Source organism: Proteus hauseri ATCC 700826 (genome assembly GCF_001654965.1).
GTDB lineage: Bacteria > Pseudomonadota > Gammaproteobacteria > Enterobacterales > Enterobacteriaceae > Proteus > Proteus hauseri.
The window spans coordinates 57,672-115,342 of sequence record NZ_LXEV01000020.1 but is presented as its reverse complement, the minus strand read 5'-3'; the positions used below and the strand labels follow the sequence as shown (position 1 = coordinate 115,342).

The window sequence follows — 57,671 nt, the reverse complement described above, 5'->3', positions numbered from 1 at the left end:
CGAATACCTTGAGCATCAGGAGACGCAAGCGGTGGAGAATCGAGCAAATTAAATTCGTCTTGTTCTTTGCCTGTTAAGCCCGGTTGTAATTCGATATAAGCACCTGATAATAGCGTTCCAAGGCCAGTTACACCCTCTTTACCAATTTGAGGTTTAACTACCCAAAATGCCGTATCAGCACGGAGTAACTCTTTCATTTCAGTATCAAGACGCGCTTTTATAATAACTCGACTGAAATTACTATCGAGCGTGACGGCTTCTACTAAACCAATATCCACACTTCGACTTTTAATTTTTGTTTTTCCCGCTTCAATGCCATCCGCATTATAAGTAATTAATGTAACTTCAGGACCTTGATGGCTGAAATGATAGTAAAGGATCCACGCTCCAATAAATAACGTGACTAGCGGTATTATCCAAACTGGAGACCAGCTCTTTAATTTGTTAATTTTTGCTTCAGATGAAGCAGTTTCATTCTTTTCAGTCACCCTTAGGCTCCTTAATCATCGGGTTATCATCTTCGGTATTACACTTATCCCATGTCAACCGAGGATCAAACATCATTGCAGAGAACATGGTTAACACCACCACCAATGCAAATAGCACTACACCAAAATCTGGGTAGATACTCATCAGACGTCCCATTCTGACTAATGAAGCTAAAACAGCGATAACAAAAACGTCAATCATCGACCAACGTCCTACATATTCAACAACTTCATAGAGAAAATGCATTCTTGCAGGATCTCTTTTACCTTTTATTCTATGGGCATCCCAGCACAACCAACCAATGGCTATCATCTTTAAGCTAGGCACCATAATACTAGCAATAAAAATAACCATAGCGACAGGGTAAGACCCATCTTCCCATAGCAATATCACTCCAGCCATAATTGTTGAGTAGAGGCTATTACCTAGCGATTCGGTTACCATAATAGGTAATAAATTAGCTGGGATATAAAGGACCAGCGAGGTAATTAATAACGACACTGTCCATTGTAAACTTTTGGGTTTTCTTGCATGGCCTTTTACTTCACAGCGGCTGCATTCGTATTGATCTACTGGCAGTATTGCTGTGCATGAACGACATAGTCTTACCCCCTGCTTTAAACCTGTTTTGCCCGATTCAATCGGAGGATGTTCAGGTCGTGGTTCTAATTTTTCCCACAACGTGTGGCGATCTAGGCACTGAAACGCTCGAATTTGTAATAAGCAAAACAGAACATAAGGTAAAAAACTTAGACCCAATCCAATATCACCATAAGCCATAAGTTTAACAAAGCTAACTAAAATACCAGCGAGGAAAATTTCAGCCATACACCACGATTTAAGCTGAAAAAGAATTCGTGATAACCAAATTTGTAACTTTCTTGGCAAATTTATTGGCGTGCAAAGTAATATGATGGCAAACATACAAAATGCGGGCACTATTTGCACAAATAATAAAAAGAAGGCACCAAGCTCGATATAGTTTTCACTAAACATCACTCTTGGAATTTGCAATAACGTTATATTATTTGCAATACCAGCCACTTCCATACTGACAAAAGTAAACTGACATGCCATAAGAAGCATAAACAATGCACTGATAGCGATAGCAACTGGCTGGCGAAAAGGTTGTCTCCAGCGCGCAATTAACATCGTATGACAACGCGGACAGGTTGCTTTAGTGCCTTGAATCAATTGAGGTACACCGACCACCAGATCGCACTGAGGACATAATATCTGTTCATGTTTATGTTCATGCTGATGTTGTTGACCTGAACACACTGCGACACCTCTTATATTTTGGTTATCAATAAGTATTGCATCCTAGAAGAAAAAACGGGGCTTATGCCCCGTTTTATTTTGGCTATTCACCGTTTTGCATTAACTCTAGCTCTTGCCATCTATCAAAAGTTGTTTCTAGCTCTAGTTCTTTATCTGCGAGTGCTTTGAGCACTATCTCGGTCTCTTCATGAGGTCGAGTGAAAAAATTAGGAGCCCCAACTTCTTCTTGCAATGCGCTCAGTTCGTTTTCTAAACTTTCTAGTTTCGCAGGAAGCTGCTCAAGTTCTCTTGTTAAATGATAACTTAACTTATTAACAGCGCGATTGTTCTTTCTTGCGTTCTCTTTGTTTTTTACGTCTTTTTCAGTTTTTTCTGGTGTTGTAGGTGATTTATTTGCTTCGCTACGCAAAGATACTGATTGTGCTCTTTGCTGCTGAGCATCGTAATATCCACCTACATAGCGACTAATATTACCATCACCTTCAAAGATCCAGCACTCAGTCACGCTATTATCAACAAACTCTCTATCATGGCTGACCAGTAGAACTGTTCCTTGATAAGCATCGACCAACTCTTCTAACAACTCTAATGTTTCTACATCAAGGTCGTTTGTTGGCTCATCAAGAATAAGTAAATTACTTGGTTTTAAGAATAAACGTGCAAGTAACAGCCGATTTCGCTCACCACCAGATAGCGCACGAACGGGAGTCATGGCGCGTTTAGGTGGAAATAAGAAGTCCTGTAAATAGCCTAATACATGGCGAGGACGTCCATTTACCATCACTTCTTGCTTACCTTCAGCAAGGTTATCCATTACCGTTTTATCAGGATCAAGTGTTGCTCGATGTTGGTCAAAATAAGCAACTTCAAGTTTAGTTCCGCAATGAACGCGACCACTATCTGCTGTTAAATCACCTAGCATCAATTTTAATAGTGTGGTTTTACCACAACCATTAGGCCCTACAAGAGCAATTTTATCGCCACGCTGTACTTTAGCTGAGAAGTTTCGTACCAGTGTACGCGACCCGATACTGTAATTAACATCTTCCAACTCAAAGACAATTTTTCCTGAACGTGCAGCTTCTTCAACTTGCATGCGAGCGCTACCAAGTACTTCTCGGCGCTCACCTCGTTCAACTCTGAGCGCTTTTAATGCTCTAACGCGCCCTTCATTACGAGTACGACGCGCTTTAATACCTTGTCGGATCCACGTTTCTTCTTGTGCTAATTTACGGTCAAACTCTGCATTTTGTTGTTCTTCAACACGCAATGCTTCTTCTTTGCTTTCAAGATATTTATCGTAATTGCCTGGCCATGAGGATAAGTGCCCACGATCAAGATCGATAATACGTGTTGCCATATTACGAATGAATGAACGGTCATGGGAAATAAAGACAATACTTCCTTGGAAATCTTTTAAAAACTTCTCTAACCAAAGAATAGTTTCGATATCAAGGTGGTTCGTTGGTTCATCTAAAAACAGGACTTTAGGCGCACTAACTAAAGCACGGCCTAATGCGGCTTTCCTTAACCATCCCCCCGATAAAGAAGAAAGTTGTGCTTCGCCGTCTAAACCTAATTTTTCTAATACTTCAGCAATACGGCTATCAAGCAACCAAAGGTTACGGTTATCTAATACTTCTTGAAGTTCCGCCATACGGTTAAGATTTTTGTCTGATGGATCTGTCTCAATTATCTTAGAAATATGGTGATAATCCGTTAAATATTTAGCATCTTCTTCAACGCCTTGTGCGACAAAATCAAAAATAGTGCCTTCAACATTTCTGGGTGGATCTTGTTGTAAACGTGCAGTAACCAGATCTTGCTCGTAAACAACTTGACCATCATCTAATTGTTGTTCTTTGGCTAGTACACGTAATAGTGTAGATTTTCCTGCACCATTGCGTCCGACTAAACAGACGCGTTCATTTTCATCAATAAATAAATCGGTGTTATCCAATAACGGGGCATCACTAAACGCTAAATAAGCCCCAGTCAAACTAATTAATGGCATTGTAAATTATTCCTCACCAGCATGACATAATAGCCAGCAATTGTGGATTTGACGGTTACGTGCAAAATCTTGCGACAATGTTTTTTGCGTAATTTCTTTTGCAGATAGCCCAATTTTTGCTAATTCGTCATTATCCATTTTGAATCCACGTTTGTTATTAGAGAACATAATAGTGCCCCCTTTTCTTAACAGACGTTTGAGATGTTTCATTAGCTCGATATGATCTCGCTGAACATCAAATGTATTTTCCATTCGCTTAGAGTTAGAAAAAGTCGGTGGATCAATAAAAATCACATCGAACTGTTCATTACTCTGCATTAACCACTGTAAGCAATCGGCTTGCATTAAGCGATGTTGTCTACCGGTTAAGCCATTCGCTTGAAAGTTCTTTTCAGCCCATTCAAGGTAAGTACGTGACATATCAACCGTCGTCGTACTTTTTGCACCACCTAATCCCGCATGAACAGAGGCGGTTCCGGTATAAGCAAACAGATTTAAGAAATCTTTTCCTTTGCTCATTTCGCCTAGCATTTTACGAGCAATGCGGTGGTCTAAAAACAGTCCTGTGTCTAGATAATCGGTTAAATTCACCCAGAATTTTGCACCAAATTCATCAACTAAGAAAAAGTCACCTTTCTCAGCCATTTTTTCATACTGTTGCTTGCCTTTTTGACGTTGGCGTGTTTTCAAAATCAGTTGATCAGACCGTAGTGCTAACACTTCCATTGTCGCGCTGATGACATCAAAGAGACGCTGGCGAGCTTTATGCTCATTAATTGTTTTTGGTGGTGCATATTCTTGAATAATAACTTTCTCGCCATAACGGTCTACAGCAACATTATATTCAGGTAAATCCGCATCGTATAATCTATAACATTCAATCTGTTGTTGTTTTGCCCATTTCGCGAGTTTTTTCTCATTTTTGCGTAAACGGTTTGCAAAATCTTCAGCTAAACCCGTGTTGATTGTTGAAGGGGTATCAGAAAGTAAATAGTTTTTCTGTACACAATCAAGTGGACCATTTTTAGCTTTAAACTCACGTTCTGCTCGTAGCTGAATACAACTTAATAGCTCAGGCGAAGCACTAAATAGTGATAATCTCCAGCCTGGGAAGTGTGCTTTTATAGCTCTTCCTAACTGACTGTGTAAGGCAATTAGTGCTGGTTCGCTTTCTAAACGCTCACCATAAGGTGGATTACTGATGATGGTTCCTTTAATTTCACCCGCAATAGGATTCGTCAGTTTTGCGGCATCACCTTGTGTAAAGGTAATAAGATCAGCGACATCAGCTCTGCGTGCATTAGCTCTTGCCATATCAAGCACACGTTTATCAACATCAAAACCATAAAAACGGGCGATAGCATTTTTTTTGCCTTCACGAAAGCGAGAAAATGCTTCTTGAGTGACTTCTTTCCACAGCATTTCATCATGACCTAACCAATGACGAAATCCCCAATGCACGCGATTTAATGCTGGCGCACAATCTGTCGCCATCATTGCAGCTTCAATTAATAAAGTGCCTGAACCACACATTGGATCAATTAATGGAGTGTCTGTTTTCCAACCTGAACGCATAATAATGGCTGCGGCTAAGTTCTCTTTTAGTGGTGCTTGCCCAGTTAAGTCACGATAACCACGTTGATGTAAGCCATCACCACTTAAGTCTAATGATAAAGAGGCTTTTTCTTTATGTAGATGAATAGTCAGTCTAATATCAGGAGATTGTTTAGCAACATCAGGACGTTGCCCCAATTTGCGCTGGAATGAATCGACAATGGCATCTTTTGCTTTTAATGCGCCATATTGGCTGTTGCGGATAACATCGTTGGTGCCACTAAAATGAATGGCAAAGGTTTCATTAACAGTAAAAATTTCACTCCAGTCAATTGATTGCACACCAAGATATAAATCTAAATCACTGTAGACATTAAATTCATTTAGCGGAAGTATGATCCGCGATGCTAAACGGCTCCAGAGTAAAGATTGATACATGGTTTTATCATCAGCACGAAAATAAACACCACCTTGAGTTATCTGGCAAGACTGAGCACCTAGATGCTCAAGTTCAGATTTTAATAGTTCTTCCAGACCTCGGCCTGTGCTGGCAAACAGAGAGCGCATAATATTGTTACCACCTAAAATAAAATTGTTGGGCATTATAGCTAATTGTATTACGTTGTCATAAAGTTACTGGCTATAAAAAATAATAAAGTCTTTTTGGAGCAGTCATGATCAACGTATCACGCCTTTATGTTCACCCAGTTAAATCAATGAAAGGAATTCGCCTTTCTCAGGCTTTTGCTCGCGAAAGCGGATTCACGTTTGATCGTGATTTTATGATAACCACCCCTGAAGGTACTTTTCTTACTGCACGAAAATTTCCTAACTTGCTGTGTTTTATCCCAACCGCTATGGCAAATGGTATTTATATTCAAGCACCTGATGGCGAAGGTATCGCTATTACTTATCAGGATTTTAAAACCACATTGCAGCCAACAGAAGTTTGGGGAAATCATTTTACCGCGTATGTCGCACCAGATGAAATAAATCAGTGGTTCAGCCGGTATTTAAATATGGATGTTCAACTGCGATGGACAGGCGAAAAGCCAACTCGTCGCGTGAAAAAAAGCCCTGATACAGCCGTTTCGTTTGCTGATGGCTATCCTTATTTATTAATTAACGAAGCTTCGTTTCAATATTTGCAACAACGTTGCTCTGCTTCAATTAATATTGAACAATTTCGCGGCAATATCTTAGTTACGGGTGCAAAACCTTTTGAAGAAGATACTTGGCAAACAATACGTGTCGGCTCAGTCGTTATGGATCTCATGAAACCTTGTAGTCGCTGCATCATGACAACTATCAGTATTGATAAAGGCGTCAAACATCCTAACACAGAACCCTTAGCGACACTGCAAACATTCCGTAGTGATGAAAAAGGTGATGTCGATTTTGGCCAAAATGTCATTATTCGCCAAACAGGTATTATTCGTGTTGGCGATGTCGTTGAAGTATTAGCGTATAAAAAAGCCAAGCAATACCTTATTACTACACCAATAGTTACTACACCGGTTGAATCTATAACACCTGCTATTGAACAGAACTGTGAACAATCTGTCACGATAGAATTTAATGGCGTCACTTTTGAAGGTAATAACCAAGAAGTGTTATTAGAACAACTCGAAAATAACGGTCATAATATTCCTTATAGTTGTCGAGCAGGACTTTGTGGTTCTTGTGTCATTCAATTAGATGATGGTGATGTTGCTGCATTAAAAGCAGGTGCTATTAAACGTGCAGGGAAAATTCTTGCTTGTAGTTGTATTCCTAAAGGAAACGTGAAACTTTCTTTTAAGAAAAAATAATACTCGATTTTATCACAAATAAAAGAAGGTAATTTGTTATTGCCTTCTTATTCTTTTCTTTATTTCTCCTATATAAATAAACATATTTAATAAGAATTTTCTTATTAAGCATCCTATTTATAAATATATTTTTTATTTTTCTTTGTGGAAATATCGCAAAGAGAATTATGGGAATTTGATTTTAGGAGGCATGATTTAAAGGGGGGATGATAAAAAAGAGTAAATCCTTTTTACTCTTTTTGTTAAATAACCTTTCCGTACAATAATGATCCTGACGCTGACACTTTATGATATTCGCTTAACCTGTCATTCATAATTTTTATTGGGTCACAAAAATTAAGTGTTTTATCAAATAACGCTAATTGCGGTTGAGCTAATAAACATAAACAAGCTTGAGTACCCACTTCTGTCACTAAAAAGAGAGCTTTCTCATTGCCATCTTTTAATGAAACTTCGACCACTTGTGATAAATAAGGCGTTAATTGATTACAATTAACTTCAAAATACCAGCTTTTAGGCATTAGTGGTTTTAAAAAGCGATGGGCAATTAATGCATTTAAAGCTAATTCAGCTCTTGATTCAGATGGCATATCTATTTTGCGAATTTGCTCATCATATCCATAATAAAGAGCGGCATCATCAACGGTAAAAGATGCTGATTGGCAAGCACAATCACTTAGCATTTTGCTTGGAAAACGGCAGCGAAAAACCATACCATTTGCTAAATCAAGCATCAGCCGTTGTTGTTCATCATCAAAATACCAACGCCAGCGATCATCGGGTTTTATTATCACTAATTAATCCCCCTTCGATTCATTACCTGCTTTATTGTCTATACAACTAATCGAAAAACAGATGACATAAATAAAATATTTAATATCACCTATCAAAAACAGGATTCATTTTACTATTAATTAAGCACAATTAGTGCAATTTAATAAAAAATAATCAACTAGAGGCAATATAAACGAGTTAGGGACAGAAGAAAAGCCCCTGTCCCATTATTTAGATGTAATTAAATATGATTAATTATAGATTTGATAAGTGCGGGGCCGTGATAAATGAAACCAGAATAGATTTGAATAAGCGATGCTCCTGCATCCATTTTCTCTCTTGCTGCTGTTAATGAGTCAATTCCACCAACACCAATAATAGGTAATGCACCTTTTAATTCATCATTTAATTGTTGGATTATTTGCGTGCTTTTAGATTGAACCGGACGCCCACTTAATCCACCTGCTTCATTACAATGATTTAATCCATTTACTAATGTTTTATCTAATGTTGTATTTGTTGCAATAACACCATCAATATGATGTCGAACTAAACTATCTGCAACTTGGATTAATTCTTCATGCGTTAAATCCGGTGCTATTTTTACTGCAACAGGTACATATTTTTGATATTTACCTTGCAACTCAAGTTGTTTATTTTTTATTGCAGATAAAAGATCATCTAATGCTTCACCATATTGTAGTGAACGCAAACCTGGGGTATTTGGTGATGAGATATTAATCGCGATATAACCCGCATAAGGATAGACTTTCTCCATACAAATTAGGTAGTCATCTTTTCCTTGCTCGACAGGGGTATCTTTATTTTTGCCAATATTAATACCTAGCACACCGCCATAACGTGATTGTTTTACGTTCTCAATCAAGTTATCAACACCTAAATTATTAAAGCCCATTCGGTTAATTAGACCTTCAGCCTCGACTAAGCGAAATAACCGAGGTTTATCATTTCCTACTTGAGGGCGTGGTGTCACTGTACCCACTTCAATAAAACCAAAACCCATTGCACCCAATGCATCTATGCAATCGCCATTCTTATCAAGACCAGCAGCAAGACCAAGTGGATTTTTAAATGAGAGTCCCATACAAGAAACGGGTTTTGAAGGAAGCGATTGTTGAATTAGAAATTGAAATGGGGAATGAGATAAACGTTTTAATTGACGGAAGGTAAAATCATGGGCACGTTCAGGGTCTAGCCGAAACAATGCCTTCCTGACTAGGGAATAATACATACGATCTCCATTGAGAATATCGGGTATTAGGAATGATGTGTCTACGACGATTTAAGCGTCGAGCATCATATAGAGAAACATCCTAAAAGTAAACGTTCTAATTTAGCAATTGCCAATAAAAATCCCCAGACTACGCTGGGGATCTGATTACCGTTATGATTTAACACTCTCTATTCATTCATAAAGTGATATTGTGCGTGTTATTAATCAGCCAATGCTTTAGTGATCTTTTCATATAAATCACCTGACAAGTTATCTAGCGCTTTTAGCTTTAATAACTCTGCTCGCATTTTTTCCTGACGAGCTGCATCATAACGTTTTAAGCGAATAAAAGGCTCAATTAAGCGAGAAGCAACTTGTGGATTGCGACTATTTAAGTCAGTCAGAATTTCTGTCAATAACAAATATCCAGAGCCATCTTCGGCATGGAAAGCCACTGGGTTATTTGTTACAAAAGCACCAATTAATGCTCGTGTGCGATTCGGGTTAGCGAGAGTAAATGAACGATGAGATAACAAATTACGCACGGTTTGGAGTACATCTTTAGCTGGGCTGGTGGCTTGTAAACTAAACCACTTATCCATGACTAAGCCGTCTTGGTGCCATTTATCATCAAAGGCTTGTAATAACGCCGCTTTACAAGGTAAATCTGCCATAACAGCACTGTGCAATGCAGCTAAAGCATCTGTCATGTTATCGCTATTATGATATTGAGCTTCAACTAATTGATTACCAGTTTGCTGATTTTCAAACGCTAAATAACCCAGACAAACATTTCGCAGATCACGTTTAGCAATATCACCATGATCAACTCGATAAGCACCAATATGCATTGAGTGATAAACCGCAGAGAATTCATCTGCCATTTCTGTTGCTAGCGTTGTACGAATAAAATGCAATGCTTGATGAACCGCAGAGGGATCAATGATGGCAAATGCTTCACCTGCTTCTAAATCTGTTGGCAACGTTAAGATCAACGCGGCTAAAGCGGGATCAATATCTTTATCTAATAATACAGATCGGAAAGCATCAATCACCATGTCAGGTAAAACTAATGCTTCACCTTTTTGTACTCTAGCCACATTTTCTTTTATATAGCGGCCAAGCAGTGATTGCGCAGCATCCCAACGAGAGAATGCATTACGTGCATATTTCATCAAGAAAGAAAGTTGTTCATCAGTAAATGGATAATCTAATTTTACTGGCGCCGAGAACTCTCGTAATAAAGAAGGAATTGGCTGCTCTGGTACATCGTCAAAGACAAACTGCTGCTCTTCACGTACCACATTCAATACATTAGAAATAGTTTGACCTTGTGAACGCAGTGGGATCACATTACCTTTGGTATCGTATAATTCAATATCTAATGGAATATGTAACGGCTGTTTTTCAGTTTGATCGGCTGTCGGTGCCGTCATTTGACTAACAGTTAAAGTATATTGTTTTTTATTAGCATCATAACTATCACGAACCGTTAGCTGTGGTGTACCTGATTGACTATACCAACGACGGAATAAGGTAAGATCAACATCAGAAGCATCTTCCATCGCTTGAATAAAATCATCACAAGTTGCTGCACTGCCATCGTGGCGGTGAACATACATATGAATACCCGCTTGGAATCGCTTTTCACCTAATAGCGTGTGGATCATACGGATCACTTCAGAACCTTTTTCATACACGGTTAAGGTATAGAAATTATTCATTTCAATGACACTATCAGGACGAATTGGGTGTGCCATTGGGCTTGCATCTTCTGCGAATTGAGCGGTACGCATCACTCGTACATTATTGATACGATTCACAGAGCGAGAGCCTAAATCAGAGCTAAATTCTTGATCACGAAAAACGGTTAAACCTTCTTTTAGGCTTAACTGGAACCAATCACGACAAGTAATACGGTTACCCGTCCAGTTATGAAAATATTCATGGCCGATAACAGACTCAATACCTAAATAGTCTTTGTCAGTTGCTGTTTCACTTTTTGCGAGCACGTATTTAGAGTTAAAAACGTTTAAGCCTTTATTTTCCATTGCGCCCATATTAAAGAAATCGACCGCGACTATCATGTAAATATCAAGGTCATATTCTAAATTGAAACGTGATTGATCCCATGCCATCGCATTTTTTAGGGATGTCATTGCCCAATCAGCACGATCAAGATTACCTTTATCAACAAAAAGCTCTAAAGCAACGTTGCGACCACTTTTGGTGGTGAAAGTATCACGCAAAACATCAAAATCGCCAGCAACCACAGCAAAGAGATAACTTGGTTTTGGATGTGGATCTTCCCATGTTACCCAATGACGACCATCTTCTAGTTCGCCTTGTGCTCTTCGGTTACCGTTAGAGAGTAAATAAGGGTACTGTTTTTTATCTGCGGTGATTGTTGTGGTGTAACGTGCTAATACATCAGGTCTATCTAAATAATAGGTAATATGGCGGAAACCTTCTGCTTCACATTGTGTACACAACGCATCACCGGATACGTATAAGCCTTCTAATGCCGTATTTGCCGAAGGATTAATCTCATTGATAATTTTTAAAGTAAACTGTTCAGGAAGTTGCTCAATGATGAGTTTGCCGTTTTCTTCTTTATATTGTGTCCAAGCAACATCATTAACAGTTATTGATTTTAATTTGAGATCTTCGCCGTCTAACACTAAAGGTACTGATGTTGAAGCTAAGCGTTTACATTGGCTAATCGCTGTAACCTGTGTATTTTCTTTATCGAGAATAAAATCAAGATGAATATCGGTGATAGTGTAGTCAGGAGCGCGGTAATCTTTACGATATTTAGCAATTCTTTGTTGTGTCATAGAAAAAACCTTTTAGTTAACACGACTATTTAACGGTTATATAACCAAAGCTTACTCGTGAAAAATAGCTTTAGCCAGTCGAAACTTCAATTGAAAACATCAAAAGTCAAAAGAATGTTAACAGTTTATTAATAGTTGTAATCAATTTATTTGGTAAATGATGCTAAGCTACTCCCAAATTATGTTTAACGTGGTAAACTGATCGAAGTTTTATAGCTTGTTTTTATGTCGCAGAGAAATATCATCGATTAGTGACTCCATTGTTGTCATATTCGGGTATACTCTCCAACCTTAACGATTTAGCTGACATAAAAACGCTCCGTGAGGATGCTTGACGCGCTATGATTTTAGACGCTACACCGATTATTACATCACTGCTGGATACTGATGCTTACAAGCTTCATATGCAACAGGCCGTATTCCATCATTACAGTGATATTCCTGTCGTTGCAGAGTTCCGTTGTCGGAGTGATGAACGCCTAGGTGAATATGCAACAACTTTGCGCCATCAAGTGAATATGATGGCAGACTTGTCATTGAGCGATGAAGAGTTTGACTATCTTCAGAGTCTCCCTTTTTTCAAAAATGACTATCTGCAATGGTTTAAGCAATTTCGATTTAAACCTGAACAAGTCAACATTTCTGCTACACCAGAAAACCAACTAAGAATTAGGATAACAGGCCCTTGGTGCGAAGTTATTCTATGGGAAGTACCTTTATTGGCGTTGGTAAGTGAAATTGTTCATCGTGAACGTTCGCCTCAAATAAGCCCAGATGATGCCGTTAATCAATTACGTAAATTAATTAACGTGTTTTATCAAGATGCGGCTGAGCAACAAATAGATTTAGCTGATTTTAAACTGATGGATTTTGGTACTCGTCGTCGTTTTTCTTATGATGTGCAATGTGCCATTGTTGATGAGCTAAAAAATCACTTTCCTTATCTTGTTGGTACTAGCAATTATCATTTTGCTGAACGTATGCAATTGGCACCTGTAGGCACACAGGCTCACGAGTGGTTTCAAGCCCATCAGCAAATTAGTCCTGAATTAGCAAATAGCCAGCGTGCTGCATTGCAATCATGGTTAGATGAATATCCAGATCAACTGGGTATTGCGCTGACAGACTGCATTACGATGGATGCATTCTTGCGTGATTTTGATAGACCTTTTGCAAATCGCTATCAAGGATTACGTCATGATTCTGGTGATCCTATTGAATGGGGTGAAAAAGCTATAGCCCATTATGAAAAGTTGGGTATTGATCCCATGAGTAAAGTGTTGGTGTTCTCTGACAGTCTCGATTTTCAGAAAGCATTAGTGCTTTATAAACATTTCCATAAGCGTATTCGCCTTATTTTCGGTATTGGAACACGACTCACCTGTAATATTCCCACTATTACTCCGCTTAATATTGTGATTAAGCTGGTAGAGTGCAATGGTAAGCCGGTAGCCAAATTATCAGATAGTCCGGGTAAAACTATTTGTGAAGATGACGATTTTGTTGATAAATTACGCAAAGCCTTTGATGTTCCACTTGTTAAACAGGCTTGCTAATTCAAATTTATTGGCCTTTTTTTGAAAATCAATCTTGCAACAAAAAAGTAGCTTATAAAAGAAAGGGTATTTACTACCCTTTTTTAGTAAAAAATGCCCCACTTCATCAATGAATCACAAATTTTTATCAATTTATTTTATACAAAGGCTTTTCTCTTCTTTATTCACTCTTTAAACTAAAATTTCCTACTTGTTTCCTGCGCTATTGCAAGTAACATAGAAAAACTGTCCGACAGGGGCAGAGTGAATTAACCAAACAATTATTTTAATTAAACGAAGAGAGATTTATTTATGATCGTTGCGCCTGTAGTTGACGTACTGCAAGGCCGTATCTCGGTTGGCGAAGATGTCACCGTTCGCGGTTGGGTACGTACAAGAAGAGATTCAAAAGCTGGTATCTCATTTCTTACCGTCTATGACGGTTCCTGCTTTAATCCAGTACAGGCCATCATTAATAATAATTTACCGAATTATCAAGATGAAGTGCTGCATTTAACCACAGGCTGTTCTGTGGAAGTCACCGGTAAAATTGTTGAATCTCCGGGCCAAGGACAGAACTTTGAAATTCATGCTACTGCAATCAAAGTAGTGGGAATGGTTGATGATCCGGAAACTTATCCGATGGCCGCCAAACGTCATAGTATTGAATACCTGCGTGAAGTTGCACACCTTCGCCCACGTACGAACTTAATTGGTGCCGTTGCTCGTGTTCGCCATACTTTGGCACAAGCACTACATCGTTTCTTCGATGAACAAGGTTTCTTCTGGGTATCAACGCCTCTTATTACAGCAGCTGATACCGAAGGTGCTGGTGAAATGTTCCGTGTCTCTACGTTAGACATGAATAACCTGCCTCGTACTGACAAAGGCGAAGTTGACTATAGTGAAGACTTTTTTGGTCGTGAAGCCTTTCTAACAGTATCAGGTCAGCTTAACGGCGAAACTTATGCTTCTGCATTAAGCAAAGTCTATACTTTCGGCCCGACTTTCCGTGCCGAAAACTCAAATACCAGCCGTCACTTAGCTGAATTTTGGATGGTTGAGCCAGAGGTCGCATTTGCTGATCTTAACGATATCGCAGCACTGGCAGAAAAAATGTTGAAATACACCTTTGCTGCTGTATTAGCTGAGCGTAGAGATGATATGGAGTTTTTCGCACAACGTGTCGATAAAGATGCTATTACACGTTTAGAGAACTTTATTACTTCTGATTTTGCTCAGATTGATTATACAGATGCAGTAACTGTATTAGAAAACTGTGGTGAGAAGTTTGAAAACCCAGTTTATTGGGGTGTTGACCTCTCTTCTGAGCACGAACGTTATCTTGCAGAGAAACACTTTAAAGCACCTGTTGTGGTGAAAAACTATCCTAAAGACATTAAAGCATTCTATATGCGTATGAATGACGATGGGAAAACTGTTGCAGCAATGGATGTATTAGCGCCAGGTATTGGTGAGATTATCGGTGGTTCTCAGCGTGAAGAGCGTTTAGATATGTTTGATAAACGTTTAGAAGAAATGGGAATGAACAAAGAAGACTACTGGTGGTATCGTGACCTACGTCGTTACGGTACAGTGCCACATTCTGGTTTTGGATTAGGTTTTGAGCGTTTAGTCGCTTATGTGACCGGTGTCGCAAACGTTCGTGAGGTTATTCCATTCCCACGCACACCAAGAAATGCTGATTTCTAATTTTTTTGATTAATTAATATTCAGCATGGCAGTTATGCTGTTTATTTATTATACTTGTTTTACTTAATACTAGAAGCCAACCTCAAGGTTGGCTTTTTTTATGCATGGTCCTTATTTGACGCAAAAGTTCCCTTAAATACACACTTTGAAATACATAGTTACAATTTGTTACACTTTTTTCGTTTTTGTAGCAAATTGGGGGTAGATAAAATTTTTCAGCAATGGAACACTGTCACCCGACACAGACGACACTTAACTCTCATAAATAGTTCCATAAAAATTAAGAAACTATTTCTGGCAGTGGCAAAGGTGTCTGAATAACACCAATGAGGGTAATAATAATGATGAAGCGCAATCTTCTTGCAGTGGTAATCCCAGCTCTGATGTTTGCTGGTGCAGCAAACGCAGCTGAAATGTACAACAAAGACGGCAACAAAGTAGACATCTACGGTAAAGTTGACGTTCATCATTACTTCGCTGATAAAGATTCAGGTGAAAGCGGTGACGCTTCACGTGCTCGTATCGGTTTCAAAGGCGAAACTCAAATCAATAAAGATTTAGTTGGTTTCGGTCGTTTCGAATATGAAATTAAAACCAATACAACTGAAAACGAAAATAAAGCTAAAACTCGTTTCGCTTACGCTGGTTTTAAATTCGCACAATACGGTTCACTGGACTACGGTCGTAACTACGGTGTAATTTACGACACCAACGCATGGACTGCCGTTCTGCCTCTGTGGGGCGGCGACTCAATGTCACAAACTGACATTTACATGACTGGCCGTACTGCTAACGTATTAACTTACCGTAACACTGATATGTTCGGTTACGTTGATGGCCTGAACTTTGCTCTGCAATACCAAGGCAAAAACAACGAAAACACTAACAACACCCGTAAAGACGGTAGCAAAGATGCTAACGGCGACGGTTTCGGTTTCTCTACAGCTTATAACTTAGGCTGGGGCGTAACACTGGGTGGTGGTTACTCAAGTTCAGCTCGTACTTCATGGCAACAAGACTATAGCTCAGCTCGCGGTTCACGCGCTGAAGCATGGAACGTTGGTGCGAAATTCGATGCTAACAACGTATACTTAGCAGCTATGTACGGTGAAACCCGTAACATGACTACCTACAACAAAGGTATTGCTAACAAAACTGAAAACGTTGAGTTAACTGCACAGTACGATTTCAAAGATCTCGGTATCAAACCATCTTTAGCTTATGTTCAATCTAAAGGTAAAAACTTAGATGCTGATAACGCTGCAATTGGTGTTGCTAACGAAGATTTAGTTAAATATATCTCTGTAGGTTCTTTCTACAAATTTAACAAAAACATGACTGCAGTTGTTGATTACAAAATCAACCTGCTGAAATCTGATAATGCTTTAGGTCTGAACGACGACAACGTTGTTGGTTTAGGTCTGACTTACCAGTTCTAATTGCCGCTTAAGGTAATTAACAGTCAAGTTAATTGATTTGAAAAGCAACACTTCGGTGTTGCTTTTTTAATGCATTACTTTCTAATTTTATCTCAAGACTCCCTTCCCTTAGCGCTTTGCTAGGTTTCCTTTTCTAATCTCATTACAATAATAAAAAACAATTTCCCGCTATTTTTATTACTCACCATTTTATTATTTTGACTATATTTTATTTATTTACTTGTTTTAGTTGATAATTTAAAAAGTATATCGCACTAAATTATCAATTAATTATAGTCGTTATTATTACATGTTAATGTAATCACAGGATATTTACTTAATTACATCTTGATTTGCTATTTATTCTCACTTAGTTCACAACTTCTTGTTAATTTCTCTACAAACAGTTGGCAAAAACCTGCCATAGCGGTACTCTTGTTACTCATATTTCGGCTTCGTTTTGAGCTAAGGGAACAATTACACTATGTTTGAGAAAATCATTGCTGCACCAGCTGATCCAATTTTAGGTCTGGCTGATAGTTTCCGTTCTGATACTCGTGAAAACAAAATCAACTTAGGGATTGGTGTTTATAAGGATGAAACAGGCAAAACACCTGTTTTAACCACTGTTAAAAAGGCAGAGAAATACCTGTTAGAAAACGAAACCACCAAGAATTATCTTCCTATTAGCGGTATTCCAGAGTTTGGCAATGTTACCCAAGCACTTTTGTTTGGTGAACAACATCCTATTATTACTGAAAAACGAGCTCGTACAGCACAAGCACCCGGCGGCACCGGTGCCCTACGTATCGCAGCTGACTTTATTGCTAAACAAACTACAGCTAAACGCGTATGGATAAGTAATCCAACATGGCCAAATCATAATAATATCTTTGAAACTGCAGGCCTCGAAATCTGTAATTACAATTATTATGATGCAACGAATCGCTGCTTAGATTTTGATGGTATGTTAGCAAGCCTTGAGAAAGCACAAGCAGGCGATGTTGTGTTATTCCACGGCTGTTGCCATAACCCAAGTGGTATTGATCCTACAGAAGAGCAATGGCGTCAATTAGCCACACTTTGTGCTGAAAAAGGCTGGCTCCCTGTTTTTGACTTTGCTTACCAAGGTTTTGCTCGTGGTCTTGAAGAAGATGCACAAGGTTTGCGCTTATTTGCAGAGAAGAATCCTGAGCTAATTGTGGCTAGTTCTTACTCTAAAAACTTTGGACTCTATAACGAACGTGTTGGTGCTTGTACTATCGTCACTAAAGATAGCGATACCGCAGAAAAAGCCTTTAGCCAAGCAAAAGCAATTATTCGTGCTAACTACTCTAACCCACCCGCTCATGGTGCTTCTGTTGTTACTACAATTCTTTCTAATCCGGCATTAAAAGAAGAATGGATTGAAGAACTAACAACGATGCGCGAACGTATTCAGCGTATGCGTCAGCTATTAGTTACCACCTTACAAGAAAAAGGTGCAAAACAAGACTTCAGCTTTATTATTGATCAAAATGGTATGTTCTCCTTTAGTGGACTAAATAAAGAGCAAGTTGAACGTCTACGTGCTGAATATGGTATTTATATTGTAGGTTCTGGTCGAATTAACGTTGCAGGTTTAACACTTGAAAATATGGTTCCATTATGTGAAGCCATTATTGCTGTGCTCTAATTTTTAACAGAAAGCATAAACGGCAAACCAATAGACAAAAAAGCCTTTTCAATATGAAAAGGCTTTTTTATTTAATTTGATTAGCTTAAATAGTTTAATTACCAGATTGGCATTTCATCTTGTAAAAATGGATTATATAAACGCTCGTGACCTAAATTAGACATTGGCCCATGACCTGGAATAAACTGATAATCGTCGCCTAATGGTAAAACTTTATTTTTGATAGATGCGATAAGATCTGCATGGTTACCACGAGGGAAATCAGTACGACCAATGCTTTCACGAAATAAAACATCACCCATAGAAATTAATTTACTTTGATGATTAACAAAAATAATATGCCCTGGTGTATGACCCGGACAATGCAATACCGATAACGAAATTGTCTTACCAACTGTTATTGTATCGCCTTCATCTAACCACTGATCAGGTGAAAAAGATTTTCCACCCGGAAAATTAAACATTCGACACTGCTGCTCTAACTCTTCTAATAAAAAGTTATCATCTTTATGTGGCCCATAAACGGGTACATGAAAATGTTCAACAATTTGTGCAGTTCCTGCAACATGATCAAAATGGCCATGTGTTAATAATACTTTTGTTAATGTTAACTGACGCTGTTCAATTTCTGAAATAAGCGTTTCAACATCTCCACCCGGATCAACTATTGCTGCTTCCTTCGTCTCATCGCACCAAATTAAAGTACAATTTTGCATATAGTTTGTCACAGGTACTATGTGATACATCATGAAATACTCCGCTCTTTAATAACTGAATCTCAATAGATTACCATGAGCGAACAGGCCCTGTATCAATATGCACAAAATTACTTCGTGGGTAATAGCCTACACCACCTGCTTTCATTCTTAATGCGACTTGGCGAACTTTAGATAAGTCAGTTCCGACTAAACGAAAATCCATTGCTTGCCCACGGGTATGGTAACTTTTCTTAGCTACACCACTACTACTTTGGCGTAAGTTATTATTCGTCACTAAAGAACGATAACCGGAAATAAGCTCAACAGGTTTATTATTATTAAGCATTACTTGCAGAAGATAAATTTGATCAAACAATGCGGGATCTATCGTTTTAATTTTATTTTGGCGATAGTCTCTAAATAAGTGATTTAGTTTAGACAGTTCTTGTTTATTGTAACGTTTGCCATCAAAAAACTCGGCTTTAATAGTTTCGCCCGTATTTAAATTATTAAAGCGGAGAATTTTTGGACGAGGTGTTGCTAATGAAGCAAATGCATGAGAAGGAAGTAAACCTAAACCAACCGCCGCCATACCAAGGCCAAGCCACTTTCGACGCTGTGAATCAATGATATCCATAGTATGTATACTCAATCAAAAATTATTCAGAAGGAAGAACCTTTATTATGACAATATTTTTCTCGAATTGTTTCCTGTCGTTTGTATAGTATTGTAAATAACGCAATATTTTCACTTACAATAACTCGACATGCTAATTAATTAGTTATTTGTACTAAATGCACTTTTATTATTCTATATTCCTGAGGAATTCAAAAATAGTTTATAAATTAATTATCATTTAATATTTCCATTCTATAACTTAAATTAATTTACTTTAATTTATTGATTCTTATAAAAAACCAGGGATAATTTTAAATTACCCCTGGTTTATTTTTATCGCGTTAGTGACTTTTATATTATAGATGTTGCTTAATATTGACTAAATAAGGTTCTGCATTTGAAATGCTTTGGTCATAAGAATAAATATCTGCGCGATATTGTGGCTCATTTTCCTGAGCAACCCAAGCTGTTTGATAATATAAATAAACGGGAATACGTTCTGGAATTGGCGCATATTGTGTCGCTCCACGTTTTAATGCGGCATCAATACGATCTTGCTTCCATCCTGCATCACCTAAAAGAATAGAAGCTAATTCAGATGCTTTATTTACACGAATACACCCAGAACTAATTGCTCGCATATTTTTTGAAAATAATGTGTGGTTAGGTGTGTCATGTAAATAAATTGCCTCTGAATTAGGCATATTAAATTTATAACGCCCTAATGAGTTAGTAGGCCCAGGTGCTTGCCAAATACGATAAGGAAAATTAGCCGCACTCGTATTCTGCCAATCAATATCATAAGGGTTTATTGGATATGCATCATTACCCCAACCCGAATAAATGGTATAGCCTTTACGGCTAAAATAACTTGGGTCTGCTTTTCCTCGAGGAACAATATCTTTGCGTGTCATACTGGTGGGTACATTCCACGGCGGATTGACGACCACATTATTAAGTGCACTGCTCATAATTGGGGTTTTTCTATCAGGACGCCCAACAATAACCTTAGAGTCTAAAATAAGCTCATTATTAGCATAAAAATAAAGCGAGAAATCAGGAATATTAACCCAAATACCTGTATCACCGATAGCAGGCGTTAAACGCAAACGTTGTATATTAAGTGCCATAATACTTGCACGTTTAGCGGGTGTGGTATTTAGCCAAACACGTGTTTGTTTACCTATAACACCATCCGTTTCTAATCCATGTGCAGCTTGAAATAATTTTACGGCAGCAACTAACGACGCATCATATACCGTTGTGGCAATTTCCTGCTCATTAACACCAAGTTCTGGTAATAATTTAAGATTGCGCAAAATTTGTCTAAGTGCAACGACTTCTTCTGCTGATTGATTAGGTTTTAATGAGCTCGTCCCTTTCATTTCTGGCCAAACAACGTCTTGATGAAGTTGTTTACGCATTTCGTTTTTCATTAATGCGTAATAAGGATGAGAGGGTGCAAAAGAGATAACAAAACCACCTAGTGTGGCATTTTTTATATTTTGCTGAAAGTCGGTTACTGCTTTATCGGTAGGTGCAGTTAATGTTTGCACCGCTCCACGATAAAGTAACGAGGCACCGGATTTATTCACTTGATCAACAAAGTTGATATAGCCTAAAAATGCATCTGATAAAATAATATCGCGCCCTTCTTGGCTTAACCCCGGTGTATCTAGCTGTGCTAACCAACGTCCAAATTGTGGCTGAATACCCGAAAGTGCAACTTCAGCAATTTGCTGTTGTAGCTGTTCTGTTATTTTTTCATCTTGCCAGATTAATGCCAGATTATTACTTTGATAAACTTTAGTCAGTTGATTGAAATAGAGTGGCTTAAATTCTTGAGGTATCCATGACTGTAATTTAGCCCTCACTTCTTGTTCTGAAATTAAGGGTGTTTCGGCTGTAATAGCAGTAGGTGCTGCATTATTTTCAGAAGCCAGAACAGCAGAGTCATTACTAGGAATGGCTACTGTTGTTTCATTTATTGGCGCTGGAGTTGTTGTTTCACTCACAGGAACAAGTGTTGTAATTTCACTTACAGCTACTGGAGCCCTAGCATCATTTACAGGAGCAGCCGTTATCGCTTTCTCCTCTGAAATAGATAACTTTATAGGTTCGCCATTTTCTGTCGCTATTACATTTTGCGCAGAAAGAAGTGTGCCTATTACAACTGAATATACAATTGCTCGTTTAATTTGTCGTTGCGCCATAAGTCCTCTTGCCCTCTTTCCCTTATTATTATTCTGGTATCCTAGAATATTAGATGAGATAGAAAAAGAGTTTTATAGGAATAAACTAATATTTGTAAAGTTTTATAAGTTTCTTACGGGAATATTCTTATAAAATAATCATAAAATGACTATTCCATTAGTTTTAACACCTCTGAATATATAAAAATAAAGGGTATAAAATAAATAAAAAAGAATTCTTTAGCATAAAAAAATGAAAAAATGAAAGGTAAAAATAGAAGATGATAGCTCAATAAATGATCAGGGTGAATTACAGTCAATTAAAATAATAAAATATTAAAATAGAAAAAGGCGTAGTTTCCTACGCCTGACAAATAAAGGTAAACAAAAACACACAGAGATTAGTATTCTGAATTGATAACCACTTCTTCACCAAATTGACCTGCTTTAGGCAGTGGTTGGTAAGATGAGTTAGCAGCACGTAAAATACGAATACCACGGATATTTAATTCATCTGCTGCGGCGATATCTGCATCAGCATCACCGTAGTAAATTTTCAGTTTATGATCACGCATCCAGCTTACTTTGTTATTTGCACCAGGTTGATCACCTGCAAAAATAACAGCCTGCATTTTATCAGCAGGAATATTTAAACCTTCTTGAACGTATTTAGTCACAGTCTCAGTTTTAGTTTGAGTACGGCCTGTGATGAAATAAACAGTATCGCCACGTTTTAAGTGCATCTGAACAAGATCGATACCGACTTGTTTAGGCATACTAAATTTATCCCACTCGTTGTTCATTTTTTCCCAGAATTCTGGGTTTTTCAGGTAGCTGAAATCATTTGGAGAATATTCCAGTTTACCGCGAAAGAATCCTGGACTTGAGAACAGAACGGTATCATCGATATCAAAACCAACAGCCATTGGTGGTTGACCAGCTAGGCTTTTCTCAATATCTGCAACAGACACCCAATTAATTGGTTGTTGTTGTGCTAATTCAGCAACAGTAACACCCGGGCTTACGACTTCTGGCATATGAACTTTGGCCATTGCTGCGCCATTTAGGCTCAACGCTAAAGCTATCGCACTCAAAGTTAACGTGACTTTACGCATTCTCTTTCCTTTAATTTTTATGTTAATCACATACGCGGACAATCATAGACATCAGCATTACATTTAAATGAGATGCAGCGCACGTTATGCCATTTATGTTTTCAATTATTTGTTAATTTACTTTCATTTTTTGATCTATCTAACACTTTGAAAAAAGAAGGCGCTACCGGAATAACCCAGTAACGCCTTCTTATCACTATTTCTTGTTGAATAACAGATTGATACTACTCTGCTACTTCTGTTATTTCAGTAACATTTGATGATGCAGTTTTATCTTTTTCGCTTTGTTGACCAAAACCTTTAAGCCCAACAACATGTACGTGCTCAGTTCCATTAGATACTTTACGTACTAATTTATAGGTTGTCCCTTTTTCAGGGCTAATATTTTCTGGTGCGGCAATAATAAGCTGCATATCTAATCTGTCGCATAACTCAAACAGTGTAGCGATAGATTTAGCATCTAAACGAGCCGCTTCATCGAGGAATAGCAAACGACAAGGTGAAATATCTTTGCCACGTAAGCGACGAGATTCTTCTTCCCAACTCTGTACAACCATCACCAGAATCGACATCCCCGTACCTATCGCTTCACCCGTAGATAAAGCGCCACTTTCTGCTTTTAACCAACCTTCTGGCCCACGGTTAACTTCAACGTCCATTTCAAGATAGTTACGATAATCGAGTAGCTCTTCACCCACAGTTTGTGGCATACGCTGTCCAATATCAACTTGGGGATTTAAACGTTGATAGAGCTTCGCCATCGCTTCAGAGAAGGTTAAATTTTGATTTTTGAACAAGTCTTGGTACTGGTTATCTTCTTCTGATAACACATCAAGTAACACTTGATGGCTTTCACGAATATTAACGTTTAAGCGAACACCTCGTACCTGACCAAATGACACCGCTTGTAAGCCTTGGTTAAGCATACGAATACGATTTTGCTCACGCTGAATAGTTTTACGAATAATATTCGCAACACTTCGTGAACTGATGGCCAGTTTTTGCTCTCGGCTTGTCAGTTCTTCAGTTAAACGTGCCAGCTCAATTTCCATTTGCTCAATAGCATCAACAGGATCATCCGTTTTGATAATATCTTGACGAATACGTTCTCTAAGATGTTGATAAACTGCAATGAAGAACTGAACCTTACGATCTGGGAATTTAGCATCTTCTGAACGACGTAATGCATCACGTAAATATTCATTATCAGCAACGGCTTGGCGTAGCGCACCTAACGCTTTATCCGACATTGAGCGTAATTCATCAGCAGAAAGATAAGCAAAATCGCGACGATGTAAACGACGCTCCATGCCATTTTCTTTTACCAAACGCATTACTGCACACCAACCCGCTTTTGCACTAACAACATGTTCGCGAATTTGCAAATAATCACGTTCAAGTTTACGAATTTTCTTCGTCATATTATCGCGTTCAGCTTCACTCAAGGCGATATCACGCTCAAGTTGACTAATACGAGTACGGTTAATACTTACCGCTGAATAGCGTTGATCTCGCAATTCTTTAGCACGAGTTTCGGCACTTGCATCAACATGAATACCCGTGTCTTTCATTTCTTGCTCAAGCTCTCTTAATAACTCAGACTTGGTATCAAAAGAACTCTTTAGTGAGGCGAGAACTTGATTAAATTGAGCGTACTGAGCTTGTTGCTGACGATATAACTCACGGGCTGTTGTGCGCTCGGTTTCTGCCATTTCTAAACGATGACGCAATTTTTCATTAAGATCGCTATTTTCACTCACAATCTCGACCGCATCGCTGTAACTAAAGTGGGCGCGACGTTGCACCACTTCCACCAGCAAGAAAGCGTGTTGTTGATAACGCTGTTGCTCGGTTTTAGCTTGTTCGTAATCTTTTGTTAATTGTTCATGCTCTTGCGGATCACTTTGCAAAATAGCCGCTATGGGCTCTAATGTCGCCAACGCTTTTTCATGGCGTTGCAAATAACGCATAGACTCTTCAGCAACATAAAGTTCTTCGCGCAACTCTTCAACACGATCAATTAACGTCTCATCCATCAAGATATTAACTTGTGGGATCAGTTTATTTAGCAGCGCTAACGATTCTTTCGCTTGCGCATAATGCTGACGTTGCTGCTGAGTGCTTTCTTCGTACTGTGCCAGAGCTCTTTCAATTTCATTGCGACGCTGATTTAACTGACGAATATCTTCTTCAGGATCAGCTTCAAAAGCGACAGAAATATGTTGCCCAACAAATTGACTGAAAGCATGATGGGCGCGCTGAATTTTTTGCACATCAAAAGCTTGTGTCGCATACAGTTCAGATAATTCATCACGTTGATGCGTTAAAATATCTAATTGGCTTTCACGAGCAGCGCGACCAAAAAGTGGAATTTCTGGGTAACGAGAGTAACGCCATTGTCTATCTGAACTTTTGATTAGAACAGCTTTATCCATTTCTTGTGCATTGAACACGCTATCATCGAAAGATTGAGGATCACCTTCAATAAAATAGAGATCCTCAGGACAATCTTCTAATGTTGCTAATTGTTCCTGAACCGGTGCGAGATCTTGTACCACAATAGCATGGCGAGCAGGGCCATACAGTGCGGAGAAATATGGCGCATCTTCTAGAGTAATATCATCGTAAATTTCTGATAATAAAACACCGTTAAAACGCTCAGCTAATGTAATCAGTCGGCTATCTTCAGCACCGCTTGGCTGACTTAGACGCTCAATTTGTGCTTCAATCTGTTGTTTACGTGCTGCCGTTTCATCCCGTAATACCGTGGCTTCACGCTCTTTCTCAAGTAACTGCTGCATATATTCAGTTACTTGATGCCCTGTTTCGAAAGATTGATTTGTTTGTTCACATAATTGAGTTAGCGCATCTTGTGCCGCAATCCAAGCTGGGGCTTGCTTAGTTAATTTTTGAATTTGCTGTTTTAGCTGATCTAGCTCTTGTCGCATTTGCATGCGTTGTTCGCCAGATTCGTTGACATAATCACTCAATTCTTCAATTTTTGCTTCTAATTCATCTTGTAGAATCAATAAATCATCTGGCTCCATTGCGTTACCATGATGTTTATTAAATTCTGCAAGTTGTCTTTGCGCATTATTTCTTTGCTGTAAACGCTGCTCTAATTCTGCCAACTGCATTCTGATAGGATGAACCCTATCAGCTTGATGTCGATGTGAAGACCACTCGCGCAATGCATTTTTTGCAGCGCCCCACGCATCTTGGCGATTAACTTCACCAACAATTGAGCTAATTAGCTTATATGCCTGATCAAACTGAGTTTTTGCTGCATCAGAAACATTTAGTTTCTGCTCCATAGAAAGTAGCGTATGAGTGATAGTTTGTATCTTATTTTGAATACGGTTCGCCCACTCTTCGGCGTTGGTTTCATCTAAATCATCGATACCACACTGCGCTTTGGCGCGCTCTAACGCTTGTACAGCTTGACGATATTGAATCGCTCGCGTTTGTTGCACATCCAACGCTTGTTGATAATCTGCTAGCTGATTTTTCAGTTCATCAACTTCTTCTTCTGCTGATTCAACTCTTGCTTCTAGCTCTTCTTTCTTTGATGCGGCTTCTTCAACAACTTCACTTTGTTCTTCTAAACGAAATGTTATCTCTTCAACATCAGCAACATAACGATCAATTTTCTCTTGCTGGCGAACTGCATTTTGCACCAGATTTAATCTATCGCTTGCTGCTTGATAGTCTGCTTCAAGATCTGAAGATAACGCTTGTTGTTCTTCAAGCTCTTTCCCCATTTCCACAAAGCGATACGCTTCGTTATTAATCGATTTACGCTGGCTCCATAATTCTCGGCGAACATTCAATGCTTCATCAAGATGAACCCGTCTTTCATTAGCATGGCGCATATAATCAGCGGCAACATAGGAGGTTGCCTCAGTGATTAAATGTTTAAATAAATCACGGTCTGATTGAGTTACACGAATAGCCTCGAGTGTCATGCGGTTTTCACGCAATGCCCCTTCCATATCCTGAAATGCTTTTCTGACACCACTATTTTCAGGTAATAAATAGTCACGTAAAGAACGAGTAATGGCGCTAGAAATACCACCATATAAAGAAGCTTCAATTAAGCGATAAAATTTGGCTCGATCACTGGCTGATCGAAGACGTTTAGGGATAACCCCTAAATCGAACATAACAGCATGGAAATCTGTAATTGAGTTAAATTGTCTAAATACCACGCCATCTATCGCTTCAACTCTCTCTTTTAATTCGTTAAGCGGTAAAACACGTGCTTGGCGCTCGGCAACGGCTTGCGTTAAGATTTCCGTTGGATTTTCAGCCATTGGTAACCCTTGGATCATAAAGGGTTTTATATCAACTTTTTTATCTCTTCCTGCAATTTGTTGCAAGCGTACACCTACAACCGCACGTAAATGGCGAGAGTTAATCACATCTAATACAGCGTAACAAACTCCAGGGCGTAATTTACCGTATAAGCCTTTATCACGTGAACCACTCGTAGAACCTGCTTCTGTGGTGTTACGGAAATGAAGTAAGGTGAGATCTGGGATCATAGCAGTAATAAAAGCTGCCATGGTGGTTGATTTTCCTGCACCATTACCACCCGATAATGTGGTAACTAACTCATCTAAGTCAAACGTACGAGCAAAAAAGCCATTCCAGTTGATTAGTGTTAATGAGCGAAACTTTCCCCGTTCAATCATTTATTTTCTTCCTCCGCATCATCCTCATTGGCGTGCAATTGCTCATCTTCATTTTCGTCATCATCATTGGATAATGCCGGCTCACTTTCTAGCGCCATTGCTTCACCATCGCGGATCATGCGTAATTGAGCTTCAATAGGAGAGTCACCACTACGAACATCTGCACCAAAGCGAAACACTGACTCAGTTATTGAAAAACGTTGCATATCATTTTGTAAAAACGCGATCATACCTAAACGACGTAAGCGGTTTAGTGATGTTCTCATTTTTTCTTGTAGTTTTTGCAAGTCTAAATCAGAGCCTGTAGAACGCTGGTTGACTAAACGAAGTAATTTTGACTCATCCGCAAGAGTACGTAATTCATCAAACAGTTCTTGTACGGTAAAAATCCCCTGATTCGCTAATCGCTCTGGACTAAGGTAGAGGTAACACAAAATTTTACCCACCAGCATATCCATTTCTGCAAGTACTGAACGAGGAATAAGTGTGGTTGAACGTGGACGAAGATAGAAAAAACCTTCAGGTGCTCGAATTAATTCGACGTTATAACGCGCATAAAAATCGGATAACTCATCTTGAAAATCCATCAAAAAAGCATGGTTATCTAGATCATCTATACCAATATGCCGACCTGCACGTAACTGACTATCCAGTTCAGGGAAAAGTGAGTTCGCTAATGCCTGTGCCAGTTTTGCTGGCATAAATTGCTCAGTATGTATCGATGACATGCGCCTGTACCTTAGCTCCATATTCGTTAATGTCTGACCATTTTGCTGGTAATCCTGCAAGTTCAGCTTGTGCTACACCCAATCGTACCGCCTGATCAATGACAATACGCGCCACATCAAAATGTTTTTGTTGTGGATAATGGTGAAGAAATTCAACCAGCACTGAACCCAGATCTAACGCTCTTTTTTCTAATTTATAAGAGGCGAGTTCTTGTTCAACCCATTGGGTTATTTGCTCATTAACTTCACTGAACATTTGATATTCTAATTCTTCAGGTAACTCACCTGTAACTTCTTCATCTCGCAATGTCAGTTCTTCATCGCGCATATCAAAAAGTCTATCCGCATTGGCATAAGTTAATGCCCACGGGCTTTCAAAATAATTTTGTACTGACTGGCGTAATCGGCGTGAGAAAATCCGATTTTTATCCATATCAATCGCTGTACGAATAAATTTATGAACGTGTCGGTCATAACCAATCCATAAATCGATGGATTGCTGGCCCCAACTGATAATTCGGTCTAACTTACTTTGTAATTCAAAAACGAGTGTATCAATTTGCTCTACATGACCTGAATTCATATTCGCTTCTTGAATACGCAAAAGGTTAGCTTGTAGCTTATCACCGGCGGCTTCAAGGGTATCTTGTAGTTCTCTTAACGTACCTGATGTTTCTGATAACAGTTGTTCGCAACTTGAAATTGCAGCTTGCCAATCTTGATTTAGTAGCTCGGCAATATCTTCTTTTACGCTGTTTTGCTGCTCGTCCATAATACGTTGAGACAAGTCGATACTATCGAAAATTTCAGCAACTGAATATTTTAATGGGGCAAAGACATTTCGATGCCAGTGATATTCATCACCCCCATCCTCTGCTGAACTTGCAGCAGAATCTAATTCACCTGCAACGACAGAAAGCTGCATTGATAATCGTAATGATGAAAATTCACGTTGGCGAATATAATAATCACTAATACCAATACCTAATGGCGTTAAGCGATAAATCGCATTACCTTCTACCAGTTCACTAGTAAAACGGTTAAAGAGGCGCTGTTTAACCATATCGTTAATGGCATTATTAGCACGTACCTGAATCGCTTCGGCCGGTTGTTCAAAGCCCTTGCAAACCTCTCTAAAAGCGTCAATCAACTCACCTTCACTCATCTCGCCATCAAGGCGTTCGCTGTTTAATACAGCAACTGCCATCAAAAAAGCTAATCTTTCAGGTGGCAGTAAAATCGAGAAATCATTTTTTCTCGCCCAAGACACTAACTCAGGAACGGTCTGGGTAAAATCACTCATAGTACATCCTTAATTTACACGCTTTTGTGCCATGACATGAATGTAGCGCCCCAGACTTATATAGGGCTCTTGCCGACAATAACGCTGCTCTAACGCAAGCAACGCAGGGAAATCTTTATTTTGTAGCTGACGACTTTGCAAATAATCATGAAAAACACGTACACCTGTTTTTCCTAGTATATTCATCGAAAATTCAGACAGCCATTGATAAACATCTTCAGGTTGTAATGGATTTTGAGGTGACAACGACCGTTTTCTTCTACGCGGTATTTCAGGGGCCGCTAAATGAAAATTCCCTAAAATAGCATTTCTCATTACAATTCCGTTAGCATTGTAAAACATCAACGATAAGATACCATTAGGCAATAGCATATCGGTAAGAACATTTACGGCATCTTTCTGATCCGTGATCCATTCCAATACTGCATGAAACAAAATTAAGTCAAGTTTTTCATCTACATGCTGTTTAATATCTTGAGCCGCACAACAAATAAATGTCATATTTTGCACAACGCCATCTTCCATTGCTGCTTCTTCTGCTCGATTAAGCATTTCTTGAGATAAATCACATAAAATGATTTGATGGCCAAGTTTTGCAAGTTGGCGAGAAAAATAACCTTCGCCTCCACCAGCATCTAAAATACGCAAAGAACGATTAGGAAATTGAGTCAGTAATTGTTGTAAATCTTGCCAAATCACTGCCTGACGGATTTTACCTTTTGTTGTGCCATAGATATTGCGAGAGAACTTATCAGCAATATCGTCAAAATTACGATCTGACATTAAAACGCCTCATGATAACGACCTGTTACTGCGCTCTTTGCATTCTGATAAATTCAAAAAATATGAGACACTGTGCATCATTAAAGACAATAATTTTACCAGTGTTCTATGATACTGACTGTTTTCTATAAAGAAATAAGCCATGAATCAGACTATTCGCAAAGCGCTGTATAAATATAACGCTTATTAATGAAAAAATTAACGTTCAAACGTTTATCGTTTTATAAATTATTAACTGCTTTTGATTTCTACCGGCTAGAATTTAGAAAGATAGAACGCTATTGCCTATTTTGACACAGCGCTTCTTAAATCCCCTAGTTTTCACTAAGGTTTTGCTATCAATTGCATGTATTTCATTCAACTCAGGATAATTTATGCTGTTTTTGCTCAAAAAATATATTGGTAGCCTATTGATGCCTTTTCCTTTGTTACTACTTGTGGCTTCTTTTGCTCTTATCTTACTCTGGTTTACTCGCTGGCAAAAAACAGGAAAAAGCTTGCTCACAGCAGCCATATTTTTATTGGCTATTTTAGGAATACAACCCATCGCTGATACCTTATTGATGCCAAGTGAAAAAGAGTATCAAACTCGTTATGAATTACGAGAAAATTTACCTAAAGAAGTTAACTATATTGTCGTTTTAGGTGGTGGATTTACTTATAACCCGGAGTGGGCACCAAGTTCTAATCTATTAAATAATAGTTTATTTCGAGTTGCTGAAGCTGTACGCCTTTATTATTGCAACCCTAACGCAACCCTTATTTTTACAGGTGGTGCTGGGGTAAATAAAATAAGTAGTGCTGAAGTTGCCGCCCAAGTTGCTCAATCTTTAGGAGTGCCTGCGGATAAAACCATTGCATTATCCATTCCTAAAGATACAGAAGAAGAAGCTTACGAAGTTGATAAGCTAATAGGTAAACAACCGTTCTTATTAGTTACTTCAGCTAATCACTTAGCTCGTGCTGAGCGTTTCTTTTTAGCCCGTGGAATGCAGCCTATTGTTGCTCCAGCTAATCAATTAGCTATCACAACACCACTACATCCTTGGGAAAAATACATTCCTTCAGCAAGCTATTTTCAACATAGCGAACGCGCGTGGTATGAATTTTTAGGATCAATGTGGCAATCAATTAAACCTGCGGGGCAGCCTGCGGTGATCCCAGAGAATGAAAAAGCTAAGAATAAAGAGATAAATGCGAATAACTAGATCGTTATTAGATTTAACTACAAAAACGGCACTCTAATTATATTGAGTGCCGTAGAAAAATTATTTTTTAACCAAATATTAGAACTCTTGGTTAAGGGCTCGATATGCTGCTCTTGCTGCAATTAAGTCATCTTGTGTATCAACACCTACACCAGGCACTTCTAATGCTTTCGCAACATGGATCTTTTCGCCATACCACAGAACACGAAGCTGTTCTAACATCTCGATAGATTCCAACGGGCTTGGTGCCCAATTGATATAACGACGGACAAAACCTGCACGATAAGCATAAATACCGATATGACGCAGATAATGCTCACCAATTTCATCATGGGATAAATTAAAACGGTCACGTTCCCAAGGAATAGTGGCGCGAGAAAAATAGAGAGCAAACCCTTTAGCATCCATTACCACTTTAACAGCATTGGGATTAAAGGCTTCTTTTGAGTCAACGATAGGCACAGCAAGTGTTGCCATTCCTGCACCACAATTAGCTAAATTTTCTGCAACTTGGCTAATAATAGCAGGAGGAATAAGGGGTTCATCCCCTTGAACGTTAACAATTATCTCATCATCTGCAAATTGATATTTTTCAATCACTTCTGCTAGGCGTTCAGTACCTGAGTGGTGATCTTCACGGGTCATACACGCTTCACCCCTCGCATTTTCAACTGCAGCCACCACATCCAAATTATCTGTAGCTACAATCACACGCTGCGCACCAGAGCGCTTTGCTTGTTCCATTACGCGGACAATCATAGGTTTACCATGAATATCAGCTAATGGTTTGCCGGGTAAACGAGTCGATGCATATCGACCAGGGATAATGACCGTAAACATGAAATTATCTTTCCTCTTCTAGTGACAATTCTCTTGCTTCATTTTCTAGAAGAACGGGGATATTGTCACGAACAGGATAAGCTAAATGATCAATTTTGCAGATAAGCTCTGAATTTTCTTTATCAAAGATAAGTTTGCCATGACAAACTGGGCAAGCAATTATTTCGAGTAAACGGTGATCCATGTGTCCCTCACAAGGGTTAATCATTTATATGCCAAAAGGATATCATAAGGAAGGATCAGCGTTAATACTCTAACTCGCTCGTTTAGCGATTATTATGCAATTATTTTTTGCTATTAATGATTTTATTATTTTCTTTTTCACTATCAGCAACAAAAAAGCCACATCAAAGTGGCTTTTTATCGATTAGGATACAACATCATTAATAAAGAATTACATTCGACTTTTATTGATAATAATTTAACCATTTTATTATCTTTATTGCATTCTAATTAACTTAGTGAGTTTCATATTATCTTCTAAACATACTTATGATGTTCTTCATTAAACCCAGGCCAAAAGATAACTAAAAAACAATAATGTAAACAATAGGAAAAAAATAATTTAACCTATTGTTTTATCTATAAATTAGTATAGATAGTAATTAAAAGCCGATAACATCAGCAGCTTCTAAACCTGCCGCAGTTCTGATAACAGAAAATTCAACATGCTGACCTTCTGTTAAAGCTTTATTTTTTGTATTGGCTATCGCTTTTTTATTGACGTAAATTTCTTGTTCAATATCCGTTGATACAATAAGGCCGTAACCTTTATTAGTATCAAACCATTTAACGCGACCCATAATTAATTGTAATGTCATGATAGATAAACTCCTTTTGTTCTTTGTATAGTTTTATTTCACTACACAAATGCATCCTACTTTTTATTAAGTCTTCTTATATAAAACCCCATTAAATTCTGAACACATTAATTTAAGTAGTGCATTTTATTATTCATATATAAATGTTCAAAATCGTGATAGCTAACTTACGAGATATCTATAAGCTTAATAAAATATTTACAGCATTATCATGACAATTAAATGACATGATATGAGAAAAATATTTTATTGCGTATCGATAAATAGAATAACTCGAAATAAATAATTAATAGTATCTACTTAAAACAATTTCTATAACCAACAGTACGCAAAGCTAACCAATATCTACAGCACAAAAGAATTAACCCAACACTAAAGATCCACAAACAACCCACACAAGGCTTTTGAGTAGATAGGGTATTAGCGATTTAAATTGGACTACGACAAAAGCGATATGCGATTAGTGGGTAGGTAATCTTTTATGTAACGCTATCCTGATTTCCAATATAAATATCATTGTTTCAGATTAGACACAAGTTTTTTTCGAGCTGTAAATTAAATTAATCACTTGTTTTAGCACGGTTTGATTATTAAGCACCGCAGAGACAGGTAAATACCACCAATTATCTTGAGCAAAATGCTGACATTTAACGGCATCTTTTTCTGTCATGATAAGTGGCTCATTATGTGGAGTAAGCTGTTGTAACTCTTGCGCACGATAATCACTATGATCGCTAAATGCTTTAGTCGCAATTAATTCAACACCTTTATCGTTTAAAGAATTAAAAAAACGAGGAGGATGACCAATTCCCGCCATAGCTACAGCTTTATTTAGTTGATTAATAGGTTTTTTTTCACCTGTTTTAAGGTTAATAGCAAGATCTCCCTCTAAAACCATACCTATCTCATTACTTTGATTTAATCCGCCATTAACGATAATTGCATCAACAGTATTTAAGCGCTCTGCACGTTCACGCATAGGCCCTGCGGGTAACCACCAACCATTACCAAAACGGCGTTGCCCATCAATAACAACAATTTCATAATCTCGTTGTAAGGCATAATGTTGTAATCCGTCATCAGTGATGATGACATCAAGCTTATGCTGGGCTAATAATGCTTTTATAGCATCTCGTCGAACTGGTGCAACCGCAACTGGCACACCAGTTCGATGATAAATTAATACCGGCTCATCACCTGCCATTGCAGGTGTTGTTTCAGAAGAAAGTAATAAAGGATAATGGTCTGATTTACCGCCATAGCCGCGTGAAACAACCCCAGCCTTAAAACCTTGCTGAATAAGTTGCTCAACCAGCCAAATAACAACTGGCGTTTTTCCATTACCACCCGCGGTTAAATTGCCAACGACAACAACGGGAACGGGTGATTTCCACGATGATAACCACCCTTTTTGATATGCGATACGTCTCAGTATTGCTATAGCACCATATAACCATGAAAATGGCAGCAAGAGAATATAACACCAAGATTTACCAGACCAAATCCGTTCAATCATTTTCCAAATTGCATCCTATGAAGTTGTGCATAAACACCTTCTTTTTCTAGAAGATTGAGGTGCGCACCACGTTCAACAATTTCACCATCTTCAATTACCAGAATTTCATCTGCTTTTTCAATTGTAGATAAGCGATGAGCAATAACCAAAGAGGTTCTATTTTTCTGCAATTCATCAAGTGCTGATTGAATTGCTCTTTCTGATTCGGTATCGAGTGCTGATGTTGCTTCATCTAATATTAAAATGGGTGAATCACGTAATAGCGCCCTTGCAATAGCAATACGTTGACGTTGTCCACCAGAAAGCAGTACACCATTTTCACCAATTTCAGTATCAAGCCCATTATCTAATTTTTGGATAAAGTCCATAGCATGAGCCATTTTAGCGGCTTTCTCGATATCTTCTCGGCTATATTTATCTTCACATGCATAAACAATATTGTTCGCTACTGTTTCATTAAATAGATGAACATTTTGAGAAACTAATGCGACTTGGTCACGTAGTGATTTTAATGTGTAATCACGAATATCGTGACCATTAATTAGAATTTCACCTTCATTAATGTCGTAAAAACGAGTAAGCAGATTTGCTATCGTTGATTTACCTGAACCTGAGCGACCAACTAAAGCAACTGTTTTTCCTGCAGGAATTGTAAAAGAAAGATTTTTCAATGCAGGAGTATCTTTCGTCGCATATTGGAAAGTGACATTACGAAACTCGATATCACCCGTTGGTTTTTTCAGCTCTAATTTACCCGTATCTTTTTCCTGCTCTAGATCCAAAATGGCAAATAATGTTTGGCAAGCTGCCATACCACGTTGGAATTGAGCATTAACATTAGTTAACGATTTTAATGGGCGCATTAATGCAACCATTGAAGAGAAAACAACGGTGATAGTCCCTGCGGTCAATGTATCCATAATTTCAGGAAAACTGGCCGCATATAAAACAAATGCCAATGCAAAAGAAGCAATAAGCTGAATAATAGGATCAGAAATTGATGATGCAACTACCATACGCATACCTTGACGGCGAATATGGTTACTCACATGATTAAAACGCTTGTTTTCAACTTCTTGGCCATTAAAAATAAGAACTTCTTTATGGCCTTTCAGCATCTGCTCAGCGCTTGTTGTTACTTGCCCCATGCTATTTTGAATACGTTTACTTATCGTTCTAAACCGTGTAGACACAATTCTAATAACAACAGCCACAATAGGTGCAATAACAATCAAAATAAGTGACAAATGCCAGCTGTAATAGAACATCAGTACAAATAAACCAATGATATAAGCACCTTCACGCACAACGGTAATTAATGCACCAGAAGAAGATGAAGCGACTTGCTCTGAATCGTAAGTGATTCGAGAAAGTAGTGTTCCTGTTGATTGCTGATCAAAAAAGCTTACCGGCATTCCCATAATATGAGAAAACAACCGACGTCGCATATTCATAACTACCTTTCCAGAAACCCATGAAAGGCAATAACTTGATACAAAGTTAGATATACCACGTAGAACTATCAATCCAATAATGGCAAAAGGCATCCATTTTAATACGTCATTGCTCGCCTTACCAAAGCCTTCATCAAGCAGTGGTTTTAGTAAAGAGATCATAAAAGCATCAACGCTCGCATTTATCACCAATGCGACTGCTGCAACTAACAAACCGGCTTTAAAGACACGAATCATCGGCCATAAGCGACGGAAAGTTTGCCACGTTGATAGGTCTATATCATTCATATGTATTACCAAACTTTTAATAAATAGCGGGTTATTCTACTCGTTAATAGTCAAAATACCAAACCACTGATTATACCAACGAGGCAATATATCTTGTCTGTAGGTTAATATATCAATCTTATTGTGACTAAACTCAATAGAAATCTGCCCTCTAATAGATGTGGTTAGCCAATTAATGGCTTCATTTTTATAACGGCGATGTACTTTATCAGAAGGTAAACGCCAAGGGCTATAACGAGCAGCAGAAACAAGTGCAATATTTGGTGAAACTGCTTGAATAAACGCCAATGTTGAAGATGTTTGGCTACCATGATGAGGGACTTGCAAAATATCTGCCTTTAATCGATTGTTTTTCGACCTGACTAATTGCACCTCACTTTCTTTTTCTATATCACCTGTAAGTAATATACTCTGCTTTCCATCACTAACATTAATAACACATGATTCATTATTTTTCGGTGAAGTATATAAGTGAATTGGCCATAAAGCATGAAAAACAAGCCCTTTCCACTGCCATGATTGTCCTTGTAAACAAGGTAAGTGCCGGGGCTGATTAAAACTACTGCGAATGATTAATTGAGGATATGCAACTAACAGATCAGCCACTCCACCGGTATGATCTAAATGATCATGGCTAATTATTAATACGCTAGGTGTGAGTTGACGGCTTTTTAGATAAGGAATAATCACTCTTTTTGCAATAGAACCACCACTTTTCCAACGCATTCCTGTGTCGTAAATTACCGCATCGCCATCATTTTCAATGATAATAGCCAGCCCATGCCCAACATCTAACATTGTCATACGCCATTGATAACGCGCTGAAGTGAACATCTCACAATATAAAAGTGTTTCCACGGCTATCACTAAAATAAAGTGACTACACCACCATTTCATCTTAATAACTAGAATACCGACAATACCACTGAGACTGAGTAAAAAAGGTATCGAACCACTATCACGCCAAAAAGAAGAAAAATAAGGAAGGCACCAAAATGCATAACTAATGGAAAGATCGATCAAATGCCATAAAAAAGGCTGGCAAAAAGGCATAAACGAAGTAAATAACCCAAGCATGATCAACGGAACAGTAATAAAAGAGATAATAGGAACAGCCCATAAATTAGCAAAAAAGCTAAAAAGATTACCGCCACCAAATAAATAATATTGAAAAGGTAATAAAATAATCATTAGCCCAAACTGTAAATGGACTAATCTAAAAATAAACCAACGTTTTTGATAGGTGTACTTCCCTATCAATGGATACATCCAATACCAAAAAATAATCGCAAATACAGCGGAAAATGAGAGCCAAAAACTGACAGATAAGATAGAGAGGGGTTCAAAAATTAAAATAAGTGCAGCACTCCAAAGTGCCCATTGCCAAGGTAAAAATAACCGACTACGCCAATGTAATAACACCCATACACTTAACCCTATTATAGCTCTTATTGCAGGAATACCCCATCCAGATAAAGCGGCATAAATAACGCCACAGCTCCATCCTATAATTAGCGGAAATAATGTTCCAATCCATTTAATAGGAAATAACAACTGAATAGCTCTAGCAATAAACCAACCAAAAAATGCTGATAATCCAATATGAAGTCCAGAAATAACAACAAGATGCGCTACACCTGTTTTCATGTAAATATCTTTTTGTTTAACGCTTATTTGACGTTTATCACCAAGAACCAATGCAACAATTTCGCCTTTGTTTTTCGTAGCTTCCCAATATGTTGATAAATACTGAATAAATTGCATACGTAACGAAATATTTGCATCGATTAAAGTTGCCAACATCACTTTTCCAGCCAACGTTTCTTTTATTGATACACCGTATTTCTGACTGTCGAAGCCCCCTTCGTTTAAATAACTATGTACAGCACGAAATTGGATTTTAAATTGCCAATATTGCCCAATAAGGCTAGTTTTAGGTGGATTTCGCCAATAGACATTGGCATAAATAGTAGATGAAAATATACTTTCTTTAGGAATGGCAATTTTTATGATGATATCACCATCTTGCAATTGGCGATATTCAATAATTTTTGTTTCAATCGTCATAATGCTATCAGACAATTGATTTGTTCTAGAGATCAACGATAAAGCAATACTATTTGAATATCCCAAAAATAATAATATAAATGCTAAAAACCGAATATTAGAGTGTGGAACAAGAAGTAATAATAAAGAAAAGATAATAATAAAAAAGCATCCTTTACTATTAATAAGTTCTGATTGAACTAATAAAGGAAGACATCCTAATATTATCGCAAAAGCAGCTTTATCTACATTGAGTTTATTAACATATAACAGTTTAAAATATCTATTTATTATACATGCTATTTTAAAATCATTATAAAATCTTATTTTTTTCAAAAAAAACATTTTACTAATCCATAGTGTTAACTTTATCCTTTTAATATCATATCGTTAAATAAAATTTAAATATGCAGTTGATCTGAATATTTTCGAGTTTTATTCTAAATAAAAAATGTATTTTTTGATAATATGCAATTTATTGTGAGACAACTCTAAATAAAATAAATTAAACATTTTTTATGAACGTTTATTAAGGAAATAACTAAGAAAAGCACATAAACTCATTACAAGCTGCGAATAAGAGAATAAGAGAATAAGAGAATAAGAGAATAAGAGAATAAGAGAATAAGAGAATAAGAGAATAAGAGAATAAGAGAATAAGAGAGATATTAACTCTAAGAAAGAACGAGTGAGCAAAATTTGATGATAAAAACTTAAAGGCTTAGTATAAGAAAAGCTAAAACAAAAAAATAAGTAATAAAAAACGGTGCCGAAGCACCATTTTGAGAAAGTTAACTAACTTATGCCTTTTCGACAGGAAGTTGTTTATTCCGTATAAATATTTACACGGTCACGTAACTCTTTACCTGGCTTAAAGTGTGGAACGTATTTACCTTCCAGATCCACTTTATCACCAGTTTTCGGGTTACGACCCGTACGCGGCGCACGGTAGTGTAGAGAAAAACTGCCGAATCCGCGGACTTCGATACGCTCACCATCAGCCAATGTGTCAGCCATATGATCAAGCATTTCTTTTACAGCATCTTCAACTGTTTTAGCCGAAAGATGAGATTGTAGGCCTGCAAGTCTCTCAATTAATTCAGACTTGGTCATATTACCTCCCTAGACTACCGATAAATAGGCAACGATAACGTTGCCTTCGTTAATAACTTAAATTATTCGCCTTTAGCTGCTTTGAAAGCTTCAGCCATAGCGTTATTTGAAAAACCAACTTCTTCTTTGTTGTTCACAGAAGCGATAGCGTCTTTCTCATCAGCTTCGTCTTTAGCACGAACAGATAAGTTGATAACGCGGTTTTTACGGTCAACGCCAGTATATTTAGCTTCTACAGCTTCGCCAACATTTAGAACCAGAGTTGCATCTTCAACGCGGTCACGTGAAGCTTCTGAAGCGCGCAGGTAACCTTCAACACCATCAGCTAACTCTACAGTTGCGCCTTTAGCATCAACAGCGGTTACTTTACCAGAAACAATAGCACCTTTTTTGTGAGCAGACAGGTAATTATTGAATGGATCTTCTGATAATTGTTTAACGCCCAAAGAGATACGTTCACGTTCAGCATCAACTTGCAGAACTACAGCAGCGATTTCGTCGCCTTTTTTGTACTCACGAACGGCTTCTTCACCTGCAACATTCCAAGAAATGTCAGATAAGTGAACCAGACCGTCGATACCACCGTCTAGGCCGATGAAGATACCAAAGTCAGTGATAGACTTGATTTTACCTTCAACACGGTCGTTTTTATTGTGAGTTTCTGCGAACTGCTGCCATGGGTTAGATTTACACTGTTTCAGACCCAGTGAAATACGGCGACGCTCTTCATCGATGTCAAGAACCATAACTTCAACAACATCACCAACGTTAACAACTTTAGATGGGTGAATGTTTTTGTTAGTCCAATCCATTTCAGAAACGTGTACTAAACCTTCAACGCCTTCTTCGATTTCTACGAAGCAGCCGTAATCAGTCAGGTTAGTTACACGACCAGTCAGTCTTGTACCTTCTGGGTAACGTTTAGCGATAGCTACCCAAGGATCTTCGCCCAGTTGTTTCAGACCTAATGATACGCGAGTACGTTCACGGTCGAATTTCAGGACTTTAACAGTGATTTCGTCGCCAACATTGACAATTTCGCTTGGGTGTTTAACACGTTTCCAAGCCATGTCAGTGATGTGCAGTAAACCGTCAACACCGCCCAGATCAACGAATGCACCGTAGTCAGTAAGGTTCTTAACGATACCTTTAACTTCCATGCCTTCTTGCAGGTTTTCTAATAACTGATCGCGTTCTGCGCTGTTTTCAGATTCGATAACCGCACGACGAGAAACAACAACGTTATTACGTTTTTGGTCTAATTTGATGACTTTGAACTCAAGCTCTTTGTTTTCCAGGTGAGTTGTGTCACGTACTGGACGAACGTCTACCAGTGAGCCTGGCAGGAACGCACGAATGCCGTTCAGTTCAACAGTGAAACCACCTTTAACTTTACCGTTGATGATACCAACAACAGTTTCGTTTTCTTCGTAAGCTTTTTCCAGCATCAGCCACGCTTCGTGACGTTTAGCTTTCTCACGAGACAGAACGGTTTCACCGAAGCCATCTTCAACCGCGTCCAGAGCAACGTCGATTTCGTCACCAACTTGGATTTCTAATTCGCCCTGAGCGTTTTTAAATTGTTCTACAGGAATAGCAGATTCTGATTTCAGACCTGCATCAACCAGAACAACGTCTTTATCGATAGCAACTACAACGCCGCGAACGATAGCGCCTGGACGAGTTTCGATTGTTTTTAAGGATTCTTCAAAGAGTTGAGCAAAAGATTCTGTCATGTTAATGATCTTCAAGTAAATTTAATTAACGTCCATTTAGCATCCGGCCGAATGGGGTTGTTTCACATACCTCGTTACATCCTTTGTGACAAGGTCATCGGGCATTATTGTGTTTTCATTAACACGTAACCCGATTTTAATATTACCCAGTATAAACGAAATAAAAATTAATTACGCTGATAATTGCAGATTTTTTTTAGCATAAGTCAACGATTTTTCAATGACTTCGTCGATAGACAAGCTTGTTGAATCGAGAATTAATGCATCCTTTGCTGCAACTAATGGCGCAACCGCACGATTCCGATCTCGGTAATCACGCTCTTTTATCTCGGATAAAAGGCGCTCAAAGTTAACATTAAAGCCCTTTTCCTGCAACTGTAACATGCGGCGGCGAGCCCGCTCTTCAGCACTGGCGTCAAGAAATATTTTCACTTGTGCGTCAGGGAAAACAATTGTGCCCATATCTCGGCCATCAGCAATCAATCCAGGATCAGTACGGAATGCTCGTTGACGTCGTAATAAAGCCTCTCTTACTCGTGGGAATGTAGCTGCTTGGGAAGCTGTATTTCCTACCGTTTCTGTACGGATCTCAGTTGAAACATCTTCACCTTCAAGGATAACGCTTAGCCCATTTTCATTAGGTACAAATCTAACATCAAGATTTGCTGCTAATGGAACCAGTGCATCTTCAGAACTAATATCCACATGATGATGTAATGCAGCTAATGCTAATACACGATAAATTGCACCAGAATCAAGTAAGTGCCAACCAAAAGCCGTTGCTAAGGCTTGGCATAATGTTCCTTTACCCGCTCCGCTTGGCCCATCAACAGTAATAACAGGGACGATAACTGCCATGAGTTTCTCCTTTTTATGGGCACTGCGTTTCTATATTTGATACTCCATTACATTGATATAATAAGTATAAATTTCAAACAGAGAAAAACAGTATTAATCATATTGCGCGCCATTATACGCATACAATGTATATGAAGGAATAAGCAGTTGAGCGTGAGATAAACTTATTGACGATAAACTTTGAAAAAAAGCTATTTTTTGAGAAAAACTTACTCTATAAAATAAAAAACCGACGGTATTATGCTTTATTAATAAAAATACCGCCGATTAAACCTAATATCACAAAATAAATAATTCTATCTTTATGCCAGTGTATTTAATTTTTCAAAATAATCGGGGAATGTTTTTGCTGTACAACCAGGATCAAGGATTGTGATCGGTATGTCAGAAAGCGCCACCAATGAAAAACACATTGCAATGCGATGATCATTATAGGTTTCAATATCAGCTGTTTTTAATTGCTTAGGAGGCGTTACTTTTAAGTAATCATGCCCTTCTTCAACCGTCGCACCTACTTTTTGCAATTCTGTCGCCATTGCTGCTAGTCTGTCAGTCTCTTTGACTCGCCAATTGTAGATATTCCGAATGGTTGTTTCGCCTTCTGCAAACAATGCTGTTGTTGCAATAGTCATTGCTGCATCGGGGATGGTATTCATATCCATATCAATACCTTTAAGCGTACCACGCTCGCATTCAATATAATCATCCCCCCAACGAACTTTTGCACCCATTTTTTCCAGTACAGAAGCAAAATGAATATCACCTTGTAAGCTATTTTTACCAATTCCTGTTACGCGAACTGTACCGCCTTTAATTGCTGCGGCGGCTAAAAAATAAGAGGCTGATGATGCATCGCCTTCAACTAAGTATTGACCCGGTGATTGATATTGCTGGCCACCTTTGATGATAAATTGCTGGTAGTTTTGATTTTCAATATCGACACCAAAAGTTTTAATTAATGCCAATGTAATATCAATGTAAGGCTTGGATACCAACTCACCTTTAATAGTGATAGTAGTATCTTGTGGCGCTAAAGGTGCAGCCATCAACAATGCAGTAAGAAATTGACTTGATACACTGCCATCAACGTCAACATTGCCACCATTAAAACCACCTTGAAGTCGGATTGGGGGATAATCTGTTTGTTCAAGATAATCAATTTTTGCACCACCTTGACGTAAAGCATCGACCAAATGCCCGATAGGCCGCTCTTTCATTCTAGGCTCACCCGTTAAAATAATATCATGATGACCTAAACTTAAAGCAGCCGCTAATGGCCGCATTGCGGTGCCAGCATTGCCCAAAAATAACTCTAGTGATGCTGATGTTTTGAATTCGCCACCTAAACCTTCGATGTCGCAGACTGTATTGTTATTCGATAATTGATAATGAATACCCAGTGCTTTTAATGCATTTAACATATGACGAATATCGTCACTATCAAGTAAGTTAGTTAAACGAGTTTTACCTTTCGCTAGCGCTGCCAGTAATAATGCACGATTAGAGACGCTTTTAGACCCTGGTAAATTAATAGTGCCTTCAATATGAGCGATAGGTTGTAGTGTCAACGATTCCATAAACAGGTAGAAACTCCGATAAATCAATTTAATAATAAGAAGAAGTGCTAATTAAACAATTAAAATTAAAATTATTTTTGTACTGATATTATCTATTTATTATTTTTGTACAGGGATAACTCTATTTTAATTATTAGCACCCTTAGTTATAAGAAAACCTGCTTATAGGCAGGTTTTCTTAGCCTAATTTTAGCTATTAAGCGTGACGACGCTCAAAATCAGCCATAAAGTCAACTAATGCTTGCACACCCGCTAGAGGCATAGCGTTATAAATAGAGGCACGCATACCACCAGAAACACGATGCCCCTTTAATGCCACCAGCCCTTGTGCCTCAGCTTCTTTTAAGAATACTGAATCTAAAGAAGGAGATGACATTTGGAAAGGGATATTCATTAATGAACGATTTTCTGGTGCGACTCGGTTGATATAGAAATCACTATTGTCTATCGCGCTATAAAGAAGTGTTGCTTTTTCATAATTGCGTTTTGCCATTTCTTGCAATCCGCCTTGTTCTTTTAACCACTTGAAAACCATACCTGATAAATACCAAGCAAAAGTTGGTGGCGTATTAAACATTGAGTCATTTTCAGCAAGCACCGTGTAATCAAACACAGAAGGTGTTTCTTTACGCGCTTTACCCAACAAATCTTCGCGAATAATAACGATAGTTAAGCCTGCAGGGCCAATATTTTTTTGCGCACCGGCATAAATTACGCCATAACGGCTCACATCTATTGGTTTAGATAAAATAGAAGAAGAGTAGTCAGCAATAATGATTTTTTTATCATCGAAATCAGGCTCTTCATGAATAGCGATACCATCAATGGTTTCATTTGGGCAATAGTGTACATACGCTGAATCATGACTTAACAGCCACTCTTTCATTGGTTTTACGCCAACTTTGCCATCAATTTCTGTTTTAATTTTAATGATATTTGGTGAGCAATATTTTTCAGCTTCTTCTGCTGCACTTTCTGCCCAATAACCGCCATCAATATAATCAGCCGTTTTCTTATCGCCTAATAAATTGAGCGGTAATGCAGCGAAATGACCTCGCGCGCCACCATGACAGAAAAGAATTTTGTAGTTTTCTGGCACATTTAATAGATCACGGAGATCCTGCTCAGCCTGATGTGCAACTTCAAGAAATTCTTTACTACGATGGCTAATTTCCATCACCGAGCGCCCTAACGCGTGCCAGTTACATAATTCTAATTCTGCACGACGAAGAACTTCTGCCGGTAACATAGCCGGACCCGCACTAAAGTTATATACCTGACTCATTCAAATTCACCCTATCTGAATATGTTTTTACAAAACGACCTCTATCGGTTGTATCATTCCCATTAAATTGGCGCAATGATTATTGTGAGCTAACACATAATATGCAGTGCGTAAAAATAACCGTTAGGAGTATTTTATGTCGGGGAGTATTCATAAAAAAGAAGAAGCAAGCTGGGGAATGCTTCTTAAAGGGAAAAATAGTCTGAAATCGCTAGCATTAGCTGGTGGTGTCGCATTACATGCAATTAATGTCTACATTACGATCACGACTTTACCTTCAATAGTTCGGGATATCGGTGGACTTAATTTATACGCATGGAATACCACCATTTTTATTTTGGCCTCTATTCTTTCATCAGCACTCACTTCTCGTCTACTAAATGCATTTGCACCACGTAATAGCTATTTATTGGCTACGCTGTGTTTTTTATTGGGTTCAATTATTTGTGCAACAGCACCATCAATGCCGATATTGCTATTAGGTAGGTTTATTCAGGGTGCGGGTGGCGGTATGTTACTGGCTTTAGCATATTCTTTAGTTAGAGTAATGTTTCCACAAGCTCTTTGGTCAAGAGCCATGGCATTAATGTCTAGTATGTGGGGAATATCTACTTTATTAGGCCCTGCATTAGGCGGAATATTTGCAGAATATAATGTTTGGCGTGGCGCATTTTGGTCAATATTACTTGTTGGTATTCCTTATATTGTTTTATTATTTACTATTCTTCCTACCCAAAATACAGCTGATATAGGCATCACTAAATCACCACTTCCTTATCAACAACTAGCATTATTAATTTTAGCGGTATTATCCATTTCAATAGGCAGTCTATATAACGTTATTATTTATAATCTGTTATCTGTTATTTTTGCAGTATTTTTTGTTCTTTTACTTGTGCGTATTGATAAAAAATCGAGTGATGGGTTATTTCCTAAAGGAACATTCTCTTTTTCAGCACCTTTAGCACCCATTTATTTAACAATGGCATTATTAGGAATAAGCGTTCAAACTGAAGTCTTCGTCCCTTATTTCTTACAAATAATACATAATATTACACCACTGCTTTCTGGTTATTTAGCTGCACTAGTGGGTGCTGGTTGGTCTTTTTCTGCCATTATTTCTTCATCACGTAAGCAATCTACGGCGCAACGTTTGATGAGAATAGGCCCAGCAATTAACTTTGCTGCTATTTTAATTCTTGGTTTATTAATTTCTAATGTGGTTATTTTACCTTACGGTCAAATAATTATTATTTGCATCGCCCTTTTCTTTACTGGTGCAGGTATTGGTATGGCTTGGCCTCATTATCTAACCCGTGTATTACAAGTTTCTCAAGGCCAAGAAGCTCAAAAAGCAGCAACATCAATTACGACTATACAACTCTTTTCTACCGCTGTTGGTGCATCTATTTCAGGAACCATTGTGAATATGGCGGGATTAACTGAACCAGGCGGTGTGTTAGGCGCTCAAAATGCAGCTCATTGGTTGTTTACTGCTTTTGCATTAACTCCATGTATTGCTTTTTTTGCGGCTAATGTTGTCGTTTCTCGCGCTAAAAATAAATAGTTTATAACTCAGGATGATTAAATCCGATTAAAGGACTGTTTTTAAATAACAGTCTTTTTCTAATTTATAAATAAACACCTTTTCTATTTTAGAAAGTTTATTTCTTTCATTGTTATCTATAAATTGTAGAACAACAAATATAGAGAGGAAATCAAAATGAAATTAAAAACACTTGCTATTATTGTAAGTTCAATATTACCTTCAGTTGGTTTTGCTGACACAGAAGAAAATAAACGTTTTTCTTTTTATGCTGATTCAACAGATATCGTTATAAATAAGGATTCAACAGCAACAGTTAGACCTTATAATGATGACGATATGGTTGCTGAAGTATTAATTGAAAATAGCGATAGAAATAGAGTATCTCATAATATATATGATACATTTAACATTGATAGTGATGGTGCGATCCTAAATAATAAAGAATCTAATGCTAAATTTATTATTAATGAAGTTAAGTTTGGACCACGTTCAACACTAGAGGGTAACATTGCCGTTTTAGGTAATGCTGCCCACGTTATTATTGCTAATCCTAATGGAATTACTTGTAATAATTGTAGTTTTTCAAACACGCTTTCAGAAACCTTAGCAACCGCATCAATTCAATATGCTAAAGATAATCTTATTACATATCGCACATCTAATTTCCTCCCTAGTAATAATATGTATCGTGAAAAAAAAATTGACACCAGAAACCATGGCGAAATAAATTTCATTGAAAATGAGAAAAATAAAAATACAACTAATAAATTTAGCACATTAAATATTATAAGTAATAACATCGACATTAATATGTATTTAAAAGCAAAAGAAAGTATAAATATTTATCATGGCATTAGTTTACTTAATTATAAAACCAACAATCAAAAAGTGGATATACTTAACAATAGTAAAGGAAGTCGACTAATAGGTAGAAAAATTGATACTAACTTAGCTATTGGAGATAAAAACAATATAGATAAATCACAACATTTAAATGGCATTCAAGCTAATAAAATAAACATACATACAAATGTATCAACAGTTAATAATTACTCTGTAATTAAAGCAACAAAAATAAACTTAAATATATTAAACAATTCTAAATTTAATAATCACGGTGTAATTTCCAGCAATTTAACCACAATAAAATTACAGGGAAACTCTCATTTTAAAAATAAAGAAGATAGTGTAATTGCTAAATTTCGTCATGATGATTATGCCTACTATCGCAGTAAAGATCCCTTTATAAAGTATGAAAACATATATAGATTTAAAGTCTCTGCTGATAATTCAAGTATTTTCATTAATGAAGGCGCATTAAAAACAGATAAATTTAAAACGATAGATGGATCAATTCATAATATTATTACTAACAATGCACAGTTGCATTCTTATAATTCTCTCTCAAAAATAAAGGATAATTCTTCTGTAAGAAGATAACGAGATAATGAGGCTATACTACTATTTTAGTATAGCCTCATTAATATTAATTAATAATTATTAATACTTTTCAAAATACTTTTGAATTTTAGCCGGTTCTTGAGTTTCAGTTAATGCTAACTGTAATAATACTCGTGCTTTTTGTGGATTTAAACGTTCTGATGCCACAAAACCATATTTAACATCATCAACCTCACCATTTTGGGTAGTAAAGCCAACAGGAACACGACTTGAACGAACAACTACAACACCGTTTTTTGCACTTTCAGCTAAAGTGTCAAAAATATCGGTATATAAATTACCATTACCTACACCCGCACTAATAATGCCTTGGTATTTATTATCTATAAAAGCTTTAGCGGGTAAGTTAGAAGCATTAGCGTAATTATAAACAATACCTACTTTTGGTAGTTCGGTTAATTTACTCACATCAAATACCGCTTTATCTGCACGTGGTGCGGCAACAGTGTAATAATGTACTTTACCGTTATGAACATAGCCTTGAGCACCCGCATTAACGGGTTGGAAAGCTTGGACTTCAGTGGTGTTCATCTTCATTACATCTTTTCCGCCAATAACGGCGTTATTCATGGTCACTAATACACCACGATTTTCAGATGCTTTATCACTAGCAATAACCACCGCATTAAATAAATTTAATGGCCCCTCTGCCCCTAATGCCGTGGCTGGGCGCATTGCTCCAACCATAACTACAGGTTTTTTACAGTTAGTTGTTAAATCAAGAAAATAAGCCGTTTCCTCCATAGTATCTGTACCATGGGTGATGACAAAACCATCGGTCTTATCACAATCAGCATTAATTTTATTAGCAAGCTTTAACCACACTTGGTCATTCATATCTTGCGAACCAATATTAACCACTTGCTCGCCTTTTAAATTAGCCACCGTTTTAGCCTCAGGAACGGCATTGATTAATGTATCAATACCTAATTTACCAGCGGTATAACTTGAAGTAGTCGCTGAATCGCCCCCTCCCGCTATAGTGCCACCGGTTGCTAAAATAGTGACGTTCGGTAATGCAAATACGGAGCCACTAGCAACGGCTAACAAACTGGCAAGCAATGTTTTCTTCATCATTGTATAGATCCCTTATGAATATATAAATAAATCTATTATGATGATTTATAATTACTAATTCCGTGATAAATGGAACGTATTTATTAAAAAAACTCATATATCAAGAAAATCGTTAGATTAAATATTAGTAGCAATAAAAGGAATGATAAATCGTTAGTGCATTACTGGAGATTTCAGTATCATGTGCCCCTAACTATCACCAGCAAAATATTGATGAAACCTGCCATGTCACAAACATTTATTCCCGGTAAAGATGCCGCACTGGAAGACTCCATCGCTAGCTTTCAGAAAAAACTAACCGATTTAGGCTTTAATATTGAAGAAGCTTCATGGTTAAACCCTGTTCCTAACGTCTGGTCTGTACATATTCGCGATAAAGAATGCCCTTTATGTTTTACTAATGGCAAAGGGGCGACTAAAAAAGCAGCATTAGCATCTGCTCTAGGTGAGTATTTTGAACGTCTTTCAACTAACTACTTTTTTTCCGATTTCTGGCTGGGTAATGAAATTGCACAAGGTGAATTTGTTCACTATCCAAGTGAAAAATGGTTCCCTTTAACAGAAGATGATTCTGTACCAGAAAGCTTATTAGATGCTCGCCTGCGTAAATTTTATGATCCTGAAGGCGAATTATGCGGTAGTGAATTAGTTGATTTGCAATCAAGCAACCCTGATCGTGGTATTTGTGCTTTACCATTTATTCGCCAATCAGATGAAAAACCCGTTTATATTCCTGTAAATATTATTGCTAATCTTTATGCTTCTAATGGTATGTCTGCGGGCAATACGCAAAATGAAGCTCGTGTGCAAGGCCTTTCAGAAGTATTTGAACGCTATGTGAAAAATCGCATTATCGTTGAACAAATCAGCTTGCCTGAAATTCCTCAAGAAGTGTTAGCTCGTTATCCCTCTGTTGTTGAAGCTATTACAACATTAGAGAAAGAAGGCTTTCCAATTTTCAGTTTTGATGCCTCTTTAGGTGGTCAATTCCCTGTTATTTGTGTAGTGCTATTTAATCCACAAAATGGGACTTGTTTTGCCTCTTTTGGCGCACACCCAGACTTTGGCGTGGCATTAGAACGTACTGTTACTGAATTATTACAAGGCCGAAGCCTCAAAGATTTGGATGTATTTAATCCGCCAAGTTTTGACGATGAAGAGGTTGGCGATCATACTAATCTTGAAACCCATTTTATTGATTCTAGTGGTTTAATTAGCTGGGATTTATTCAAAAAAGATGCGGATTATCAGTTTGTTGATTGGAATTTCAGCGGCACCACAGAAGAAGAATTCCAAACTTTAATGTCACTGTGTAAACAATGTGATGCTGAAGTTTATATCATGGATTATTCACACTTAGGTGTTTATGCTTGCCGTATTTTAGTACCCGGTTTATCCGATATTTACCCAGCTGAAGATTTGCAACTAGCAAACAACATAATGGGTGTTCATTGGCGTGATACGCTACTTGCATTACCAAGTAGCCAAGGAACTAAAAACGAATACTTATCGCTAATCGGTCAATTTGATGAAGATGGATTAGACGATTTTACTCGTGTAAGAGAAATGATTGGTATCGCACCAGGTAAAGATAATGGCTGGAGCCATCTGCGTGTTGGTGAATTAAAATCGATGTTAGCGTTAGCTGGTGGCGACCATGAACAAGCATTAGTGTGGGTTGAATGGACACAAGATTTCAATGCATCCTTATTTACACCTGAACGCCAAAACTATTATCGCTGTTTACATAATCTCTTATTATTAAGAGAAGAAACAGAGCGCCAACCAGAACAATATATGCATGCCTTTTCTCGTATGTATGGTGCAGAAACTTTACTTGCTGCACAAAATGCAATGCAGGGTAAAAATGCTTTTTATGGCTTACAAACTATTGAGCCATCATTAGCGAATTTACCCGTTCATCAGTCATTATTAGCCGCTTATGAAAAACTACAAAAAGCAAAGCGCCAATCCATTAAATAACGATGCAACATTAAAGGTTATTGACTAATGATAAATAACCTTTAATTGAATAATGATTATCTGAGTTTAATTAAAACACTCTACTTTAAAATAGAGTGTTTTCTTTTGCTCAAAATAAATAATGGCAATTTTGTCAGAATGGCAAACATGCCAACTGACAAAAATGTCAAAATATGGCAAAAGTGACGATTTGTAGTTTTAAATATGACATTAAAATATAACATTGAATTTATAAACTAATAATTTAACTTAAAAATGGTTTAAATTTCTATTTATGTACATAGATCTCAAAAAATAAAAAACCTTATTTTTATAATGGGTATATGTCTGGAGTAATCAATTAGATTATCCACAAATAAAGTAGTGTTTATATTTAAATCAAAAGTAAATAGGCCGTTAATTTTAGTTTTTAATTATTAACATTAAGGAGAGGAAATAATACGTTATATTTACTTTTCGCTTTATTTATCCAGCTAGTCTAAAATTTTTTGATAATTTTTAAAAAATTTTTTTACTTTATTAATCAAATAATTATAGTAAAAATAGCGGGTTTTTACGCACTGGGATTGAGTTTCTAATCAGCGACCATGATCCATATCAATTTTAGAAGTAAGCCCCTTTGCTACTATTATTGCGTACTATAATTATTCCAACATATAAGAGAGTGTTAGTATGAAAGCTGACAGCCCTTTTAATTTATTATCACCTGCTGAAATGGCAAAATTTGCCGATGATGCTTGTTGTTATAAAGCAACTAAACATATTCCAACGACTTACTTGTCTGCATTTACTGCGGGAATGTTTATTTCAATTGCTTTTGTTTTTTATATTACTGCGACTACAGGCACAGCGTCTGTTCCTTTCGGACTAGCTAAACTAGTCGGTGGGATCTGTTTCTCTCTGGGGTTAATGCTCGTTGTCGTTTGTGGCGCGGACTTATTCACCTCAACTGTTCTCACTATTATTCCTAAAGCAACAGGACGTATATCCTGGAGCACCATGTTTGCCAACTGGATAAACGTCTATCTTGGCAACTTTGTTGGCGCGCTCTTTTTTGTCGCCTTGATGTGGTTTGCGGGTCAGCATATGGCCGCTAACGGTTTATGGGGGCTGAATGTGTTGCAAACAGCACAACATAAACTTGAGCACACCTTTGTTGAAGCCGTTTGTTTAGGTATTTTAGCTAACTTGATGGTTTGTCTTGCTGTATGGATGAGTTATGCTGGCCGTACTTTAATTGATAAACTTTTTGCACTGATTTTACCTATTGGCATGTTCGTTGCTAGTGGCTTTGAACATAGTATTGCTAACATGTTTCTTATTCCTTTAGGTATTGTTATTAAGAATTTTGCACCAGCAGAATTCTGGTCTAAAGTAGGTGCATCACCCGAACAATTTTCACACTTAACAGTATCGAATTTCCTCTCTGATAATTTATTACCAGTCACTATCGGTAACATTATTGGCGGTGCAGTCCTAGTCGGTCTGGTATACTGGTTAATGCATCTGCGCGGTGAGAAACATTAATTCCGTGCAGGTATGACTGATTTCTTAAGTTCCATTGTAAAAAGGTAGAAGTATCATGTCTGATTTAAATGAAAAATTTGCTCAAGCATGGAAAGGTTTTTCTGAAGGTGAATGGCAGAACGCAGTAAACGTTCGCGATTTCATCCAAAAGAACTACACTCCATATGAAGGCGACGAATCTTTCCTGGCTGGTTCCACTAAAGCAACTGATACACTTTGGGAACAAGTTATGGAAGGCATCAAAATCGAGAACCGCACTCATGCGCCGGTTGATTTTGATACTTCTGTTGCTGCAACAATCACTTCTCACGATGCAGGTTACATTGAGAAAGATTTAGAACAAGTCGTAGGTTTACAGACTGATGCACCTTTAAAACGTGCAATCATCCCATTCGGTGGTATCCGTATGGTAGAAAGTTCTTGTCATGCTTATAATCGTGAGCTTGATCCAGAACTGAAAAAAATCTTCACTACATATCGTAAAACCCACAACCAAGGTGTTTTCGATGTGTACACTCCAGACATCATCAAATGTCGTAAATCAGGTATCTTAACTGGTTTACCAGATGCATATGGCCGTGGCCGTATCATCGGTGACTACCGTCGTGTTGCATTGTATGGTATCGAATACCTGCGCAAAGACAAATTTGCTCAATTCACCTCTTTACAAGAAAAATTGGAAAAAGGTGAAGATCTGGAAATGACTATTCAGCTGCGTGAAGAAATCGCAGAGCAACATGCTGCCTTAGGTCAAATTCAAGAAATGGCTGCAACTTATGGTTGTGATATTTCTCGCCCAGCACAAAACGCAAAAGAAGCAGTACAATGGACTTACTTCGGTTATTTAGCCGCTGTTAAATCTCAAAACGGTGCTGCGATGTCTTTCGGTCGTGTTTCTACCTTCTTAGATATCTACATCCAACGTGATATGGATGCAGGTTTACTGACTGAAGAACAAGCTCAAGAATTAATCGACCATTTAGTAATGAAATTACGTATGGTTCGTTTCTTACGTACTCCTGAATATGATGAGCTGTTCTCTGGTGACCCAATTTGGGCAACAGAATCATTAGCAGGTATGGGTTTAGATGGCCGTACTCTGGTAACTAAGAATACTTTCCGTTTCTTAAATACCTTGTACACAATGGGTCCATCACCAGAACCAAACATGACTATTCTGTGGTCAGAACAACTGCCTATCAACTTCAAAAAATACGCAGCTAAAGTCTCTATCGATACTTCTTCAATTCAGTACGAAAATGATGACTTAATGCGTCCTGACTTCGACAGCGATGACTATGCTATCGCATGTTGTGTTAGCCCAATGGTTGTTGGTAAACAAATGCAGTTCTTCGGTGCTCGTGCAAACTTAGCGAAAACCTTACTGTATACCATCAATGGTGGTGTTGACGAAAAACTGAAAATCCAAGTGGGTCCTAAACATGCGCCAATCATGGATGAAGTCTTAGACTTCGATACTGTGATGAACCAAATGGATCACTTTATGGATTGGTTAGCAACTCAGTATGTAACCGCACTGAACGTTATCCATTACATGCACGATAAATACAGTTATGAAGCAGCGTTAATGGCACTTCATGACCGTGATGTTTATCGTACAATGGCATGTGGTATCGCAGGTCTGTCTGTTGCTGCTGACTCACTGGCTGCAATCAAATATGCAAAAGTTTCTCCTATCCGTGATGAAAACGGTTTAGCAGTAGACTTTAAAATTGATGGCGAATACCCACAATTCGGTAACAACGATTCTCGCGTAGATGATATCGCTTGCGACTTAGTTGAACGTTTCATGAAGAAAATTCAGAAACTGCGTACTTACCGTAATGCGGTACCTACACAGTCAATCCTGACTATCACTTCAAACGTTGTTTACGGTAAGAAAACAGGTAATACGCCAGATGGTCGTCGTGCTGGTGCGCCATTCGGACCAGGTGCAAACCCAATGCACGGTCGTGACCAAAAAGGTGCGGTTGCTTCACTGACCTCTGTTGCGAAACTGCCATTTGCTTATGCAAAAGATGGTATTTCTTACACCTTCTCTATCGTACCTAACGCATTAGGTAAAGATGATGATGTTCGTAAAGCGAACCTTGCAGGTCTGATGGATGGTTATTTCCACCACGAAGCAGGCATCGAAGGTGGTCAACACTTAAACGTAAACGTGATGAACCGTGAAATGCTGTTAGAAGCAATGGAAGATCCTGAGAAATATCCTCAATTAACTATCCGTGTTTCTGGTTATGCAGTTCGCTTTAACTCACTAACTAAAGAACAACAGCAAGACGTTATCACCCGTACATTTACAAAAACAATGTAATAAAGATAACTATATGCATTTATTTACTGAGAAAGTAAATAAAATCGCTTAGAATAAAGGCCCCTATATTGGGGCCTTTTTATCTAGACAGTTTTGGAGTAACCCTGTTATGTCCGTACTTGGTCGTATCCACTCATTTGAATCCTGCGGTACTGTTGATGGTCCGGGAATACGTTTCATTGTTTTCTTTCAAGGATGCCTAATGAGATGCCTCTATTGTCACAATCGTGACACATGGGATACTCATGGTGGGCAAATCGTCACTGTTGATGAACTGATGAAAGAGGCGGTCACATATCGCCATTTTATGAATGCTTCTGGTGGCGGTGTTACTGCTTCTGGTGGTGAAGCTATTTTACAAGCTGAATTTGTGCGTGATTGGTTTCAAGCTTGTCAAAAAGAGAATATCCATACCTGCTTAGATACCAACGGTTTCGTTCGCCGTTATGATCCAGTTATTGACGAATTAATGGATGCTACTGATCTAGTCATGTTGGATTTAAAACAGATCAATGATGAAATCCACCAAAAATTAGTGGGTGTTTCCAACCAACGCACACTAGAATTTGCTCGTTACTTAGCGAAACGAGGACAAAAAACATGGATCCGCTATGTTGTTGTCCCAGGTTGGTCTGATGATGATGATTCAGCCCATCGTCTAGGTGAATTTATTAAAGATATGAAAAATATCGAGAAAGTAGAGCTTCTCCCTTACCACGAATTAGGTAAACATAAATGGGTTGCTTTAGGTGAAGAATATAAGTTAGATGGCATTCATCCGCCGTCAAAAGAGACGATGGAAAACGTAAAATCCATTCTTGAATCTTATGGACATAAGGTCATTTACTAAGCTTTCTACTAATCATTAATCAAGAAGCAGCGTTTTAATGGCGCTGCTTTTTTATTAGTACACCAATTAGTTAAATTAATATTTATTAATCACCCTTCTTGTGATCATGCTCTTTCAAATCTGGATGTTTTGTCTTATTTTCGGGTGTGACTCTTTGTCTTTTATCTTCTTTACCTGTTGTTTCTGCAATAGGTTTTCGCCCTGTTTTAATTCCCATGATAATTCCTTTTTTAACTACATAACGTAGTTTTAAGATAATAAATATCACCACTACATTAAGTGATCGCAGTAGCAAAACTTAACAATAAGAATTTAGTTATCCACAATAAACCAATAGGTGAAATATTTTCTTTTATTATCAACTTTAATAACTCAAATATATCTTACCGCTATAAATAAATGTGCTCGTTAAAAAATAGTGACTACTATTTCTATTCTAAATTTACTAATAACATAAAAAAGTACTTATCAGACAAGTAAAATATATTAAGATTATCCTGAATCTATATTCAGTTGAATACTGTTGATTAATAACAAAACAAAAAGATACTATAGTGCTCTTATATTTATAAACAAAAGACGTTGTGATTAAGGTAAAGGAAATGGAACAAGACAACAATTCATCGCTAACAGAACCACAAGAGGTATTTACACCTATTCCTCAAGCTAGAGGCTCTTCTGGTGGTACTCGTTGGTTAGGCCTAGGATGGGATTTAGTAAAAGAACGTTTTTGGATGTGGATCGCCGTTATTATCATCTATTTTGTGGTTAGTTTAATTATTTCGGGTATTCTCGGTTTAATTCCACTTATTGGCCCATTGCTTTCTCCTCTTATTTCAGCTGTATTAGCTGCTGGTATTATCAGCATCGCTCATCAACAATACGAAACTAAGCGCCTTGATCTTGATAATTTATTTTCAGGATTTCATAACAAACGCTATATCAGTTTAATGGGTGCTTATTGTATTAGTGCACTTATTCTTATCGCCGGCTTTATTGTTGCAATACTCGTCAGTGGCTCTGCAATAATGGATATCTACTATGCTATGGATGGTGGTTATTACTCAGACCAGTATATCGAAGAGTGGTTAGTCGATAACTCCTCATCATTTAGCTTATTTTTCATTATTATTGCTGTTTTTGGTGTTATTAGCACGGCCGCTTACTGGTTCGCTCCTGCTTTAATTTTAGTTAATGGCTACCGAGCAATTCCAGCGGTTAAAACAAGCCTAGCGGCAGTTAAAGCTAACCTATTTGGTGGTTTCCTATTTTTTGTATTATTACTCATTATTATCGTTATTAGTGTGATCCCATTGGGTTTAGGATTACTGATTACTATTCCACTTTCTTATACCGCAATGTACGCTTCATATCGTGATATTTTCTATCATCATAATGTAGGCAATAATACTAATAGTGGTAACGGTGGTTCCCCTGTTTCATTAAATAAAACAGCTGAATCCAATATCGGAAAATTAGTGAGTTAATACAATATTATAAATTAAATAAAAAACAGTAGTGAATACACCCTACTGTTTTTTTATTACTTAAATTAACTCGCAAACGGGTTTTTATTATCATATGAATGGTTAAATAACGAATCAGAGATTAAATAATCATAAATTTCATCAACAATCTCAATACCTTCTTGTTCTGTTCTTCTCTCTTCTATTTGAC

General features: G+C 37.7%; 42 protein-coding genes (2 of these 42 cut by a window edge). 13 read left to right on the top strand and 29 right to left on the bottom strand.

The features are described from left to right. The 4 genes from pqiB to rlmKL form a co-directional block, all read right to left on the bottom strand. Positions 1-488, bottom strand: the start of a protein-coding gene (gene pqiB, locus M997_RS07720; protein WP_064719530.1) for an intermembrane transport protein PqiB. Its footprint begins 1,165 nt before the window's first position; the window shows 488 of its 1,653 coding nt (coding positions 1-488); the start codon lies at positions 486-488; the stop codon falls past the left edge of the window. After that, the gene (pqiA, locus tag M997_RS07715) at positions 481-1,770 is read right to left on the bottom strand and encodes a membrane integrity-associated transporter subunit PqiA (RefSeq protein WP_064719529.1); all 1,290 of its coding nucleotides are present in this window, start codon (positions 1,768-1,770) and stop codon (positions 481-483) included. The genes pqiB and pqiA overlap by 8 nt, the downstream gene beginning before the upstream one ends. A gap of 82 nt (positions 1,771-1,852) precedes the next feature. Next, positions 1,853-3,784, bottom strand: a complete 1,932-nt coding sequence (locus M997_RS07710; RefSeq protein WP_064719528.1) for an ABC transporter ATP-binding protein — start codon at positions 3,782-3,784, stop codon at positions 1,853-1,855. Positions 3,785-3,790: 6 nt separating this feature from the next. Then, complete coding sequence (rlmKL, locus tag M997_RS07705; RefSeq protein ID WP_064719527.1) at positions 3,791-5,905, bottom strand: bifunctional 23S rRNA (guanine(2069)-N(7))-methyltransferase RlmK/23S rRNA (guanine(2445)-N(2))-methyltransferase RlmL; 2,115 nt, start codon at positions 5,903-5,905, stop codon at positions 3,791-3,793. 107 nt (positions 5,906-6,012) lie between these two features. Here rlmKL and M997_RS07700 point away from each other — a divergent pair, with 107 nt between their 5' ends. After that, positions 6,013-7,149, top strand: coding sequence for a YcbX family protein (locus M997_RS07700; RefSeq protein WP_064719526.1), 1,137 nt, complete (start codon positions 6,013-6,015; stop codon positions 7,147-7,149). Positions 7,150-7,391: 242 nt separating this feature from the next. Here the strand turns inward: M997_RS07700 and M997_RS07695 are convergent, their stop codons facing one another. From M997_RS07695 to pepN, 3 genes are all read right to left on the bottom strand, one after another. Beyond that, positions 7,392-7,943, bottom strand: coding sequence for a cell division protein ZapC (locus M997_RS07695; RefSeq protein ID WP_064719525.1), 552 nt, complete (start codon positions 7,941-7,943; stop codon positions 7,392-7,394). Between the two features lie 221 nt (positions 7,944-8,164). Then, positions 8,165-9,175: a quinone-dependent dihydroorotate dehydrogenase gene (pyrD, locus tag M997_RS07690; protein ID WP_064719524.1), complete on the bottom strand. Its 1,011-nt coding sequence runs from the start codon at positions 9,173-9,175 to the stop codon at positions 8,165-8,167. 203 nt (positions 9,176-9,378) lie between these two features. Next, positions 9,379-11,994: an aminopeptidase N gene (gene pepN / locus M997_RS07685; RefSeq protein WP_064719523.1), complete on the bottom strand. Its 2,616-nt coding sequence runs from the start codon at positions 11,992-11,994 to the stop codon at positions 9,379-9,381. 341 nt (positions 11,995-12,335) lie between these two features. On the opposite strand from pepN, the gene pncB reads away from it, so the two are divergent. From pncB to M997_RS07665, 4 genes are all read left to right on the top strand, one after another. Beyond that, complete coding sequence (gene pncB, locus M997_RS07680) at positions 12,336-13,550, top strand: nicotinate phosphoribosyltransferase (RefSeq protein ID WP_064719522.1); 1,215 nt, start codon at positions 12,336-12,338, stop codon at positions 13,548-13,550. A gap of 291 nt (positions 13,551-13,841) precedes the next feature. Continuing rightward, positions 13,842-15,242: an asparagine--tRNA ligase gene (asnS, locus tag M997_RS07675; RefSeq protein WP_064719521.1), complete on the top strand. Its 1,401-nt coding sequence runs from the start codon at positions 13,842-13,844 to the stop codon at positions 15,240-15,242. Positions 15,243-15,583: 341 nt separating this feature from the next. Continuing rightward, positions 15,584-16,681, top strand: a complete 1,098-nt coding sequence (locus tag M997_RS07670; protein WP_064719520.1) for a porin — start codon at positions 15,584-15,586, stop codon at positions 16,679-16,681. A gap of 463 nt (positions 16,682-17,144) precedes the next feature. Next, positions 17,145-18,335: an amino acid aminotransferase gene (locus M997_RS07665; protein ID WP_064719519.1), complete on the top strand. Its 1,191-nt coding sequence runs from the start codon at positions 17,145-17,147 to the stop codon at positions 18,333-18,335. A gap of 98 nt (positions 18,336-18,433) precedes the next feature. On the opposite strand, the gene M997_RS07660 is transcribed toward M997_RS07665, so the two are convergent. From M997_RS07660 to cmoM, 8 genes are all read right to left on the bottom strand, one after another. Further along, positions 18,434-19,084 carry an MBL fold metallo-hydrolase gene (locus tag M997_RS07660; protein WP_064719518.1) on the bottom strand — a complete coding sequence of 217 codons (651 nt, stop codon included), beginning with the start codon at positions 19,082-19,084 and terminating at the stop codon, positions 18,434-18,436. A 37-nt stretch (positions 19,085-19,121) separates the two neighbouring features. Beyond that, the gene (mepK, locus tag M997_RS07655) at positions 19,122-19,670 is read right to left on the bottom strand and encodes a peptidoglycan L,D-endopeptidase MepK (protein WP_064719517.1); all 549 of its coding nucleotides are present in this window, start codon (positions 19,668-19,670) and stop codon (positions 19,122-19,124) included. 338 nt (positions 19,671-20,008) lie between these two features. After that, positions 20,009-21,865: a L,D-transpeptidase gene (gene ldtD, locus M997_RS07650; protein ID WP_239994667.1), complete on the bottom strand. Its 1,857-nt coding sequence runs from the start codon at positions 21,863-21,865 to the stop codon at positions 20,009-20,011. Between the two features lie 380 nt (positions 21,866-22,245). Continuing rightward, positions 22,246-22,959, bottom strand: coding sequence for an acid phosphatase AphA (aphA, locus tag M997_RS07645; RefSeq protein WP_064719516.1), 714 nt, complete (start codon positions 22,957-22,959; stop codon positions 22,246-22,248). A gap of 224 nt (positions 22,960-23,183) precedes the next feature. Further along, positions 23,184-27,653 (bottom strand): chromosome partition protein MukB, encoded by a 4,470-nt coding sequence (gene mukB, locus M997_RS07640; protein ID WP_064719515.1) that lies wholly within the window; start codon positions 27,651-27,653, stop codon positions 23,184-23,186. Further along, a complete protein-coding gene (gene mukE / locus M997_RS07635) occupies positions 27,650-28,381 on the bottom strand; it encodes a chromosome partition protein MukE (protein ID WP_064719514.1) in 732 nt (243 codons plus the stop codon). Before mukE ends, mukB begins: the two co-directional genes overlap by 4 nt. Beyond that, positions 28,362-29,684: a chromosome partition protein MukF gene (gene mukF, locus M997_RS07630; protein WP_064719513.1), complete on the bottom strand. Its 1,323-nt coding sequence runs from the start codon at positions 29,682-29,684 to the stop codon at positions 28,362-28,364. The genes mukE and mukF overlap by 20 nt, the downstream gene beginning before the upstream one ends. Positions 29,685-29,693: 9 nt before the next feature. Further along, positions 29,694-30,467 carry a tRNA uridine 5-oxyacetic acid(34) methyltransferase CmoM gene (gene cmoM / locus M997_RS07625; protein ID WP_064719512.1) on the bottom strand — a complete coding sequence of 258 codons (774 nt, stop codon included), beginning with the start codon at positions 30,465-30,467 and terminating at the stop codon, positions 29,694-29,696. A gap of 374 nt (positions 30,468-30,841) precedes the next feature. On the opposite strand from cmoM, the gene elyC reads away from it, so the two are divergent. Continuing rightward, positions 30,842-31,675: an envelope biogenesis factor ElyC gene (gene elyC / locus M997_RS07620; protein WP_064719511.1), complete on the top strand. Its 834-nt coding sequence runs from the start codon at positions 30,842-30,844 to the stop codon at positions 31,673-31,675. Between the two features lie 78 nt (positions 31,676-31,753). Here the strand turns inward: elyC and kdsB are convergent, their stop codons facing one another. The 11 genes from kdsB to serC all read right to left on the bottom strand — a co-directional run bounded on the left by kdsB (position 31,754) and on the right by serC (position 45,209). Next, positions 31,754-32,515, bottom strand: coding sequence for a 3-deoxy-manno-octulosonate cytidylyltransferase (kdsB, locus tag M997_RS07615; RefSeq protein ID WP_064719510.1), 762 nt, complete (start codon positions 32,513-32,515; stop codon positions 31,754-31,756). A gap of 4 nt (positions 32,516-32,519) precedes the next feature. Next, the gene (locus tag M997_RS07610; RefSeq protein ID WP_064719509.1) at positions 32,520-32,699 is read right to left on the bottom strand and encodes a Trm112 family protein; all 180 of its coding nucleotides are present in this window, start codon (positions 32,697-32,699) and stop codon (positions 32,520-32,522) included. A gap of 421 nt (positions 32,700-33,120) precedes the next feature. Further along, a complete protein-coding gene (locus M997_RS07605) occupies positions 33,121-33,336 on the bottom strand; it encodes a cold shock domain-containing protein (RefSeq protein ID WP_064719508.1) in 216 nt (71 codons plus the stop codon). Positions 33,337-33,862: 526 nt separating this feature from the next. Further along, positions 33,863-34,852 (bottom strand): tetraacyldisaccharide 4'-kinase, encoded by a 990-nt coding sequence (gene lpxK / locus M997_RS07600; protein WP_064719507.1) that lies wholly within the window; start codon positions 34,850-34,852, stop codon positions 33,863-33,865. Next, on the bottom strand, positions 34,849-36,594 hold the full coding sequence (gene msbA / locus M997_RS07595) for a lipid A ABC transporter ATP-binding protein/permease MsbA (protein WP_064719506.1): 1,746 nt from the start codon (positions 36,592-36,594) through the stop codon (positions 34,849-34,851). The genes lpxK and msbA overlap by 4 nt, the downstream gene beginning before the upstream one ends. A 36-nt stretch (positions 36,595-36,630) precedes the next feature. After that, positions 36,631-38,985 carry a DNA internalization-related competence protein ComEC/Rec2 gene (locus tag M997_RS07590; RefSeq protein ID WP_064719505.1) on the bottom strand — a complete coding sequence of 785 codons (2,355 nt, stop codon included), beginning with the start codon at positions 38,983-38,985 and terminating at the stop codon, positions 36,631-36,633. A gap of 480 nt (positions 38,986-39,465) precedes the next feature. Next, on the bottom strand, positions 39,466-39,753 hold the full coding sequence (gene ihfB / locus M997_RS07585) for an integration host factor subunit beta (protein ID WP_064719504.1): 288 nt from the start codon (positions 39,751-39,753) through the stop codon (positions 39,466-39,468). Positions 39,754-39,815: 62 nt separating this feature from the next. Next, positions 39,816-41,489 (bottom strand): 30S ribosomal protein S1, encoded by a 1,674-nt coding sequence (rpsA, locus tag M997_RS07580; RefSeq protein WP_036938108.1) that lies wholly within the window; start codon positions 41,487-41,489, stop codon positions 39,816-39,818. A 171-nt stretch (positions 41,490-41,660) separates the two neighbouring features. After that, entirely contained in the window at positions 41,661-42,347 is a 687-nt protein-coding gene (gene cmk, locus M997_RS07575) for a (d)CMP kinase (protein ID WP_064719503.1), read from the bottom strand. Between the two features lie 302 nt (positions 42,348-42,649). Further along, on the bottom strand, positions 42,650-43,924 hold the full coding sequence (aroA, locus tag M997_RS07570) for a 3-phosphoshikimate 1-carboxyvinyltransferase (protein ID WP_064719502.1): 1,275 nt from the start codon (positions 43,922-43,924) through the stop codon (positions 42,650-42,652). A gap of 196 nt (positions 43,925-44,120) precedes the next feature. Continuing rightward, positions 44,121-45,209, bottom strand: coding sequence for a 3-phosphoserine/phosphohydroxythreonine transaminase (gene serC / locus M997_RS07565; protein ID WP_064719501.1), 1,089 nt, complete (start codon positions 45,207-45,209; stop codon positions 44,121-44,123). Positions 45,210-45,345: 136 nt separating this feature from the next. On the opposite strand from serC, the gene M997_RS07560 reads away from it, so the two are divergent. After that, positions 45,346-46,776, top strand: a complete 1,431-nt coding sequence (locus tag M997_RS07560; protein WP_064719500.1) for an MFS transporter — start codon at positions 45,346-45,348, stop codon at positions 46,774-46,776. A gap of 156 nt (positions 46,777-46,932) precedes the next feature. Further along, positions 46,933-48,198: a two-partner secretion domain-containing protein gene (locus M997_RS07555; RefSeq protein WP_064719499.1), complete on the top strand. Its 1,266-nt coding sequence runs from the start codon at positions 46,933-46,935 to the stop codon at positions 48,196-48,198. 60 nt (positions 48,199-48,258) lie between these two features. Here M997_RS07555 and ansB read toward each other — a convergent pair whose 3' ends face one another. Then, a complete protein-coding gene (gene ansB / locus M997_RS07550; RefSeq protein WP_082918400.1) occupies positions 48,259-49,296 on the bottom strand; it encodes an L-asparaginase 2 in 1,038 nt (345 codons plus the stop codon). A gap of 225 nt (positions 49,297-49,521) precedes the next feature. Between ansB and ycaO the strand changes: the two genes are divergently transcribed. From ycaO to pflA, 4 genes are all read left to right on the top strand, one after another. Continuing rightward, positions 49,522-51,279, top strand: a complete 1,758-nt coding sequence (gene ycaO / locus M997_RS07545; RefSeq protein WP_064719498.1) for a 30S ribosomal protein S12 methylthiotransferase accessory factor YcaO — start codon at positions 49,522-49,524, stop codon at positions 51,277-51,279. Positions 51,280-51,951: 672 nt separating this feature from the next. After that, entirely contained in the window at positions 51,952-52,806 is an 855-nt protein-coding gene (gene focA / locus M997_RS07540; protein ID WP_064719497.1) for a formate transporter FocA, read from the top strand. Between the two features lie 55 nt (positions 52,807-52,861). Further along, positions 52,862-55,144, top strand: a complete 2,283-nt coding sequence (gene pflB, locus M997_RS07535; protein ID WP_064719496.1) for a formate C-acetyltransferase — start codon at positions 52,862-52,864, stop codon at positions 55,142-55,144. A gap of 109 nt (positions 55,145-55,253) precedes the next feature. Continuing rightward, entirely contained in the window at positions 55,254-55,994 is a 741-nt protein-coding gene (pflA, locus tag M997_RS07530; RefSeq protein ID WP_064719495.1) for a pyruvate formate lyase 1-activating protein, read from the top strand. A gap of 85 nt (positions 55,995-56,079) precedes the next feature. Here the strand turns inward: pflA and M997_RS17845 are convergent, their stop codons facing one another. Next, positions 56,080-56,211, bottom strand: coding sequence for a hypothetical protein (locus M997_RS17845; protein ID WP_275658105.1), 132 nt, complete (start codon positions 56,209-56,211; stop codon positions 56,080-56,082). A 385-nt stretch (positions 56,212-56,596) separates the two neighbouring features. Between M997_RS17845 and M997_RS07525 the strand changes: the two genes are divergently transcribed. Continuing rightward, positions 56,597-57,481 carry a BPSS1780 family membrane protein gene (locus M997_RS07525; RefSeq protein ID WP_064719494.1) on the top strand — a complete coding sequence of 295 codons (885 nt, stop codon included), beginning with the start codon at positions 56,597-56,599 and terminating at the stop codon, positions 57,479-57,481. A 65-nt stretch (positions 57,482-57,546) separates the two neighbouring features. Here the strand turns inward: M997_RS07525 and allD are convergent, their stop codons facing one another. After that, a protein-coding gene (gene allD / locus M997_RS07520; protein WP_064719493.1) for an ureidoglycolate dehydrogenase crosses the window boundary here: on the bottom strand, positions 57,547-57,671 show its end. It continues 925 nt past the right edge of the window; 125 of the gene's 1,050 nt are visible here — the last part of the coding sequence; its start codon lies beyond the right edge, outside the window; the stop codon is at positions 57,547-57,549.

Bases quoted from the DNA above. Each gene is read 5' to 3' on its own strand.
- msbA (WP_064719506.1), bottom strand. From the start codon at position 36,594: ATGAATGATATAGACCTATCAACGTGGCAAACTTTCCGTCGCTTATGG.
- M997_RS07665 (WP_064719519.1), top strand. From the start codon at position 17,145: ATGTTTGAGAAAATCATTGCTGCACCAGCTGATCCAATTTTAGGTCTG.
- mukF (WP_064719513.1), bottom strand. From the start codon at position 29,684: ATGAGTGATTTTACCCAGACCGTTCCTGAGTTAGTGTCTTGGGCGAGA.
- M997_RS07610 (WP_064719509.1), bottom strand. From the start codon at position 32,699: ATGGATCACCGTTTACTCGAAATAATTGCTTGCCCAGTTTGTCATGGC.
- M997_RS07710 (WP_064719528.1), bottom strand. From the start codon at position 3,784: ATGCCATTAATTAGTTTGACTGGGGCTTATTTAGCGTTTAGTGATGCC.
- M997_RS07555 (WP_064719499.1), top strand. From the start codon at position 46,933: ATGAAATTAAAAACACTTGCTATTATTGTAAGTTCAATATTACCTTCA.
- pflA (WP_064719495.1), top strand. From the start codon at position 55,254: ATGTCCGTACTTGGTCGTATCCACTCATTTGAATCCTGCGGTACTGTT.
- kdsB (WP_064719510.1), bottom strand. From the start codon at position 32,515: ATGTTTACGGTCATTATCCCTGGTCGATATGCATCGACTCGTTTACCC.
- M997_RS07560 (WP_064719500.1), top strand. From the start codon at position 45,346: ATGTCGGGGAGTATTCATAAAAAAGAAGAAGCAAGCTGGGGAATGCTT.
- asnS (WP_064719521.1), top strand. From the start codon at position 13,842: ATGATCGTTGCGCCTGTAGTTGACGTACTGCAAGGCCGTATCTCGGTT.
- elyC (WP_064719511.1), top strand. From the start codon at position 30,842: ATGCTGTTTTTGCTCAAAAAATATATTGGTAGCCTATTGATGCCTTTT.
- mukB (WP_064719515.1), bottom strand. From the start codon at position 27,653: ATGATTGAACGGGGAAAGTTTCGCTCATTAACACTAATCAACTGGAAT.
- M997_RS07670 (WP_064719520.1), top strand. From the start codon at position 15,584: ATGATGAAGCGCAATCTTCTTGCAGTGGTAATCCCAGCTCTGATGTTT.
- ansB (WP_082918400.1), bottom strand. From the start codon at position 49,296: ATGATGAAGAAAACATTGCTTGCCAGTTTGTTAGCCGTTGCTAGTGGC.
- ldtD (WP_239994667.1), bottom strand. From the start codon at position 21,865: ATGGCGCAACGACAAATTAAACGAGCAATTGTATATTCAGTTGTAATA.
- ycaO (WP_064719498.1), top strand. From the start codon at position 49,522: ATGTCACAAACATTTATTCCCGGTAAAGATGCCGCACTGGAAGACTCC.
- cmk (WP_064719503.1), bottom strand. From the start codon at position 42,347: ATGGCAGTTATCGTCCCTGTTATTACTGTTGATGGGCCAAGCGGAGCG.
- mukE (WP_064719514.1), bottom strand. From the start codon at position 28,381: ATGTCATCGATACATACTGAGCAATTTATGCCAGCAAAACTGGCACAG.
- M997_RS07590 (WP_064719505.1), bottom strand. From the start codon at position 38,985: ATGTTTTTTTTGAAAAAAATAAGATTTTATAATGATTTTAAAATAGCA.
- M997_RS07525 (WP_064719494.1), top strand. From the start codon at position 56,597: ATGGAACAAGACAACAATTCATCGCTAACAGAACCACAAGAGGTATTT.
- cmoM (WP_064719512.1), bottom strand. From the start codon at position 30,467: ATGTCAGATCGTAATTTTGACGATATTGCTGATAAGTTCTCTCGCAAT.
- aroA (WP_064719502.1), bottom strand. From the start codon at position 43,924: ATGGAATCGTTGACACTACAACCTATCGCTCATATTGAAGGCACTATT.
- pflB (WP_064719496.1), top strand. From the start codon at position 52,862: ATGTCTGATTTAAATGAAAAATTTGCTCAAGCATGGAAAGGTTTTTCT.
- pepN (WP_064719523.1), bottom strand. From the start codon at position 11,994: ATGACACAACAAAGAATTGCTAAATATCGTAAAGATTACCGCGCTCCT.
- M997_RS07605 (WP_064719508.1), bottom strand. From the start codon at position 33,336: ATGACATTACAATTAATTATGGGTCGCGTTAAATGGTTTGATACTAAT.
- rpsA (WP_036938108.1), bottom strand. From the start codon at position 41,489: ATGACAGAATCTTTTGCTCAACTCTTTGAAGAATCCTTAAAAACAATC.
- mepK (WP_064719517.1), bottom strand. From the start codon at position 19,670: ATGGATATCATTGATTCACAGCGTCGAAAGTGGCTTGGCCTTGGTATG.
- M997_RS07660 (WP_064719518.1), bottom strand. From the start codon at position 19,084: ATGATGTATCACATAGTACCTGTGACAAACTATATGCAAAATTGTACT.
- serC (WP_064719501.1), bottom strand. From the start codon at position 45,209: ATGAGTCAGGTATATAACTTTAGTGCGGGTCCGGCTATGTTACCGGCA.
- lpxK (WP_064719507.1), bottom strand. From the start codon at position 34,852: ATGATTGAACGGATTTGGTCTGGTAAATCTTGGTGTTATATTCTCTTG.
- ihfB (WP_064719504.1), bottom strand. From the start codon at position 39,753: ATGACCAAGTCTGAATTAATTGAGAGACTTGCAGGCCTACAATCTCAT.
- M997_RS17845 (WP_275658105.1), bottom strand. From the start codon at position 56,211: ATGGGAATTAAAACAGGGCGAAAACCTATTGCAGAAACAACAGGTAAA.
- rlmKL (WP_064719527.1), bottom strand. From the start codon at position 5,905: ATGCGCTCTCTGTTTGCCAGCACAGGCCGAGGTCTGGAAGAACTATTA.
- aphA (WP_064719516.1), bottom strand. From the start codon at position 22,959: ATGCGTAAAGTCACGTTAACTTTGAGTGCGATAGCTTTAGCGTTGAGC.
- pncB (WP_064719522.1), top strand. From the start codon at position 12,336: ATGATTTTAGACGCTACACCGATTATTACATCACTGCTGGATACTGAT.
- M997_RS07700 (WP_064719526.1), top strand. From the start codon at position 6,013: ATGATCAACGTATCACGCCTTTATGTTCACCCAGTTAAATCAATGAAA.
- focA (WP_064719497.1), top strand. From the start codon at position 51,952: ATGAAAGCTGACAGCCCTTTTAATTTATTATCACCTGCTGAAATGGCA.
- pyrD (WP_064719524.1), bottom strand. From the start codon at position 9,175: ATGTATTATTCCCTAGTCAGGAAGGCATTGTTTCGGCTAGACCCTGAA.